This window comes from Roseibium sp., assembly GCF_048261595.1.
Taxonomy (GTDB): Bacteria; Pseudomonadota; Alphaproteobacteria; order Rhizobiales; family Stappiaceae; genus Roseibium.
The window spans coordinates 359,712-416,182 of record NZ_JBLXFW010000001.1; the positions used below are offsets into that span (position 1 = coordinate 359,712).

The 56,471-nt window shown below is 59.3% G+C and carries 53 protein-coding genes (1 of these 53 only partly in view); 25 read left to right on the forward strand and 28 right to left on the reverse strand.

Annotated features, from left to right (window positions below; genetic code table 11):
* Positions 1-281: 281 nt before the first annotated feature.
* Positions 282-2,090, reverse strand: coding sequence for a sensor histidine kinase (locus tag ACN0SY_RS01545; protein WP_417683999.1), 1,809 nt, complete (start codon positions 2,088-2,090; stop codon positions 282-284).
* A 222-nt stretch (positions 2,091-2,312) separates the two neighbouring features.
* Between ACN0SY_RS01545 and ACN0SY_RS01550 the strand changes: the two genes are divergently transcribed.
* Positions 2,313-2,510, forward strand: coding sequence for a CsbD family protein (locus ACN0SY_RS01550; RefSeq protein ID WP_417684000.1), 198 nt, complete (start codon positions 2,313-2,315; stop codon positions 2,508-2,510).
* Positions 2,511-2,617: 107 nt separating this feature from the next.
* On the opposite strand, the gene ACN0SY_RS01555 is transcribed toward ACN0SY_RS01550, so the two are convergent.
* Together ACN0SY_RS01555 and ACN0SY_RS01560 are read right to left on the reverse strand one after the other, a co-directional pair.
* A complete protein-coding gene (locus tag ACN0SY_RS01555; protein WP_417684001.1) occupies positions 2,618-3,703 on the reverse strand; it encodes an AI-2E family transporter in 1,086 nt (361 codons plus the stop codon).
* A gap of 185 nt (positions 3,704-3,888) precedes the next feature.
* Entirely contained in the window at positions 3,889-4,692 is an 804-nt protein-coding gene (locus ACN0SY_RS01560; RefSeq protein WP_417684002.1) for a response regulator, read from the reverse strand.
* Between the two features lie 199 nt (positions 4,693-4,891).
* Between ACN0SY_RS01560 and ACN0SY_RS01565 the strand changes: the two genes are divergently transcribed.
* Together ACN0SY_RS01565 and ACN0SY_RS01570 are read left to right on the forward strand one after the other, a co-directional pair.
* Positions 4,892-5,107, forward strand: a complete 216-nt coding sequence (locus tag ACN0SY_RS01565) for a NepR family anti-sigma factor (RefSeq protein ID WP_417684003.1) — start codon at positions 4,892-4,894, stop codon at positions 5,105-5,107.
* On the forward strand, positions 5,104-5,658 hold the full coding sequence (locus ACN0SY_RS01570) for a sigma-70 family RNA polymerase sigma factor (protein WP_417684004.1): 555 nt from the start codon (positions 5,104-5,106) through the stop codon (positions 5,656-5,658). The genes ACN0SY_RS01565 and ACN0SY_RS01570 overlap by 4 nt, the downstream gene beginning before the upstream one ends.
* A gap of 62 nt (positions 5,659-5,720) precedes the next feature.
* Here ACN0SY_RS01570 and ACN0SY_RS01575 read toward each other — a convergent pair whose 3' ends face one another.
* The 3 genes from ACN0SY_RS01575 to ACN0SY_RS01585 form a co-directional block, all read right to left on the reverse strand.
* Positions 5,721-6,086 carry a hypothetical protein gene (locus tag ACN0SY_RS01575; RefSeq protein WP_417684005.1) on the reverse strand — a complete coding sequence of 122 codons (366 nt, stop codon included), beginning with the start codon at positions 6,084-6,086 and terminating at the stop codon, positions 5,721-5,723.
* A 168-nt stretch (positions 6,087-6,254) separates the two neighbouring features.
* The gene (locus tag ACN0SY_RS01580; protein WP_417684006.1) at positions 6,255-6,422 is read right to left on the reverse strand and encodes a DUF1328 domain-containing protein; all 168 of its coding nucleotides are present in this window, start codon (positions 6,420-6,422) and stop codon (positions 6,255-6,257) included.
* A gap of 80 nt (positions 6,423-6,502) precedes the next feature.
* Positions 6,503-6,709 carry a hypothetical protein gene (locus tag ACN0SY_RS01585; RefSeq protein ID WP_417684007.1) on the reverse strand — a complete coding sequence of 69 codons (207 nt, stop codon included), beginning with the start codon at positions 6,707-6,709 and terminating at the stop codon, positions 6,503-6,505.
* A gap of 179 nt (positions 6,710-6,888) precedes the next feature.
* Here ACN0SY_RS01585 and ACN0SY_RS01590 point away from each other — a divergent pair, with 179 nt between their 5' ends.
* Both ACN0SY_RS01590 and ACN0SY_RS01595 read left to right on the forward strand, forming a co-directional pair.
* On the forward strand, positions 6,889-7,077 hold the full coding sequence (locus ACN0SY_RS01590; RefSeq protein ID WP_417684008.1) for a PLD nuclease N-terminal domain-containing protein: 189 nt from the start codon (positions 6,889-6,891) through the stop codon (positions 7,075-7,077).
* A 195-nt stretch (positions 7,078-7,272) separates the two neighbouring features.
* Positions 7,273-8,211: a PRC-barrel domain-containing protein gene (locus ACN0SY_RS01595; protein WP_417684009.1), complete on the forward strand. Its 939-nt coding sequence runs from the start codon at positions 7,273-7,275 to the stop codon at positions 8,209-8,211.
* Here the strand turns inward: ACN0SY_RS01595 and ACN0SY_RS01600 are convergent.
* Positions 8,208-8,570, reverse strand: coding sequence for a hypothetical protein (locus ACN0SY_RS01600; RefSeq protein ID WP_417684010.1), 363 nt, complete (start codon positions 8,568-8,570; stop codon positions 8,208-8,210). The two genes, ACN0SY_RS01595 and ACN0SY_RS01600, sit on opposite strands and share 4 nt — an antisense overlap.
* Before the next feature lie 45 nt (positions 8,571-8,615).
* Between ACN0SY_RS01600 and ACN0SY_RS01605 the strand changes: the two genes are divergently transcribed.
* Positions 8,616-10,076, forward strand: coding sequence for a hypothetical protein (locus ACN0SY_RS01605; protein WP_417684011.1), 1,461 nt, complete (start codon positions 8,616-8,618; stop codon positions 10,074-10,076).
* 108 nt (positions 10,077-10,184) lie between these two features.
* Here ACN0SY_RS01605 and ACN0SY_RS01610 read toward each other — a convergent pair whose 3' ends face one another.
* From ACN0SY_RS01610 to ACN0SY_RS01650, 9 genes are all read right to left on the reverse strand, one after another.
* Complete coding sequence (locus ACN0SY_RS01610; protein ID WP_417685841.1) at positions 10,185-10,880, reverse strand: ABC transporter ATP-binding protein; 696 nt, start codon at positions 10,878-10,880, stop codon at positions 10,185-10,187.
* Positions 10,880-11,644 carry an ABC transporter ATP-binding protein gene (locus ACN0SY_RS01615; RefSeq protein ID WP_417684012.1) on the reverse strand — a complete coding sequence of 255 codons (765 nt, stop codon included), beginning with the start codon at positions 11,642-11,644 and terminating at the stop codon, positions 10,880-10,882. The genes ACN0SY_RS01610 and ACN0SY_RS01615 overlap by 1 nt, the downstream gene beginning before the upstream one ends.
* Positions 11,641-12,927, reverse strand: a complete 1,287-nt coding sequence (locus ACN0SY_RS01620; protein WP_417684013.1) for a branched-chain amino acid ABC transporter permease — start codon at positions 12,925-12,927, stop codon at positions 11,641-11,643. Before ACN0SY_RS01620 ends, ACN0SY_RS01615 begins: the two co-directional genes overlap by 4 nt.
* Complete coding sequence (locus ACN0SY_RS01625; protein WP_417684014.1) at positions 12,924-13,874, reverse strand: branched-chain amino acid ABC transporter permease; 951 nt, start codon at positions 13,872-13,874, stop codon at positions 12,924-12,926. The genes ACN0SY_RS01620 and ACN0SY_RS01625 overlap by 4 nt, the downstream gene beginning before the upstream one ends.
* Positions 13,875-13,973: 99 nt before the next feature.
* On the reverse strand, positions 13,974-15,221 hold the full coding sequence (locus ACN0SY_RS01630) for a branched-chain amino acid ABC transporter substrate-binding protein (RefSeq protein WP_417684015.1): 1,248 nt from the start codon (positions 15,219-15,221) through the stop codon (positions 13,974-13,976).
* Between the two features lie 120 nt (positions 15,222-15,341).
* Positions 15,342-16,235: an SDR family NAD(P)-dependent oxidoreductase gene (locus ACN0SY_RS01635; protein ID WP_417684016.1), complete on the reverse strand. Its 894-nt coding sequence runs from the start codon at positions 16,233-16,235 to the stop codon at positions 15,342-15,344.
* Positions 16,236-16,403: 168 nt separating this feature from the next.
* Positions 16,404-17,090 (reverse strand): TetR/AcrR family transcriptional regulator, encoded by a 687-nt coding sequence (locus ACN0SY_RS01640; protein WP_417684017.1) that lies wholly within the window; start codon positions 17,088-17,090, stop codon positions 16,404-16,406.
* 52 nt (positions 17,091-17,142) lie between these two features.
* Entirely contained in the window at positions 17,143-18,816 is a 1,674-nt protein-coding gene (locus tag ACN0SY_RS01645; RefSeq protein WP_417684018.1) for an AMP-binding protein, read from the reverse strand.
* A 98-nt stretch (positions 18,817-18,914) separates the two neighbouring features.
* Positions 18,915-20,102 (reverse strand): acetyl-CoA C-acyltransferase, encoded by a 1,188-nt coding sequence (locus ACN0SY_RS01650; protein ID WP_417684019.1) that lies wholly within the window; start codon positions 20,100-20,102, stop codon positions 18,915-18,917.
* A gap of 481 nt (positions 20,103-20,583) precedes the next feature.
* Here ACN0SY_RS01650 and ACN0SY_RS01655 point away from each other — a divergent pair, with 481 nt between their 5' ends.
* The 3 genes from ACN0SY_RS01655 (at position 20,584) to ACN0SY_RS01665 (ending at position 24,453) form a co-directional block, all read left to right on the forward strand.
* Positions 20,584-21,276, forward strand: coding sequence for an N-acetylmuramoyl-L-alanine amidase (locus tag ACN0SY_RS01655; RefSeq protein WP_417684020.1), 693 nt, complete (start codon positions 20,584-20,586; stop codon positions 21,274-21,276).
* Between the two features lie 45 nt (positions 21,277-21,321).
* Positions 21,322-22,398, forward strand: a complete 1,077-nt coding sequence (locus ACN0SY_RS01660; RefSeq protein ID WP_417684021.1) for a YcaO-like family protein — start codon at positions 21,322-21,324, stop codon at positions 22,396-22,398.
* 78 nt (positions 22,399-22,476) lie between these two features.
* Positions 22,477-24,453: a BTAD domain-containing putative transcriptional regulator gene (locus tag ACN0SY_RS01665; RefSeq protein WP_417684022.1), complete on the forward strand. Its 1,977-nt coding sequence runs from the start codon at positions 22,477-22,479 to the stop codon at positions 24,451-24,453.
* A 15-nt stretch (positions 24,454-24,468) separates the two neighbouring features.
* On the opposite strand, the gene ACN0SY_RS01670 is transcribed toward ACN0SY_RS01665, so the two are convergent.
* Positions 24,469-24,930, reverse strand: a complete 462-nt coding sequence (locus ACN0SY_RS01670) for a hypothetical protein (protein WP_417684023.1) — start codon at positions 24,928-24,930, stop codon at positions 24,469-24,471.
* A gap of 178 nt (positions 24,931-25,108) precedes the next feature.
* On the opposite strand from ACN0SY_RS01670, the gene ACN0SY_RS01675 reads away from it, so the two are divergent.
* The 6 genes from ACN0SY_RS01675 (at position 25,109) to ACN0SY_RS01700 (ending at position 32,145) form a co-directional block, all read left to right on the forward strand.
* Complete coding sequence (locus ACN0SY_RS01675; RefSeq protein ID WP_417684024.1) at positions 25,109-26,818, forward strand: hypothetical protein; 1,710 nt, start codon at positions 25,109-25,111, stop codon at positions 26,816-26,818.
* A 241-nt stretch (positions 26,819-27,059) separates the two neighbouring features.
* Positions 27,060-28,139: an iron-siderophore ABC transporter substrate-binding protein gene (locus ACN0SY_RS01680; protein ID WP_417684025.1), complete on the forward strand. Its 1,080-nt coding sequence runs from the start codon at positions 27,060-27,062 to the stop codon at positions 28,137-28,139.
* Positions 28,136-29,185: a FecCD family ABC transporter permease gene (locus ACN0SY_RS01685; RefSeq protein ID WP_417684026.1), complete on the forward strand. Its 1,050-nt coding sequence runs from the start codon at positions 28,136-28,138 to the stop codon at positions 29,183-29,185. Before ACN0SY_RS01680 ends, ACN0SY_RS01685 begins: the two co-directional genes overlap by 4 nt.
* Complete coding sequence (locus ACN0SY_RS01690; protein WP_417684027.1) at positions 29,182-30,231, forward strand: FecCD family ABC transporter permease; 1,050 nt, start codon at positions 29,182-29,184, stop codon at positions 30,229-30,231. Before ACN0SY_RS01685 ends, ACN0SY_RS01690 begins: the two co-directional genes overlap by 4 nt.
* Positions 30,231-31,022 carry an ABC transporter ATP-binding protein gene (locus ACN0SY_RS01695; protein WP_417684028.1) on the forward strand — a complete coding sequence of 264 codons (792 nt, stop codon included), beginning with the start codon at positions 30,231-30,233 and terminating at the stop codon, positions 31,020-31,022. The genes ACN0SY_RS01690 and ACN0SY_RS01695 overlap by 1 nt, the downstream gene beginning before the upstream one ends.
* A 67-nt stretch (positions 31,023-31,089) precedes the next feature.
* Positions 31,090-32,145, forward strand: coding sequence for a siderophore-interacting protein (locus tag ACN0SY_RS01700; RefSeq protein ID WP_417684029.1), 1,056 nt, complete (start codon positions 31,090-31,092; stop codon positions 32,143-32,145).
* A 24-nt stretch (positions 32,146-32,169) separates the two neighbouring features.
* Here ACN0SY_RS01700 and ACN0SY_RS01705 read toward each other — a convergent pair whose 3' ends face one another.
* Both ACN0SY_RS01705 and ACN0SY_RS01710 read right to left on the reverse strand, forming a co-directional pair.
* Positions 32,170-34,080 carry an FAD-binding monooxygenase gene (locus tag ACN0SY_RS01705; RefSeq protein WP_417684030.1) on the reverse strand — a complete coding sequence of 637 codons (1,911 nt, stop codon included), beginning with the start codon at positions 34,078-34,080 and terminating at the stop codon, positions 32,170-32,172.
* Positions 34,081-34,235: 155 nt separating this feature from the next.
* Complete coding sequence (locus tag ACN0SY_RS01710; protein WP_417684031.1) at positions 34,236-34,883, reverse strand: class I SAM-dependent methyltransferase; 648 nt, start codon at positions 34,881-34,883, stop codon at positions 34,236-34,238.
* A 105-nt stretch (positions 34,884-34,988) separates the two neighbouring features.
* Here ACN0SY_RS01710 and ACN0SY_RS01715 point away from each other — a divergent pair, with 105 nt between their 5' ends.
* A complete protein-coding gene (locus ACN0SY_RS01715; protein WP_417684032.1) occupies positions 34,989-35,870 on the forward strand; it encodes a LysR family transcriptional regulator in 882 nt (293 codons plus the stop codon).
* A gap of 94 nt (positions 35,871-35,964) precedes the next feature.
* The gene (locus tag ACN0SY_RS01720; RefSeq protein WP_417684033.1) at positions 35,965-36,918 is read left to right on the forward strand and encodes an AEC family transporter; all 954 of its coding nucleotides are present in this window, start codon (positions 35,965-35,967) and stop codon (positions 36,916-36,918) included.
* Between the two features lie 54 nt (positions 36,919-36,972).
* Here ACN0SY_RS01720 and ACN0SY_RS01725 read toward each other — a convergent pair whose 3' ends face one another.
* Both ACN0SY_RS01725 and ACN0SY_RS01730 read right to left on the reverse strand, forming a co-directional pair.
* On the reverse strand, positions 36,973-37,302 hold the full coding sequence (locus ACN0SY_RS01725; protein ID WP_417684034.1) for an antibiotic biosynthesis monooxygenase family protein: 330 nt from the start codon (positions 37,300-37,302) through the stop codon (positions 36,973-36,975).
* 83 nt (positions 37,303-37,385) lie between these two features.
* Positions 37,386-38,327, reverse strand: a complete 942-nt coding sequence (locus ACN0SY_RS01730) for a hydrogen peroxide-inducible genes activator (protein WP_417684035.1) — start codon at positions 38,325-38,327, stop codon at positions 37,386-37,388.
* A gap of 121 nt (positions 38,328-38,448) precedes the next feature.
* On the opposite strand from ACN0SY_RS01730, the gene ACN0SY_RS01735 reads away from it, so the two are divergent.
* From ACN0SY_RS01735 to ACN0SY_RS01755, 5 genes are all read left to right on the forward strand, one after another.
* Positions 38,449-38,637, forward strand: coding sequence for a YdcH family protein (locus tag ACN0SY_RS01735; RefSeq protein WP_417684036.1), 189 nt, complete (start codon positions 38,449-38,451; stop codon positions 38,635-38,637).
* A 16-nt stretch (positions 38,638-38,653) separates the two neighbouring features.
* Entirely contained in the window at positions 38,654-38,866 is a 213-nt protein-coding gene (locus tag ACN0SY_RS01740; RefSeq protein ID WP_417684037.1) for a hypothetical protein, read from the forward strand.
* Between the two features lie 211 nt (positions 38,867-39,077).
* The gene (locus ACN0SY_RS01745) at positions 39,078-39,899 is read left to right on the forward strand and encodes a bifunctional allantoicase/(S)-ureidoglycine aminohydrolase (protein WP_417684038.1); all 822 of its coding nucleotides are present in this window, start codon (positions 39,078-39,080) and stop codon (positions 39,897-39,899) included.
* 4 nt (positions 39,900-39,903) lie between these two features.
* Positions 39,904-40,401: an ureidoglycolate lyase gene (locus ACN0SY_RS01750; protein ID WP_417684039.1), complete on the forward strand. Its 498-nt coding sequence runs from the start codon at positions 39,904-39,906 to the stop codon at positions 40,399-40,401.
* 229 nt (positions 40,402-40,630) lie between these two features.
* The gene (locus ACN0SY_RS01755) at positions 40,631-41,056 is read left to right on the forward strand and encodes a hypothetical protein (protein ID WP_417684040.1); all 426 of its coding nucleotides are present in this window, start codon (positions 40,631-40,633) and stop codon (positions 41,054-41,056) included.
* 72 nt (positions 41,057-41,128) lie between these two features.
* On the opposite strand, the gene ACN0SY_RS01760 is transcribed toward ACN0SY_RS01755, so the two are convergent.
* The 4 genes from ACN0SY_RS01760 to ACN0SY_RS01775 form a co-directional block, all read right to left on the reverse strand.
* Entirely contained in the window at positions 41,129-44,224 is a 3,096-nt protein-coding gene (locus ACN0SY_RS01760) for an efflux RND transporter permease subunit (protein ID WP_417684041.1), read from the reverse strand.
* Between the two features lie 31 nt (positions 44,225-44,255).
* The gene (locus ACN0SY_RS01765) at positions 44,256-45,350 is read right to left on the reverse strand and encodes an efflux RND transporter periplasmic adaptor subunit (protein WP_417684042.1); all 1,095 of its coding nucleotides are present in this window, start codon (positions 45,348-45,350) and stop codon (positions 44,256-44,258) included.
* Entirely contained in the window at positions 45,347-45,928 is a 582-nt protein-coding gene (locus ACN0SY_RS01770; protein ID WP_417684043.1) for a TetR/AcrR family transcriptional regulator, read from the reverse strand. The genes ACN0SY_RS01765 and ACN0SY_RS01770 overlap by 4 nt, the downstream gene beginning before the upstream one ends.
* A gap of 218 nt (positions 45,929-46,146) precedes the next feature.
* A complete protein-coding gene (locus ACN0SY_RS01775; protein WP_417684044.1) occupies positions 46,147-47,766 on the reverse strand; it encodes an EAL domain-containing protein in 1,620 nt (539 codons plus the stop codon).
* A 172-nt stretch (positions 47,767-47,938) separates the two neighbouring features.
* Between ACN0SY_RS01775 and ACN0SY_RS01780 the strand changes: the two genes are divergently transcribed.
* From ACN0SY_RS01780 to ACN0SY_RS01790, 3 genes are all read left to right on the forward strand, one after another.
* A complete protein-coding gene (locus ACN0SY_RS01780) occupies positions 47,939-48,841 on the forward strand; it encodes a sugar kinase (RefSeq protein ID WP_417684045.1) in 903 nt (300 codons plus the stop codon).
* A gap of 85 nt (positions 48,842-48,926) precedes the next feature.
* Entirely contained in the window at positions 48,927-50,105 is a 1,179-nt protein-coding gene (locus ACN0SY_RS01785) for a hypothetical protein (protein ID WP_417684046.1), read from the forward strand.
* Positions 50,106-50,161: 56 nt separating this feature from the next.
* Entirely contained in the window at positions 50,162-52,300 is a 2,139-nt protein-coding gene (locus tag ACN0SY_RS01790; protein WP_417684047.1) for a hypothetical protein, read from the forward strand.
* A gap of 46 nt (positions 52,301-52,346) precedes the next feature.
* On the opposite strand, the gene ACN0SY_RS01795 is transcribed toward ACN0SY_RS01790, so the two are convergent.
* From ACN0SY_RS01795 to ACN0SY_RS01805, 3 genes are all read right to left on the reverse strand, one after another.
* Entirely contained in the window at positions 52,347-54,134 is a 1,788-nt protein-coding gene (locus ACN0SY_RS01795; protein ID WP_417684048.1) for an ABC transporter ATP-binding protein, read from the reverse strand.
* A gap of 180 nt (positions 54,135-54,314) precedes the next feature.
* Positions 54,315-56,096 (reverse strand): aspartate--tRNA ligase, encoded by a 1,782-nt coding sequence (gene aspS / locus ACN0SY_RS01800; protein WP_417685843.1) that lies wholly within the window; start codon positions 56,094-56,096, stop codon positions 54,315-54,317.
* Positions 56,097-56,298: 202 nt separating this feature from the next.
* Positions 56,299-56,471, reverse strand: partial view of a winged helix-turn-helix transcriptional regulator gene (locus tag ACN0SY_RS01805; RefSeq protein WP_417684049.1) — the 3' portion only. Its footprint extends 169 nt past the window's final position; 173 of the gene's 342 nt are visible here — the last part of the coding sequence; its start codon lies off the right edge, out of view; the stop codon is at positions 56,299-56,301.

Sequence of the window (56,471 nt, forward strand, 5' to 3'; positions counted from 1 at the left end):
TTGTTACACTGGCGCAAAGCCCTCAACCGGTTCTCGAAGATCCGGCAGGTCAACCAGGAACGTCAGAGCGAATTGATTCTGGAGATCGATGAGGCCTTGGAAACCCTCGATACCTCATCCAGGCCAGTGCGGGAAACGGGTAGCAGTCCGTCACCTTGAGTAGCATCGCCAATTCTGCCTTTCCGATGCGGCTGATCTCGTTCCTATCCGGCAGACAAGTTTTCACGGACGGCGGTAAATTCCGCCGTCCTTTTTTCGTTCCAACCGGATGGGGCTTGGGCTCAGTTCATATCCACCAGTTGTGACATCGGGAATCTGATCTCGCACAGGAGACCGTCGGGCTCGAACTTCAGTGCCACCTGACCGTCCAGAGACGGACCCACCGACCGCTCCAACAGGATCTTACCGAAGCCCTGACGGGTGGGTTCGGTTACGGCGGGGCCATCGGTTTCCTTCCACCGCAGGAAGACTGTGTCTCCCTCCCTGTGCCACGTCAGGCTCAGGCGTCCGTCAGGTACCGAGAGGGAGCCATATTTCGCGGCATTGGTCGTCAGTTCATGGAGGGCCAGACCAAGGTTCTGGGCAGCTTCAGCGGATACGTGGATTGGATCACCGGCAATCGTTACCTGAGGACTGTGGGGATCAACCGTCTGTGAAAGATGCACATTGATGAGTTCCTCAAGCCCTGCGCCAAACCAGGAGTGAGATACGAGAAGATCATGGGAGGCTGCCATTGCCTGGAGCCGCGCGGAGAACCGCTGAACAAACTCGTCCTTGTCCTTCGTCCTCGCTGCGGTCTGCCGTGCCATTGCCTGAATGACAGCCAGCAGATTTTTCGACCGGTGTGTCAGCTCCCGCATGACAAGGCGCATCTGGCGTTCGTTGTTTTTCTTGTGCGTCAAGTCCACCGCGGTGCCAATCACGCCGCAGATTTCGTCATCACCGTCGAATTTCGGATCGAGGCGAAGATCGTAACATTTCTGCTTTCCATTCAGCACAATGTCGACTTCGAGCTGAACGCGTTCGCCGCTCTCGAAGACCTGTTTCTTGGGCGCGATAAGGCTCAGCTGGTCTTCGGTGGAAAACAGGTCATAGTCCGTCTTGCCCAGATAGTCCTGCTGCCCGGTTCCGGGCGGCGGGTTGACGATATGAACGTAGCGCAGGTCAAGGTCCTGTTCGAAAACCGTGATCAGCGAGCCATCGAGGGCAGCCTCGAAACGCCGATTTGCCTCGGTAAGCTGCGAGGCCATTGAAGCCAGGCGAACTTCAAAAAGGTTCTTCTCGGTCATGTCGAGGGCGGTGCACAGCAGACCATTGATGTTGCCGGCATCATCGCGCGTCGCATTCACCGTCAGATCAAGATAGAGCGTTCCCTCGGCCTCCGTCTCAAGCGCGATGGAGATCGACTGCGTCTTTCCTGTTGCGAGAACCTCACGTTTAAGCGCAACCGTCAGGTCGGAAGTCTCTTTCGGGAAGAGGTCGACGTCCGTCGAGCCGATGATCTCTTCGGCATCGCAGTCCACGCGCGGATTGTGGATCCAGGTATACCTGAGATCCTTGTCCTGAGTGAAAACGGTGATGTTCGATCCGGTCAGAGCCGCCTCGAACCGGTCCCTGGCTTCATCGAGCTCATGCGTTCGGCCCACGAGTGCCTCGTCTAGACGCGCGTTTGCCTTTTGAAGTGCAACGTTCGCCGCTTCAAGAGCCTGTGGTGAGGGTAGAGCAAGCAGCCTTGGTATCTGTGGCCATATGGCGATGGCCGTTGATACGGAAATGATAGCCGTACCGGCCTTTACCAGTCCCTGGGCCCCGTAGGCCGGAATCCACAGGGTAAGTAGCGCAGTGAAATGCGTGAGCGCGCATGCCACGATGAAGGCCATGAAAAGATATGCGATCAGTCTTGCATCTTCGTTCAGGTCCTTGCGCTTTTTCAGAAAGACGAGCATCGCGCCGGGAATGCTGATGTAGGCCAGACCGATCAGGGCATCCGATATTGCGTGCATGGCGACAAGATCCGGGCGCCAAAGCAAACAATAACCGTGAGGCATGAAGCTGGCGGCGCCGAACAGATAGTCCAAGATTGTATTCATAATAATTCCGATCAGGGGAAATTGCCGGATCGGACGCAGCAATTTCGGACGATTTACGGAGGCTCGAGTGCTTAGAATGGCGTCGACGAAGCCGCTTCTGCAGCTCCGGCGATCAGTGGTCAACGCGCGAGAACGGAAATGGTTGCGTAAATAATTTCAGGAACCGGTGGCCGGGCTGCCCGTTTGCTTCCCGTCATGTCCAGGAACTGAAAGGAGTTCATCATGAACTGGAACCAGATCGAAGGAAATTGGAAGCAATTCAAGGGCAAGGCACTTGCTCAGTGGGGCAAGCTGACCGATGACGAACTCGACCAGATCGAAGGCCGTCAGACCGAGCTTGCCGGCCTTATCCAGGAACGCTACGGCAAGACCGAGGAAGAAGCCAAACGTGAGATCGACGATTGGATGGGGCGGATCTGAGCCCTTTCCAGCGCGTAACAAGAAGGCGGGGTCAAACCCCGCCTTTTTTGTGTGCTCTTCAATGTGGGAAAGGACTTCGGTCAGGTTCTCTCATTTGCCCCTGTCCCTCAAGGTCTGGCATGAACTGCCGGCTGAAAGATCGACTGCAGAACGAGCAAGGCAGGTATGGCCAGCAACCCTCCGACCGGTCCCCAGAGCCAAACCCAAAATCCCAGGGAAAGCACGACGAACAGCGGCTCAACCCTCATTCTCTTGCCCAGCACACTCGGCGTAACGAAGTTGGCTTCGACGAGGTTCACGGCGAAGAAGACAAGGGCCGGCAGCAGCATGTACAGGGTCGTACCATCGCGTAGCAAGCCCGCTCCCAACAGCAACAACGTCAGGATGAAGGGTCCGACATATGGTATGAAGTTCAGCATTCCTGCCAGTGCTCCCCAGAACCAGGCATTGGGCAGACCGATAAGCGCAAGCGCAATCCCGGTGACCACTGCAAGACCGAGGTTGATTGCGGAAACGACGGCGAGATAGTCCGCAACAGTCGCTTCCGCCCTCCCAATGGTCTGGCGCAGGCGTCGTGCCCAGAGGGATGTCGCGCCACGCGCCGTCAGCGATGCTGTCAATCTCGAGCGTGAGGCCAAATAGAAATAGAGAACCCCGGTGAAAAGAACGAGCTGCCCGCCGGCTGCCGGTAGGCTGATCGCAATTCCGCCAAGAAACGCGGGAGCCGAAACGACGGTCTTGTCACCCGAGGTGTCAATCCCGGTCGTTTCCTGCACGGCGTCCGCCGCGCTTTCAATCGTGAGAAGCAGTTCCTTGACATCGTTCAGCTGCCGTCTCAAGGCCGCATAGATTTCGGGCAGGCGCGCCCACCATTCCTCGAAGGGCAGGACGAGAATGCGCATGGCGAAGAGACAAACCACCACCATTGCAACGACGATGAAGCCGGCCGCCAGTCCCGGGTATACCCCCTGGCGTTCGAGCACCACCTGAAATCGGCCGAGTCCCAAACCGAGAAAAAGCGCTGCCATGACAGGCACCATGATCCCCTGCCCTTCCTGGAGGGCCCAGATCGCGGCGACGGCGAATATTCCCCAGATCGCGAAGCGGGTCGAGGCGGTCTCAGCGAGGCTGCGACGCACCCCACCCTTGATCACGGGCGTATCTGTCTTGTTGTCCAGTTGGGATTGGAGCATGTCATCTTCTCCAGGGTGTCCGGAACCGGGGTCAGTTCCAGGAACGGGGATCGAGCCCCTCTCGATCAACGCCGTTCAATGAAACCCGTTCCCGATCAGGAGACCGTGGCGCCCAATCACTTCGTCAAAAGAAAAACCCCGGCACCAGGCCGGGGTTCTCGCGCCCTGCGACGGGAGGGAGAGGATCATGCCGCAACGGACGCAGTCGAGTTGAAAAACAGAGCTTGGCTGATACCGGCCTTGACCGTATTCGGATCGAAGGGCTTGGTGATCAGGAAGGTCGGCTCAGGCCGTTCGCCGGTAAGCAGACGTTCGGGGAAGGACGTGATGAAGATGACCGGGACATCGAAATCACTGAGAATATCCTTGACCGCATCGATACCGGAGGATCCGTCGGCCAGCTGAATGTCGGCGAGGACCAGTCCCGGCTTTTCGTTCCGGGCCGCGACAACGGCCTCAGCGGCTGTGCGCGCCACGGTGGTAACGCGGTGGCCAAGGCTGGTGACGATGTCCGCCAGATCCATGGAAATGAGCGGCTCGTCCTCGATGATGAGAACCTGGGTGGCGGTTTGACGGTCGATCTCGTTGATCGCTTCGCTGATCAACCGGGAAACGTCATCCTCGGTCTTGCCAATGATATGAGCGACCTCGGCTGCCTTGAACCCTTCGAGGGTGGAAAGCAAAAGCGTCTGACGGCTTTCCGGGGTCATGCTGGAAAGACGTTGCTGGGCTGTCTTTTCAAAGATGGAGACGCTTCCGTCCTGCGCGGGAGCCGCGATCATTGTCGCGTTCCACAAGACATGGAACAGATGGTAGAGGCCGATCTTGGCACCATTGCTCATGTCGAAGGCAGAACTGTCTGCGACCAACGTCTGCAAGCAAGCGCGAACGTAGGCATCACCGCTTTTCTGGGAACCGGCGAGCGCTCTTGCATAGCGACGGAGATACGGAAGATGGGGAGCAATTTCCTGAGAAAGACTTCCGGGCATGAGTTCATTATCCTTTTGCGTCTGTCCTGCCGATCCTGGTGCCGGAAGGACGCTATGAGCGCCTTAGCGCCAATCCGTAAACTTCCGGATGCGAAAAAAGTTCCGAACCAAGGGAACTTTTTTTTGGGGCCGCAGTTTACTGATCAGAACAATCAAGGGATCGACGCCCTATTTTGGGTCCCGGGGCCAAGGAGAAGTTATGGCGCAGAGCAGAAAGACCGCCCAATCACCCCTGTCTGACGGGCTTATTGCACCCGGCAAGCTCGGACGGACGAAAGAGGACTGGATCGGGAACCAGTTGAAGAAGATCTACGACGAGGCGGTCACCGAGGATATTCCCGATGACATGCTCGCCCTTCTTAGCCAGCTGGACGGCTCGCCCGACGACGAGTCTGGAGAGGAGTGTGCACGGTGAGTGACGCTGCCTTCAAACGCGAGCTGGTCGAGGCCATTCCCTCGTTAAGAGCGTTCGCGCGCTCACTTGCCGGGAACCGCGACCGCGCCGACGACCTTGTTCAGGAAACCCTGGCCAAGGCTATCGACAAACGAGCCAGCTATACACCAGGGACCAACCTTATCGCCTGGCTCGTCACCATCCTGCGCAATCAATATTACACCGAAGGGCGCAAGCTGAAGCGTGAGGTTGCCGACAGCGATGGCATCCACGCCGCCTCCCTTACAGACATACCGCAACAGGGTGGGCATCTCGAAATGTCCGACTTTCTGAGCGCGCTCCAGTGCCTGCCGGAGGATCAGCGCGAAGCCCTTATCCTCATCGGCGCCAGCGGTTTCTCCTATGACGAAGCCGCGGAAGTTCTTGGTGTGCGCACCGGCACGGTCAAGAGCCGGGTGTCCCGGGCAAGGATGCGCCTTGAAGAACTGATGAATGGATCGCCGGATTTCGTCAGGGACGACAACGGCGCGCAACAGTCAGCCCAAATGCTCCAGGCCGCACTTTCGGTCTGACATAAGCAAACAAGAAAAAAGCCGGGACAATCGTCCCGGCTTTTTTTGTCGACTAGGTTTTTCTAGCGCGATTCAAGGGCTGTGCGGGCATTCTCGAGGTTCTCCATGCAGGCCTCCTCATCGCCCTCTTTTGCCGCAAGGCGGGCAGCTTCCAGGTACTCTTCCACTGAAGCCTCTCCCGGGGGCATGCCGAACCAGCTTTCGGTCGGCTTTGCATCAATGGCAGGGATCGTAACCTCGTCGCCATTAGCTTCGACGGTGACCTGTTCCGGCTGCTCTTCGGTTGTCTTCTGCTCAATCGGCATAGCGTCCAGCCGAGCCTGCACTGCATCGACTTCACCGATACACCCGGCCGCCAGGGCCTGCGAGCTGAACAGCATCCCGATGCCAAGCGCCAAGGGAGAAACGTATTTGAAATTCACGGCCATAATAACCTCCATGGTTTGATACAGGATCAACGCATCCAACGGCTGTATGTTCCGTTCGTCGCGCCAGGTTTCCTGCGAATTTTCCGGAATTCGAGAGCGCGGCTGCGCACAAAAACAAAGGGCCTGCAGCCAGGCTGCAGGCCCTTTTCAGGATGTTGGTCGGGCAGTTTATGCGCGGCCGCGGATGAGATGCACGACTGCGGTGATCGCGAACAGCGCAAGAGCGACGACGAAGATGATCTTCGCGATGGACATGGCGGTACCCGCAATGCCGCCGAATCCGAGAACAGCGGCAACAAGAGCGACGATCAGAAAAAGAAGAGCCCAGTTCAGCATGATGACATTCCTTTCAGAAGTGACGTTTCAGCGGTGGATGTTCAAGTTATTAATTCACACACGATAAAATCGTTCCCGATCTATTTTCTTGCGCCGCGTTTCTCGTGCTCCCCCGTCACCCGCGTGGCACCGCCGGGGCGTTCAAATGCCCTCTTCATATGATCCTCGGTTCCAACGTCACGGGCGACGTTGCCACCACTGCGCCCACCTTCGTGGCGAACATCCTCCGCCAGGGTAAGCGGTTCCTCGAGTTGTTTCTGGCGCTCACCTCTGGATTTCGTTTCCATATCGCGTCTCCTTTGAAACTTCCGGGGCGCCAAGCTTCAGCGCACCTTCTTCAAGGAAACGAATGACCGCCCTCCCCGTTCCCGGCCCTCTCGACGGCAATGTCATTAAAATTATTTCGGAACCTTTTCATTGCTCGCCACGTTCTCCTCACGACCTCGCAAGACACAGGAGATGTGACATGGAATACGGACTTCTTGGACTGCTCGTCCTCATCGCCGACATCTACGCGATCATCAAGACTCTCTCGAGCTCTGCCTCCACCGGTGCGAAGATCCTCTGGGTGCTGGGCATTTTGATCTTCCCGGTCGTCGGCTTCATCGTCTGGCTGCTCGCCGGCCCTCGCGGATCGAGCCATTCGATAGCTTAACCGAAGCATCTTAAAGTTTTAATCTCTGACTCCTCCCCCGCATGACACCTTGACCGCCGACCCCACAAGTCGGCGGTCTTTTTTATTTCAACCGAAAAAATTTTTACATATTTTTTAGGAACCAATAGTGCTCGCGTTCATTTCCTACCCGACACCCCAAGCAAGCGTGTCAGTAAATCCAAATCTGGAGAGTGAATGATGCTTCGCACTATTCTTGCAACGACCGCCCTTGCCACTGTTCTTTCGGTTCCGGTATCTGCCGCAGACAATCAGCCTGTGCAAATGGACCCGGCCGCCAAAGTAGAAGTGCAGGAAAATACCAACCTGTACCTCTTCGACATGAACACCCTGGCTGAGCAGAGCGCTCGCGGTTACCTGGCCTCGAACCTGATCGGCAAGTACGTCTACACATCCAATGCCGAAGACGCTGACTCCGTTGGCGACATCAATGACATTGTAATCGGTGAAGACGGTCAGATCCGTGCTGTCATCGTCGGTGTCGGCGGCTTCCTGGGTATCGGCGAAAAGGACGTTGCGGTTGACTTCGATCGCCTGGCCATGGTCGCCGTCGATGATGACGAGCTCCGCGTGACCTCGGACGTCTCCAAGGAAGAGCTGGAAGCAGCTCAGGAGTACGAGCGCCCGGACTACATCCCGGACTGGATGACCTCGTCCAACGTTCGCAATGAAATGGACAAGGTTGCCGATGCAACCAAGCAGACTTACGAGACCGTCCGCGACGAAGCCAAGACCGCGTGGGACAACACCACTGCGAAGATGGCCGACGGCACCTGGATGGAAGGCAAGACCCAGGTCGAAACCGGTACGATTTCCGCAGAGACCCTGATCGGTGCCACCGTCTACAACAACGCCAATGAAGACATCGGCGAAGTCAGCGAAGTCCTTCTGACGGCTGACGGCGAGATCGATGCAGCAGTTCTGGATGTCGGTGGCTTCCTCGGTATCGGCGAGAAGCCGGTCGCAGTGAGCTTCACCGAGCTGACCATCTACAAGGACGAAGACGGCGAACTCTATGTCTCTACGCCGTTCACCCGCGCGGAACTTGAGCAGGGCGCGGCTTATGACGCCGAAACCTACAAGTCCGATCGCGATGCGATGGTGATCGGCTCCTAACAGCCTGCCTGTCCAACAGCCCGCCCATCAGCTCCGATGGGCGGGCTTTTTCTGTTCTGGGATTGTCTTGCGAGGCGCTTGTTTGGCCTCGTCCACGCCAAAATCCCTTCACCTACGCTCACCGGCACTAAAAATTTAGACTGCTCAGTATTACAACGTAAAGATCCATGAAAGAGCATCGCACCCGTTTTGCGCGCCTCCTGCCAAGAACCTGTTTCCGTTGTTATTTCGTCCGCAACTCCCTGCTTACTCGAATGCGGGACACGGAAAGGTTTCTGAGCGGACCAAAGGTTTCCGGCTACTAAAAAATTGACCGTTTGCGCCAGATCAAAAACATTCAGACCAATGAATGTTTCCATACGTCACCTGCTGCCGCAAGGCACTTTCAAACGGAGGGTTGGTTGATGTTTAGACAGTCTGGACAAGGCAAGGTCATTGCAGCCGCAACGGTGGCCGCCATGATGATGGCTGGCGTTTCTACGCTGATGGTTTCCAATTCGGATATCTCGCTCGTGACGGCGGCGCAGGCCCAGGGCCACGGTAGCGGCGGTTCGGGCGGCGGCGGTTCCGGTGGTTCTGGTGGTGGTGGCCACGGCGGTGGTTCTGGCGGATCTGGCGGTTCGGGCGGAGCCGGAGGCTCAGGCGGATCGGCGGGATCTGTTGGAGGTGCCGGCGGCGCAGCGGGCTCCGGCTGGATACGCCCCGAACCCCGTGCTTCGCAGAGCTCGGAGCCGACCACACAGCAGCCGACGGCAACCGTGAAGAAGAAATCCACGTCCCCGTCCAAGAAATCGACGGCATCCAGCGGAAGCGGCAAATCCGGCACCAGTGCCACGCCACAGAAGGCCGCTGGCATTCCGAAGGGCGGCAAGCCGGAAAACACAGGCGGTCAGATGGCCGGCAAGAGCGGCAAGACCTTTGCGGAAATTCTGCTGTCCGTGACCGGCGACGACGATTCCGATCGTCCGGACTGGGCCAAGCAGCCCGGCGGCAAGGATGGTGCGGGTGGCGGCCGGCCGGACACCTCCGGCTCAAAGAAAGGCGATCTCTTCGGCGACCTCTGGGTGATCGACCGTGACGAAAACGGCGTGCCGATACTGACGGCAGAAGGCTGGGTTCAGCCGCTTGATGCCGACGGCAATCCGATTCCGCTCGATGAAGAAGGTCACCCGGTAGACGAAAGCCTGACCGTTGAGGTGGAACTCGGACGCCTCAATGTCGGCCGGGCTCCCACGAGCGTCCTGCTGCGCCGGGCGGACGAAGTTGTCACGCTGCTGAACGATGCAACCGCGCTGACCACGGATGCAGCCGGCCGCCTGGTGCTGACGGTGGACGGTGTCGCAAAAACGATCGACTCGCCGCTTGAGAACCTGGCGATCTACGTTGCCCTCATGTCCGATGGATCCATTCCCGGTGTATCGGATCTGCCGGGAACCGACTTCGACTTCATGATCGACGGCGTATTTACCGGTGAGGACCTGGCTGCATCGACCTCGTTCCTGGCGGCTGCGACCGACAAGACCGGAGCATTCTCCAGCGACGAGATTGCCTATATCAATGCATTTCTTGGCGTAAATCTGACCTCGTCGGGCGACGTTGCCTATTCGGAGATCGACTATTCCGCCTTCACCTATGACCGTTCGGCTGTTTACAGCGGCGTAACGGCTGAGGTCCTGGTTCTTCAGGATGGCGTCTGGGTACCGACCGAGGTAAATATCTACGAAGCCGTGTTCGGCAGTGCCACTGCGACGGTTTCAGGTAGCCTTGATGCCTATACCGTTGCGGCAGACGATGCCCGCATGGTGATCAACTTCATCCATGAGTATGAAGTCCCGGCAGAAGATTTGGGGGACGTTGCTCACTAAGTGATCACCGAGTGATAACTCAGAAAATGAAAGAGGGCGGACCGAAAGGCCCGCCCTCTTTGCTGTTCTATCGATGGTATCACACCGGAGGGTTTCTGAACGCAGCGCTCAGACTTCGAGCCACTCCTGCCGCACCGCTTCATTTGCCATGAGCTCGGCCGGTGTGCCCTCGAACACGATCTGGCCATGGCCCATGACATAGACACGGTGGGAGATCCGGGTCGCGATGACCAGCCGCTGCTCAACAAGCAGGATAGAGATCCCGCGCAGACCGATTTCCTGCAAAAGCTCTCCGATCCGCTCCACCATCTGGGGCGCCAGTCCCTCTGTGGGCTCATCGATCATGATGAGATCGGGATTGCCCATCAAGGTCCGGCAGATCGTCAACATCTGCTGTTCGCCACCCGAAAGCGCCCCGCCTGGAGCATTTGCACGCTCCTTCAGCTGCGGGAACATCTTCCAGGTTTCGTCGATACTCCAGCGTCCGGCAGACTGACCGGACTTTTCGCCCATGATCAGGTTCTGCTCGACCGTCAGCGTCGGAAAGATCGAGCGTTCCTCCGGTACATAGCCAATACCCTTGCGCGCAATCTCGTAAGGATTGCGTCCGGCAATCTGCTCACCCTTGAAGGTGATTGTGCCTTCGGGTGAGGGATCACCCATGATCGCCTTGAGCGTCGTCGACCGGCCGACACCGTTGCGGCCGAGGATGGAGACGATCTCCTTTTCATCGACGCTCAGGTTCACCCCCTGCAGGATGTGGCTCTTGCCGTAGTAGGCGTGAAGATTCTGAACTGAAAGCATCATGCCACCTCGACTCCCAGGTACGCCTTCTGGACTTCCGGGTTGGCCTTGATGCGCTCAGGCGTATCAGACGCAATCACCTCGCCGTAGACAAGCACGGTGATGCGATCTGCCAGGTCGAAGACGACGCCCATGTCGTGCTCGATCATGACCAGTGTCCGGTTCTCGCTGACCTTGCGGATGAGCGCGACCATGCGTTCGGTTTCCGCATGGCTCATGCCTGCCATCGGCTCATCGAGCAGAAGCATCTCCGCATTGCCGGCGATCGCAAGTCCGATTTCCAGCGCGCGCTGCTCCGCATAGGCAAGCACGCCCGCAGGCGTATCGGCCCGGTCCAGCAGGTTGATCTCGCTCAGGATCTGGTGCGTGCGTTCTTCGGCATCGGCGAGCTTGTCGACATTGCGCCAGAAAGCATACCGGTAGCCGAGGCCCCAGAGCGTGGCACAGCGCACGTTTTCCCAAACGCTGAGCTGCGGAAAGATATTCGTGATCTGGAAGCTGCGGGACAGCCCCATCCGATTGATCTGCTCCGGAGACTGTCCGGCGATCTCGGTTCCACGGAACCGGATGCTGCCGCTCGTCGGCGTATAGTGACCGCTGATTAGGTGAAACAGGGTGGACTTCCCTGCCCCGTTCGGACCGATCACCGCGTGGCGTTCACCCGCGGGCACCGCCAGATCCACCCCACGAATGATGCGCGTGCTGCCGAAGCTCTTTTCGAGCCCCTTGAGTTCCAGAACCGGAGTTGTGGCGCTATTGGTCATTGCCCCCTCCCAATTGTAACAGCTGCGCCATATGCTTCTCCGGCCATTTTCGCCGTTCGCAGGAAAACCCAAGTTCCGCCTCCGAACAGGCAGAGTGCCAATGCCCAGGCCAGGATGGAGTTGGCCTCGAACGGAACGTAGAGGAACGACATGGATGTGCCTTCCGAGGTGGCGACCGACAGCTGATGCGTCATCTCGATCACCATGCTGAACCCGGTCAGGGCTATCAGGCCGGGGACCAGTGCCGCCAGGTAATACGGCAAGACCTTGAGAAGGCTTCCATTTCGGATCAGCGGCACCTGCGCGGCAAGGATGCCGGCGAGGCCTCTGGGTGCGAACATCACCATGGCGATGAACATCAGGCCGAAATAGAGTTCCCAGACTTCCGTGATGTCGCTGAGCGACAGCTGCAGATAGGTGATCAGGATAGCCCCCAGGATCGGACCGGCGAAGTTGCCGACACCACCGATGTAGGTCATGAGGATCACCGCCCCGGATTCATGAGAGCTCATCTGCGCCGAGTTGACGATCTCGAAATTGATCGCAGCAAGCGCACCGGCAATTCCTGCAAACAGGCCGGCGAGTGAGAACGCGATGAAACGGACGGTACCGGTATTGTAGCCGATGAACTGCACCCGGTGCGGATTGTCCCGCACGGCATTGCAAATTCGCCCGAACGGAGTGCGCGTAAGCGCATACATGCACCCCATCGAAATCAGGCACCAGACCGCGATCAGGTAGTAGATCTGGATCTGGGGGCCGAAGCTCCATCCGAAGATGTGTACAAGATCCGTTCGATCCACGGTGATACCCTCTTCACCACCGAAGAAGTAACGAAGGATCAGGGCGCTTGAAGCCACCAGCTCACCGATTCCAAGCGTGATCATGGCGAATGCAGTGCCTGCCCGCTTCGTCGCAACAGCGCCGAAGACGATGCCGAAGATCAGGCCGGTGATTGCCCCGAACACGGGATAGACAACCAGTCCGAAGGGCAATCCGCCACCGGCAAAGGCATTCAGCATGTGAACGGTCAGGAAACCGCCGAGTCCGAAGAAGACCGCGTGACCGAACGACAGGAGACCGGTCTGGCCCAGGAGCATGTTGTAGGACAGCGCGAAGATGATCATCGTGCCCATCAGGCACATGGTCGAAATCGCAAGGCCCGAGGAGAAGATCTGGGGCAACAGGACGAGCGTTGCAGCCGTGAGCACCCAGATACCTATGGTGAGTGCCGGCGACCGGCGACCGCGCGCTCCCAGCTTGAGTTTGGTGGTGTCAATCATGTGTCACGAGTTCCCATCAATCCGCGCGGCCTGAAGATCAGGATCATCACCAACAGGATGTACGGGATGACCGGGGCGATCTGGGCGATGGTGACGGACCAGATGTCCTTGAAGAAACGGCCGACATCGCTGGTTGGGATGAAGGACCCGAAGGCATCGGCCAGCGAGACGTCGAACGCGACGGCGAAGGTCTGGACCAATCCGATCATCAGCGACGCGATGAAGGCACCGCCCAGGGATCCGAGCCCCCCGACAACCACCACAACGAAGAGGATCGGTCCGAGCAGACCGGCCATGTTCGACTGGGTGACGAGCACCGGTCCTGCGATCACGCCCGCGACTGCGGCCAAGGCCACGCCGACGCCGAAGACCGCCATGAAGACGCGATCGACGTTGTGACCGAGCATACCGACCATTTCCGGATGACTTAGTGCCGCCTGGACCACGAGCCCGACGCGGGTCCGCTTGATCACCAGCAGAAGTGCGATGAAGATCGCGACCGAGGCCAGCAAGGCGAACAGCTTGAAGGCCGGATAGTTCGTCGAGAAGGCGGTGAAAGCAGAGAAATCCAGCGATGCGGGAATACGGAAATCCGCCGGCAGCTTGCCCCAGATCATTTCAACCAGTTCCTGGATGACGAATGTCAGGCCAAAGGTGAACAAAAGCTCGGCAACGTGACCATGCTTGTGAACATGGCGCAGGCCGTAGCGTTCGACGAACATGCCGATCACGCCGACGACAACCGGCGCCAGCACAAGAGCGGGCCAGAAACCGAGGTGACGGGTAATCTCGAAGCCGAAGAAGGCACCAAGCATGTAAAAGCTGGCATGGGCCAGGTTCAGGACGCCCATCATCGAGAAGATGACGGTAAGTCCGCTCGCCATCAGGAACAGCAACATTCCGTAAAGAACGCCGTTGATGGTCGATATGAATAGAATTTCCAACAAGCTACGGCTCGCTCTGAAAGAGTTCTCTTGGGGCGCCTTCTTCCGGGGCGCCAGAAAACTGATCCCGGCGGTGGGCGCCGGGATCAGCCGAGCGTCGGGTCAGCCCGGACGCTTCATCTCACAGGTCGTGGGAACGATCGTCTGACCGGCCTGGATTGTGCCGATCTTCTTCCAGCCCCAGCCTGTGCCTTCCTCGTCGAACGGCTGGCTGCTATCCAGCGGGCCGAAAGTGGAGATCACGAGCGGCTGGAAGAACTGGTGATCCTCCGCACGCATGAAGGAATCGCCACCGTTGGAGAAAACGGAGTACCGCATATTCTCGAGCTTCGGAATGAAGTCACCCGGGTCCTTCGAGCCGGCCTCTTCTATTGCCTTGAACAGCATGCCCGTTGCATTGAACATGCGCGGGAAGATCACCGGAGCTTCCTTGTAGCGTTCGCCATAGGCGCGTGCGGTTTCCTCTGCCGGCGGATAGCCGAGGTTGGAGATGCCCTCGCTGACCTGGAAAACCTTATCCTCCAGACCGGCCTGCTTGACGGCGGTCGGGCCGCCTGCAGCACCAGCGTAGTAGGTGTACCAGTTGACATCGAGACCCGCCTGGCCGGCAGCCTTCACCAGAAGGGCAAAGTCCTGCCCCCAGTTACCGGTGATGACGGAATCAGCGCCGGAGGCCTGGATCTTCGCGATATAGGGTGCGAAGTCGGTGATCTTGACGAGCGGATGAAGTTCATTGCCGACGATTTCGATGTCCGGACGCTTGTCGTTGAGCATCCGCACCGCCGTATCGGCAACCGCATGACCGAACGAATAGTCCTGACCGATGATGTAGACCTTCTTGATCTCGTCGCGAACGCGGATGAAGTTGGTCAGTGCTTCCATCTTGACCGTGACGTTCGCATCGAAGGCAAAGTGCCAGTAGCTGCACTTCTCGTTCGTCATCACCGGATCAACGGCGCCGTAGTTCAGGTATACGACGTTGGCACCGGGGTTGCGCGAGTTGTACTTGGCGACGAACTCCTCGATGGCGACGCCGACCGATGAGCCATTGCCCTGCAGGATGATGCGAACGCCTTCATCGATGGCTTTTTGGACCTGAACAAGGCTCGTCTGGGCGTTCACCTGGTTATCATAGCCGATCACCTCGACCATCTCGCCATTGACGCCGCCCTTTTCGTTGACCTGGTCGGCGATGAACTTGAGCTGGTTCAGACCGATCTGGCCGACGCTCGCAGCACCACCCGACAGCGGGTCGACGAAACCGAGCTTGAGGGTCTCGGCCCATGCCGGTGCCGACACTGTTCCCATCACGGACAACGCAACGGTTGCCCCTGCTATCAACTTTTTCATTGCTCTCCTCCACTTTCGACAGGCGGTTCATCTGCCTGCCCTTGCGCAGTTTTCTGCTGCACGAATCGGACCCGCCACCAGACACCTCCCTCCCGGAAGCACCTGCCGGACGACGGGCACCTATCCCGTTTTCAGAAGGCTGACCGCGTCCAGTCCGACGCTCGCCAGCTCCATCTCAACCTGGGCAAATCCATAAGGAGGAACGACATCCCCCGTGCGCTCGCATACGCGATCCCACTGCTCGACCACCTTCTCGGCGACGCCGTCTCCGGCCCCGAGCTGGACGCCCTGTGTCATGGTGATGTTGGCCGATGCAAAACGCCCGCCTCCCGCGCAAAGGATCGCGCGCGTCGGTGCGTTCTCGCCGACAAGCGCCAAAAGTCCGGCGCTCACAGCCTCCGGAGCCAGACGCTCCAGAACCTCGCGCGAGAACAGCTCCCCGGTCATCTGGGTGGCAGCTGTCGGCGCCAGACAATTGACGCGAACGTTGTATTTTTCACCTTCGAGCGCGAGGGTCTGCATGAGGCCAACGAGGGCCATTTTCGCCGCGCCATAGTTCGACTGGCCAAAGTTGCCGTAGAGCCCCGATGACGAGGTCGTCATCACCACGCGGCCATACTGCTGGCGCCGCATGATTTCCCAGACGGCCTTGGTGCAGATCACCGATCCCATCAGGTGCACATCGATCACCTGACGGAAGTCTTCGAGATCCATCTTTGCGAAGGTCTTGTCGCGTAGAATTCCGGCGTTGTTGACGAGGATGTCGATACGACCCCACTTCTCCATCGCTGCGTCGACCATGGCAGCCACGCGGGCTTCGTCGGTTACCGAGCCTGCAAATGCAAGAGCGGCGCCACCGGCCGCGACCACTTCATCGGCAACCGCTGCAGCGCTTTCGCCGTTCATGTCGTTGACAACGATGTTGGCTCCCATGCCGCCCAGAAACAGGGCATGTGTGCGCCCCAGTCCTCCACCTGCTCCGGTCACGATGACAGTGCGCCCAGTCAGCGACATGAATTGATTCCTCCTGCACTTTCATTTCATTCACTCACTAGTGAATTAATTAGCTTGGCGCAAGAGTTTCTTTTGCCCGCGTCGACGCAAATTCAGGGCTTAAAAACAAAAATGCCCCGCCGTTCAGATGGAACGGCGGGGCATCCGGAAAGCGTAATCGGCTGGAACTCAGGCGTTGCGCCTTCTGCAAATCTCGTGGAAGCCAGCGGCCATGAAAACAGCCATCCGTTCCTTGATCGCCTCATGGTCATCAGAGCAGCAAAGTCCGCCGGACAGCTTGTCGATACGACCCGTTCTAGCGAGTGTGAGCATCAGGGAGCCGGTCACGAAGTGATAGCACCAGTAGATGTCCACTTCCGGACAATCCGGCAATGCCTTCTTTAGAAGGTCGATCAGCCGGTGAACGACCGGATCAAAATTCTTGTCCATCAATTCAGCGCCCCACTCCGGGGTATTGGCGACGAGGGCACTGAGGCCGGCATAGTTCTTCCAACCCTCCCCGCTCGCGAAATAGAGATCGAGATCGGTGTCCAGAAACACCTTCAGTGCGCCTTCAACGGTGGGCTTGCCGCCGGTCTCCTTCTCGTATTCCGCCAGAGCCTTCATGCGGCGCTGAGAGGAGACCTCGGCACGGCGTGCGAACGCCGTGTCGAAGAGTGTTTTCTTGTCATCGAAATAGTAGTTGATGAGGGTGTGGTGCACTCCGACACTCTTGGCCACATCCTTCAGCGTCACACCATGCAGACCGTGCTTCGAAAACAGAAGCTCCGCAGCATCTATGATCTGTTCGATCATCTCGGCGCGTTGTTCCGCCTTGGTGGTCCGCTTCTTCCTGGGCTTTGCTGTGGCCGTCACCCTGTAACCTCTTGCTTGCTGACGCACAGACCAGAGGTCACAGGGACTTCGGTCATGCGCTTGCGTATTGTGATCTCAGGCGCATCTTATCGATCTTGCCCGTCGGTGCCAAAGGCATCCTTGAAATACGCAAGACTGCGTCAGGAATCCACCAGGAAGCGACCTCATTGCGTAAAGTGTCCAAAAGCTCGGCATCACTGAGAGATGAGCCCTCACGCATTTCTACGATCAAAATCGGCCTTTCGCCCCACTTGGGATCCGCCCGTCCGATCACCGCGACCTGGGAGACCTCCGGATGTGCGCCAACCACGGCCTCCATTTCCGCCGGATTGATCCACTCTCCACCTGACTTGATCAGATCTTTCGACCGACCGGTAATCATCAGGCTTCCGTCCTGACCGATCCGGGCAAGGTCACCCGTCTCGAACCAGCCATCTGCATCCGTCGCACTTTCGGATTGCCCGAGATAGCGCTCGATGACGGCAGCACCACGCACACGCAGATGACCCTCCACGTCCCGCTGTTCCGGCAGGGCCTTGCCGTTCGCGTCGGTCAGCAGCAAATCCATGCCCAGAGCGGGCTTGCCTGAAACCGAGGCCTGCCGGTTCGGTTCATTCGGCCTTGCCATGGTTCCGGAGGGCGAAAGTTCGGTCATGCCCCAGCTGGTCTGTGTCTCGACGCCAAGATCGACTGCAAGCCGCTCCATGAGCGCCGGCGGCATGGGAGAACCACCGACGACGACCCGCTTCAACGTCGGGACCTGCCCCCCCGTCTTTTCCAGATGTTCCAGCAGGCCAAGCCAAACGGTTGGAACACCGGCACCAATCGTTACTCCTTCGCCGTTGATCAGACGCTCGAGGCTGGCGCCATCCGCCGCCCGGCCGGGCAGCACCAATTTCGCCCCTGCTGCAGGGGCGGCAAACGGCAGTCCCCAGGCGCTCGCGTGGAACATTGGCACGACACCAAGGATCGTGTCCTGGGCCGAGAGCCCAAGGACATCGGTCTGAAGCAGACGCATGGTGTGGAGGTAGTTGGAGCGATGGGTGTAGCTCACTCCCTTCGGAGCGCCCGTCGTCCCGGATGTAAAGCACAGTCCGGCGGCACAATTCTCATCGAATTGGCCCCAGGGAACATTCGCCTCAATCGAGGGATCGTCGGCATTCAAAATCCGTACTGCTGGCTGCGCCGTGCCCTCTGGCCAGGTATCAGCACTCCCATCAATCACCAGAACGTGGGAGACCCTTCGGGCGTTGTCGACAATCTGCCGGGTCAAAGGCATAAGGTCGGCGCTGACGATCAGGACCCTCGCCCCTGAGCTGCGCACCATCGTGCCGAGCTGGTCCGGCGTCAGGCGCGGATTGAGGGTATGGCACGCGGCCCCCATCCCCATGATCCCGTACCAGGCTTCAAGGTGCTCCTGACTGTTCCAGGCGAGCGTCGCGACCCTGTCGCCACGTGCGACGCCGAGAGTGGCGAGGATTGCCGAAACTCGCCGGGCGTTTTCAAGAACGACCGCGTAGCCCGACCGCCGTGTCTCTCCCCCTGGCAGTCCGGTAACGACCTGTGTGGCCGGGTGCCATTTCGCTGCATGCAGCAGAAACTTGTCCACTGTCAGCGAGAAATGTTGCATCGCTCCGTCGGCGAGGACCTCATCATGCGGCTGGGTGCCAGTCTCTCCAAGGCTGTTTTCTGGTGCATCAACCTGCACCGGCTTGAATTTCTCCACGGCTGGTTCTTTCCGTTTTGCCGGACGGCCGCTTCCGGCCCTCCATCCTCCCATTCATTGGACTGGCGCCCCTCATGTTCCAGCGCCAGTCCCTCCCGTCAGCGATTGACTTCGAAAAGCCCGGCCGCCCCCATTCCGCCCCCGACACACATGGTGACGACGACGTATTTCACGCCCCTGCGTCGGCCTTCGATCAAGGCGTGTCCGACCAGACGCGCTCCGGTCATTCCATAAGGATGGCCGATCGAAATCCCACCGCCATTGACGTTGTAGATTTCCGGATCGATGCCGAGATGGTCGCGGCAATAAAGCGCCTGAACGGCGAAGGCCTCGTTCAGTTCCCAAAGACCGATGTCGTCAACGGAAAGGCCGTGGCGGCGCAGCAGTTTCGGCACCGCGTAGATGGGCCCTATCCCCATCTCTTCCGGAGCGCACCCCGCGACGGCCATGCCACGGTAGACACCGAGAGGTTCCAGCCCACGCTGCTCGGCAAGCTTTGCTTCCATCAGCACACAGGCCGACGCGCCATCGGAAAGCTGGCTGGCATTGCCTGCGGTGATGACGCCGCTCTCGACGACAGGCTTCAACGACGAAAGTCCTTCAAGGGTGGTTCCGGGTCGATTGCCCTCGTCACGATCGAGTGTCACATCGCGAATGGAGACCTCTCCGGTCGCCTTGTCGGAAGCCATCATCTTGGTGGTGAAGGGAACGATCTCGGCGTCGAAACGCCCCTGTTCCTGCGCCAGCGCGGTTCTGCGCTGGGATTGCAAGGCATAGGCGTCCTGCGCGTCACGAGAGATCTTGTACTTGCCCGCAACAAACTCCGCAGTCTGAAGCATCGGCATGTAGGCGTGTTCCACCTGTGCCGTGACAGTCTCGTCAGCTTCATTTTGCACCCAGTCAAAATACCGGTTCTGCACCGCCGAAATGTTCTCGTGACCGCCCGCGGCGACAACGTCCATTCCGTCGGCCACGATCTGCTTGGCCGCGGTAGCAATGGCCATCAGGCCTGAAGCGCACTGGCGGTCCATGGTCTGACCGGCAATCTCAACCGGGAGGCCTGCAGAGAAAACAGCGTTCCGCGCAAGGTTCATGCCCGCCGTGCCGGCGCCAAGGACGGTGCCGAGGACAAAGTCCTCGATTTCCCCCGGTTCAACACCTGAACGCTCAACCGCGTGGGCAAGCGCATGACCTGCGAGGCGTGGCGAACGCGTTGCGTTCAGACTCCCGCGAAAGGCTCTTCCAATGCCGGTACGCGCCGTACTGACAATCACCGCTTCTCTCATCAAAATCCTCCCGTTTCCGCTTTCAAGCTGGCCGTAAATCGGCGACCGCACCAAGTACGGCTTTGCTGAATCGGATCGCTCAAAAACATTCACTATATTGTTAGTGAAGATTTTTCCAGAGCGAAATTCGAGCTCATCAGGATCAACAGCGCACGGATAGTCACGGCCTGGCACTGTTGAAAATGCGGATAGTTCACGTTCGCATCACGCCGGTGGAGGTCAGATCAGAGTGCATATGACCGGCGGTCCTTCCAAGTCCGGGACCAAAGGAAAAGATCTTGTTCAAAGCATTTTCAGATCCGTGTCTCAGACCCTTATTGGGATGCGGCGTTTTTCAATTCAGGCCGGGCCATTTCAAGCCGGCCAACTGGGAAGACTGCTTGTTCCGGAGCGTCCGCGTTGCGGAGCAAGCGGCTTTCCCGCCTGGTGCCGATGAACATGGCCGAAGAAGCAATGGACGCATGAGGAACCCAGAAACGAAATGCCAGACCCCAAGTCCTATCTTTTCGACCTTCCTCGAGCTCTGCGGCCGGATCGTGCCACCTTACAGGAGGAATGGTACCCTGGCGTTCGGGACTACTGGGCCGACGCCTCCTCCAGCCGGATCTACGACCCCATTCTCGGGATCAGGGCAATTGTCATCCATGCGACCGCTGGCGTCAGTTCGAACGGCGCCATGAGCGTCATGGCAGCCGGCCGAGCAAGCTGGCACTGGCTCGTACCCGATGAGGACGAAAGCGCACACGGCGCGCATGTCTGGGCTTGCGCTCCGGAGGCGCGCGCTGCCTGGCACGTGCGCAACAGCTGTTCGCACGCAGCGGTCAATGGCGGCGCAGACAAGGTCAACCATTGGTCTCTCGGCATTGAAATCGTGAATTCACAAACCACCGGCGTGATCGACCCTTTCTCCGATTGGCAGGTTGCTACCACCGCGGCCATCGTCCGCTATTGCTGGGCGAAATACCCCAACCTCAAGCAGGTCGTCTCCCATGCCCTGCTGGACCCGGAGCGTCGCAGCGATCCGGGTGCGCATTTCCCCTGGGAGGAATTCTCCGGGCTTGTCCTGAATGGCGTCTCGACTGAACGCGCACCAGATTCGTTCGTGGATACGATACCGATGGCGGAATTGCCCTCACCTCCCACGGGATTAAGCTTGTGCTGTGCAAAGGGCTGACGAACCCGCATGGCAGATCCGACATCGAGAGCTTTTGACACTTCAATGGCACATGAAATCCTGACAATGCCGGAAAGCGCCAATGAACAGGCGATCATCCGCATTGCGGCAAGCCTGGAAGGATTGGAGCAATTTCCATTGCCCATGGCAAACGGCATGACACTGGTCATGGGCCTCGTGCCGGATCCGCGCGATGGTACCCGCATGACGGTTTCGGGCTGCCATCGCTCTCCGGAGCTCGCACTTGCCGCTTGCGCGGGCGAGGCTGCGGAGTTCATTGCACAATGCGAGCGACCCCAAGAAGCCTGCTTGGAACTGGATAGGCTTCCGAAGTGGAACGATGACAAAAATCTCCGCGTTCCCATTCAATCAAAGGACTGGATGATCGCAAAGGACTTGTCCGATGGCGGGCATATTGCGGTTCCAGGCTGTCTCGCACGCTACCATCCCTCCTCCGCGCACCTGGACATATCGACCGGCTGCGCGGCGGGGCCCACACGCAACGACGCGACATTTCACGGCCTGCGCGAAATAATCGAGCGCGATGCACTTTCGAGATGGAGGGATGAATCGATCGCTCCTTACGCGCTGGAACCATCGCCGCGCCTAGCCAGATGGATCGATTCTGCGCGGCAAAACCCGTCAGCCCGGCAGGTGGCGCTTCTCGACATCGGCATGGATGGTCCGCTGCCGGTGGTCATCGCCCTGTCCCATGACGCGGACGGAAGAAACCTTTGCACGGGGAGTTGCGCACATCCAGACCCGGAAGCATGTGCCACCGGCGCACTCCGCGAATTGTTCCAGATGGAGTTCGGCCTCCAGCTCGCGCGCTTCAAAGAAGAAAACCTCGGGTCCACAGGTCTGTCCGAACCGGACAAGGACCTGCTTTCGAATGCAGACGGCCTCTTTGACCGGCCGGACCAGTTCAAACCGTCCGGTCAAAAGACGCGCGACATGGATGCCGACCGCCTGTCAGGAGGCGCGTCGACACAGCACATTGCCGCCTATTTCAGCGCCCGTGGCCAACGCTGCGCTGTGGCTGACCTGTCCGCATCGGCTGGACTTTGCGTCGTCAAGACCTTCATCGAGGGCCTGGACACGCCAATTCGCCGCTATTCTTGATTTGAAGCTCCACTTGGACCAAAACTGCTGGTTGAACTGCTAGAAGCAGATCGTCCGGAAGGGGCATGGGGAGTTTTGATGACGGATGGAACGGTGTACGAACTCAGCACCATGAGCGGGTTCGCCTTCACGGACCGTGATCGAAGCTGCCGCATAACGAGGCGCAAGGCACAGGCGCTGCTCACCTATCTTTGGCTTCAGCCAAATCATACGGAAAGTCGCAGCAGACTGGCCAACCTGCTTTGGAGCCGGAGCAACGAGGCGGATGCACGTGTCTCGCTGCGTCAGGAATTATCGCGTCTGAACCGCGAGTTGGCCGTCTTTTGCGGCATGGATATTCTCGGAGGGGACAAGTTCAGCATATGGCTTGCCCGAAAGCCCGAACCATGTGACGCGGAGGCTATCGTTGCGGCGCTGAACAAGAGTGACGTGGCACCAAAGCTGACCGAATCGCCACTTCTGCAGGAACAATATCTAGCGCATCTTGAGGGCATCGACCCGGAACTTGATCTCTGGATTTCGGTGCAACGCACGACATTTACCCGCCGCTGCACCAAGGCGCTCGAAGCCGTTGCCCTTGATGCGGGGAACAGACACCAGACCCGGGAGGCGGCAGCGCGCGCGCTTCTGAATCTCGACCCGTCTGACGAAAATGCCTGCCGCATGTTGATGTCGTCCCTGGCAGAACGGGGCGATACGACCGGTGCACTAACGCTCTTCGAAGAATTGAGCCAGCTTCTAAGACGCGAATACGACGTCGAACCCGGGACTGCATTGACTGAGTTCGCTCAATCCTTGCGCGGCGACCGCAGCCCCTCGCCTTCCAGGCAACGAGACCGTCCCGGGAGCACAGCCCAGGAACTGGTGAGCGAGCGTATCCTGTTGCTCGTGCACCCTGCCGAGACAATGCAGGACGAGAGCAGTGCCCAGCGCCGCTTTTCGGTGCTCAGAAGCGAGTTGATCGGCGCACTGTCGAGATTCCGTGACTGGTCGGTGCGGGAATATTCGGGCGACGAAATCATCCCGGCCGCCAATCCGGCGAAGGTCTATGAGCTCAAGCTGAGCGGTGAAGCAGGGGTGGACGGCGACTTCTTCACGATCAATCTGATCGCGGCCGATACGCGTGCCTATGTCTGGAGCGAGAGCCTTGAGATCGACTACAGCCGGGTTGCGGGTCAAAGACGCGATTCGATCAGGAAGCTTGCCAGCGCACTGAACGTCGAAATCTCCGCCCACCGCATGTCCCAGATCGTCGGCTCGGAAGAGGCTGATCTGGACATCTACGACCGTTGGCTGGTCGGCGAGCGGAGGTTATTGAGCTGGCGTCCGGAGGACGAAGCCAAGGCGGAAGGCATATTCCGCTCGATACTTGCGCAATCGGGAACTTTTGCTCCCGCAATTTCCGGCCTCGTCCAGATCCTGAACACCCGTCATCACATCTTTCCGGGAATGATGCGGAGCCGCGAACGCGAAACCGAAGCGCTTGAGCTCGCCCGACGCGCCTCCCGTATGGCCCCCCACGACAGCCGGACCCAGCTGACGCTTGCCTGGTGCTACCTCATGAACAGCGAATACGATCAGGCAATCTATTACTTCCAGCTGGCGCTCGACATTAACGACAATGATCCCTGGACGCTTGTCTCAGCTGCTCAGGGCCTGTGCTACGCAGGCGCCAAAGCCCAGGCAATCGAACTGGCTCTTCGCGCCAATGCCACTGGCCGTGGGGGCACGCCCATGCACTGGGCCTACATGGCCTGCATTCACTTTCACGTCGCCGACTATGCGACGGCGCTCGATGCCCTTGCTCGGGCGGAAGGAGCTGCCTATTTCGTCGGGGGGATGCGGGTTGCTACGCTGGGTCAACTCGACGATTGCGTAGCTGCGAACAGAGCTGCCGAAAAATTCGAGACGGATGTGCGAAAGGCTTGGTCTGCCCGCAAGAAACCGACACAAATGGCGATCCGGGAATGGTTCCTGCAGCTCTTCCCGATCCGAATGCAAGCCGATCTTGAACGGCTTGAAACCGGCCTCGACAAGGCCGGCTTCGGGGTCTGACAATCAGCTTTGGTCTCAGCGGCAGCTGCGCATGGTGTAGTCAGCGATGCGTGAGAAAAATACACTCTCGGCCGGGAAACCATGGCCTTCCTGCAGGAACATCGAATAAAGCCGCGGTAGCGGGTATTCTGAAAGTCCCGAGCGTATGATCTTTGCACTTTCGGACACCTGGCCCTTGGGGGGCAGTCGTAGCACGAACTCCAGTCCATTGCTGCCCGGCTCCGACTGGACCGAACCGTTGTCTGCCTGGACAATCCGAAGGCGCTCGTATTCCGGGGGCACATACATATTCTTGCCGACGGCTTTCCGGAACGCCGCCATGTTTTCTGGCCATGGCCTTGCCCCGGTCGCCCATTCGAACACCAGCTGACCAACGTCGCGGTAGTTGTCGAAAGACGCATCCAGCTCATGCTGCGTCGGACCAAAGGCAAAGGGCGGAAACTTCCTGTCGGTTGACAGCTTTGTATCGTCACTCATGATCGCTCCCCAATGAGTTTCGGCTGGCATCTCCAGCCTTGTCAATTTGACGGAGCCAGCGTGATGCCTGCGTGAAGCGATCAGGTCACGGTGAAGTCACGCTCGCACGAGCAAGATCCTTTCACCCGGTCGCGACTCGCGAACCGGAGCGGATTTGGCAAACGGGGCAACTAGGACAATGTCCAGGCAGCGCATCAGAACGGCAGGTTTGGGGATCGGCATGCTGGTCGGCATGGTCACGTCCACGACGGCCGTTGCCGATGGCAGCTGCGGAGAATCAGCACTCCTTGCCCAGCGCAATGCCACCCGCAATGCGCAGGCGTCCTACAGCGCAGCTGCGCGGCACGCGGAGATGCGCGGGCTCGCTGCCCTCGATCCTGGCGAGCTGAATAGTTCTCTGCCCGGAATGCGCGTCGCATCCGCTCAGGATCATGCGCCTGTTCCGATCGATGCGGACCGCTCTCTCTTCATCAGGGACAGGGCGCTTCTGTCCGCCTTCTCTTTCAATGAATTGATGGCCGCTTTGGCGCAGTCCACAGGCGACCAAACTCTCTCGGGACTGAACCTGTTCCAAGACTGGTGGCTTACCTCCCTCCCGCCCAAGCCGGACAAGGATCCGGCTATCGGTTGCAACGACAAGCTGATCAACGGCATTGACTATTCCTGTCCCGCCTCTGGCGGACAAGGAACACTTGCCGAAGTTTCCTCGCTTGACGGCGGTACCGATGCTCCCGTTCAGATCATGGCGCTGGTCAACCGCGGCGATCTCTGGAGCTTCGAGACCGACAGCGCCGACTGCGGTGAATACCGCGTCATTGCAGGCGTGAACAACGACACGGGGCAATTCCCCGCGATCGAGAGCGGTCTTTATCTTTTCAGCTTCGAGGCGGTGCTTCGACGCGGAGACAACGGACCCGGTTTTTGCAAGGCGGTGCAGAAACTATGGGCCTCTTTTTCAACCCTCGCAGATACGGAGGACTTCAGGAGCCTACTGCGCAAATTCTATCTCGAACAGAACGGTCTCTCCCAGGACGGTCGCCTCGTGGCCCCATCGCACGCGACCGCAAGCTTTACCTTCGGCCCCATCATGGCATCAAAGAACCTCGGGCTTGATGGTGAAGCGCCCGAACTTGGACAAATCAGAACAAACGCCAAGTTCACTTCCAGCAATGGCAGCTGGTTCTTCCGGGAATACCGCTTCCGCAATCTCCCCGGTACCGGCCAGCGCTTGTTGCCGGTCGGGCTCGCGGCTACGCCGGTCAAACTGTCGGGAGATCCTGGCCATCCGCACAATCAGCGACTGGCAGACGAGATCGGCCGAAATTCAGACGGCCTTGTCACCAAGCAATTCGACGACGTCCGTTTCGTGCCGTCTGATCGCTGTCTGGATGCGGGGGAAGACATTGCAAACGATCGTTCGGGCATCCGGTCGATCATGCAGAAATATTTCTCCGGACAGTCCCCCAACCCAGCGGTCCAGGCGCTCGCAAAGCTCGCAAACAGCGATCTGACCGTTCGCGACCTGGCGAACAATCTGGACTTCACCACCTGCGTCGGATGCCACAACACCACAGGCAAGTGGCAACTCAACCACCTCGTAGCCCCCTACGCAGATTTCGAGACGCCGGGCAAGATTGGCGAGGCCTGGGACCGTCCTCTCAGTTTTCATTTTGCCCGTTTCGACATCGAACCCGGCACGATTTCCGACCGCTACGCCATCGCCCATCAGCTTGAGAACGTCTTCCTTCCCAAACGCAAACACCTGATGCGCTTTGTTCTCGAGAACGATCCTCTCCCCAAATGCCCCGATCTGCGAGACAGCGGCGAAACGCCCGTGCCCGGATGTTCCGTGGATGGGAGCGGAGAAATTCGCATTTTTCAGGACTAGCGCGCGCCGCACCCACTGCTCATCTCGGCGCGCCGTCAGCAATAGCCGTGGACCGCAGGGATCCCTCAGGTCTCCGATGGAGCGCGGGCGGTACGCAGATAAATTTCTTGACTTATTTATTCATATTTTTATAGCTCCTGAGACATGGACGCGCTGTGTTCTGCCGGTCCGAAGCCGTTTCTTGGTGCCCACTTTTCTCGGCATGATTTAATCAAGCCATTCAAGATACTGACGATTTTCGATGGTTTCGAAGCTGCAAAAGCCCTTGCCTGCAAGACGGAGCCGTGAGGCATCCTTCTGGAGGTCTCGCCAAGGCGCCACCATTGACTGGTCCATCGGTGCGGTCGCCAGTATGCTTGCCGTCTTTTCCCTGATCACAGGAAACGCCTCCCTGGCGCGGGCGGGCGACTGGCCTGTTTCGATCGAGACCAAATACGGCGTCACCAAGATCGACAGCGCTCCTCAGCGCGTGATCTCCCTCAGCTATACCGGGCATGATTTCCTTCTATCTCTCGGAGTGAAGCCGATTGCGCTTCGCTCATGGTATGGCGGCTATCCGCAAGGCGTCTGGCCATGGGCCCAGAACGCCCTCGGTGATGCCCGGCCTGCGATCATGAGTGGCCAGATCGACATCGAGCGAATTGCGGCGATGAAACCGGACCTGATCGTCGGGCTATGGTCGGGGATGAGCGCGAACGACTTCCGGATCCTGTCCCAAATCGCTCCGACCGTAGCGCCACAGACGCGCTACGGGGACTATGGGACGCCATGGCGGGTCATGCTCACGACGCTTGCCGAAGCAACCGGGCGACAACAAGAGGCTGAGCGCATCATCGCGGCCTACGACCGGCGCATCCGTGACATCCAAAACGCTCACCCGGACTGGCAGGGAAAAACCGGAGCGGTGGTCTGGGCTGCACAGCTTGGCGCCTATACCGCCGGGGACATCCGCACCCAACTGCTGGGAGAGCTTGGACTCATCATCCCTGAGGCCATCGAAAGGCTTGACGTCAGCGGCAACTTCTATGTCACGCTTTCAGAAGAAGACCTTGCACCAATCGATGCGGACGTTCTCATCTGGCTGGATGCCGGAAACTCAATTGACCAGATCCGCTCCATTGCCCTGCGCGACAGCATGAGGGCGCGCCGCGAGGGCCGTGAGGTCTATGCCGATACATTGCTTGCCGGCGCACTCTCGCATTCCAGCCCGCTGTCCCTGAACTATGCGCTGGACCGGCTTGTTCCGCTGCTTGAGCAGGCGCTCGATGGCGACCCGGGAACCGAAGTTGCCAGCACCAGGAAGGCGGGCTTGCTGGAATGACGATCGCCTCCATCCTCCCACGCCCGGGGCTGGCGCGACCAAGGTCTCGCGCGCGCCTCGAAGCGGTTCAAGTTATCATCCTCTGCGTAGTGCTGGGCGCGCTTGCCGCACTTGCGCTGACGGTCGGAACCAGGGCTGTCAGCCTGCAGGAGGTTGCGTCGAGCTTTCTGGAATATGATCCGGCGAGCCCGAGCCATATCGTCGTTCAGACCTTTCGGGTGCCCCGGTTGATTGCCGCCCTTCTCGTCGGCGCAGCGCTGGCGGCGTCGGGAACCTTGATGCAGGACATGACGCGCAACCCGCTTGCCGATCCCGGGTTGATGGGCGTAAACGCAGGGGCTGCGTTCGGCGTCGTCCTGGCCATATGGCTGTTTCGGATATCCGACCCAGGCATGTTGATATGGCCTGCCATTGCCGGAGCCGGACTAAGCGGTTTATTCGTTCACGCCCTGGGAAGCGCGGGCGGAGGCGCGTCGACACCGATCCGCTATCTCCTGGCGGGCGCGGCGACCAGCGCGCTCTTGTTCGGACTGATCCGAATGCTGCTTCTGCTCAGCCAGGAAACCCTCGACGTCTACCGTTTCTGGATCGTCGGGTCGTTGACCGGAACCCGGCTCGACGACCTTGTCCCGTTGCTGCCCTTTTTCGGGATCGGGTTTGCCGGTGCCATTGCGGGGGCAAGAATGCTCAATGCCCTGAGCCTTGGGGAGGATGCCGCCCGTTCACTTGGGACCGATCCTGCCGTTATCCGGATCTGGAACATGGCAGCCGTCACATGCCTTTGCGGGGCTGCCGTGGCGCTCGCTGGCCCAATCGGCTTCATCGGGCTGGTCGTTCCCCATATCGCCCGGTCTCTGTTCGGCGTAACATCACTTCGGGTCCTGATCTCCGGCACTCTGATCGGTGCGATCCTGCTCCTGAGTGCGGATATTGCCGGGCGGCTCGTCTTCGCCCATTCGGATCTGCAAGCGGGTGTCACGGTCACCCTGATCGGCGCTCCGGTGTTCATCTGGCTCATCCGCAGAACGAGGCTCATGCGCCAATGACAAGAGGCCATCGCCTTCTTCGGCTCGGACCCATTCAGATCCGCTTCTCCTCGATTGCCGCCCGGCGGGCCTGTCTGCTCGTTGGGCTCACCGTGCTTGCCGTCGCTATTGGCAGCGAAATTGGCACCTATCCGGTCGGAGCACTTGATATCGGAGCGGCGCTGTCCGGTCAGCTTGACCGGATCGACGCGTTGATCCTGCTGGACTTTCGCCTGCCCCGGCTTGTGGCAGCCCTCGTGAGCGGCGCGGCATTTGGGGCGGCCGGGGCAATCTTTCAGGCGCTCTTGCGCAATCCATTGGCCACACCGGATATCATCGGCCTCGCGGCAGGTGCCAGTGCAGGTGCCGTCATGACCATCGCTTTTGCCGGGGGCGCAGCGTGGCTTCCGGGCGAAGCGCTTCTGGGAGGTGCTTTTCTGGGCTGTCTGGCGGCGGCGGTGATAACCTTCCTCCTCTCCTTGCGCGATGGCCTATCCATCCACCGGCTGGTCCTGGTGGGTATTGGAGTCAGCTTCACCCTCGCGGCGCTGACCGACTTCCTGCTGACAAGGATGGATATTCTGCGCGCAGGCGATGCCGCCAAATGGCTCGCCGGTTCGATAGACGCGCGCAGTTGGCCTGAACTGGCGTTACCCATAGCGGGCATCGGCGCGCTTCTGATGGCAGCGCTCTGGCTGCAGTATCACCTCAACCGCATGCAGATGGGCGACGACCTCGCCACCAGCCTCGGCATCCCGGTCAACCGCACCCGGATCGCACTTTCGCTCGTAGGTGTCGCGCTCACCGCCTTGGCGGTTACCCTCGCCGGCCCGCTGCCTTTCGTCGCCCTGATCGCCGGACCGATTGCCAAGCGGATCATCGGAACGAACTCGGCGGCCATTTTCTCCGCCAGCCTCGTCGGAGCGCTCATCACTCTTTGCGCAGACATAGCCGCGCGAAATGCCCTGGGTTCGGTGCAGCTGCCGACCGGAGTGTTCACTGCCCTGATCGGCGCGCCCTATTTCCTCGCGCTCCTGTTCTTTCAAATCAAACGCGGACACCTTTGATGCCTGGATCCGTATCGACGCAGCGCCTGAAGGCTGAAGACCTAACCGTCCGCTTCGGCACGCAAACCATCCTGCCCGGCCTCAGCCTCCAGATTCCCGACCGAAAGGTGACGGTGATCGTAGGTCCGAACGCCTGTGGCAAGTCGACCTTCCTGCGCAGTCTGGCCCGGCTCACATCGCCCCAGGGCGGCGCGGTCCTTCTGGACGGCAAAGACATCCGAAAGCAAGCGAGCCGACAGGTAGCGCGGACGCTTGCCATCCTGCCGCAGATCCCGACCGCACCGGAGGGTATCCGGGTCTATGACCTCGTCGAACGTGGACGCATTCCCTACCAGTCGGCACTCAGGCAGTGGTCCGCACGCGATCGCGAGGCTGTCGAAACGGCGCTTGAACTCACGGGCATGAGCGATCTGGCCGAACGATACGTTCAGGACCTCTCCGGCGGGCAACGGCAGCGAGCATGGATCGCCCTTTGCCTTGCGCAGGAAACCGACATCGTGCTGCTGGACGAGCCGACAACCTTTCTCGACCTTCCGCACCAGATCGAAGTGCTCGAACTGGTGCGCAAACTCAACCGGGAGGCCGGGCGGACGGTCGCGATGGTACTGCACGACGTCAATCTTGCTGCGCGCTATGCGGATCACATGATTGCCCTGAAAGACGGCACCGTCATCGCAAAAGGGGCCCCCGAAAGCGTGGTCACGGCCGACACGATGCGCCGCGTCTTCAGCCTCGAGTGCCACGTCATGAAAGATCCGGTGCGCGGCACGCCGATGATCGTGCCGCTCTGACCGACGATGCGATCCATCCAGCGCCCAGAACATCCTCTTCACCCGAGCCGAAGCGAGACCTCAAAAGATGCAGACCGCACCCGACTTCAAATTGCGCAGCACGCTGGTCCTGACGGGTCTTTCGGTCCAGGAAGCCAGCAATTTCCTCAAGCATCAGGCCGAGCATCACAATCTGAAACTTACCAAGGATGAAGAGGGCAACCTGAGCTGCGCGACGCCTTTCGCGAACGTTTTCCTGAAGGTTTCGGGAGACACACCCGAGATCGTCGTTCAGGCCGCAAGCCAGGACATGCTTTACCTGGTTCAGGAAGATCTGTCAGAACACCTGGGTGAACTGGACGCTGAACGTGCCGGAAAAATGCAGTGGAGCAGCATCTTCACTCCAGGCTCGTATCCGCCGAATTTCCGTTTGGCCGAAGTGATCAACGTGAGACGTGTCAATTCGTCTTATAATCGCGTCCGCATCAAGACGGATGGTCTTTCGGATTTCACCAGTGGAGGAATGCACTTCCGGTTGCTGATCCCGGCGTCGGGTGCCCTGAAAGCCGTTGCCTACCCAACGATCGGTGAAAACGGCCAGACGGTCTGGCCAAAGGGTGAGGATGCACTGCATCGGCCGGTCTACACGACGCGCAGGGTCAACATTGAACAAGGATGGCTTGAATTCGACGTGTTTCGACATGCCGGAGGGCGGGCGACCGAATGGTCCGAAAAAGCCGTTCCCGGCACCGAAGTCGGCCTGATGGGCCCGGGAGGCGGAACCTTGCCGAAGGCGAGCCGAATTCTTCTTGCCGGCGACGAGACAGCACTTCCTGCAATATCCCGGATAGTCGAGCACCTTGAAGCTGACGCATGCGGGACGCTTTTGCTGCTGACCGACGAAGCCACTGTTCCTGAGGATGTCGCGCTTCCTGCGGGAGTGAGTATCCGGCTGGTGGAAAGAGGTAGCTCTCGGCATCCGCTGCTCGACGCAGTGAAGGTTTCTTCCCTTCTCCAGGAGAGCCCTTATATTTGGTTCGCCAGCGAAAAGTCCGAGACGAAGGCCGCCCGTTCCTATTTCGAAACCTGCGACTGGTTCGATCCGCAGGCCAGCTATATTGCTGCATATTGGACAGCGCGCTGAGGGGACATCGCGCCGCCCGGCACTTCACTTGACCGGGAGCAATACCCGGTCGAAGAACCCCTTGAGCCCGACCTGATCCTCAAGCGGCAGGACGGCACCGACATATTGATCCGGCCGCACGATCACGGCCGCGCCACGCAAACGATCGATACCGCGCATATCGAAGATATCGACACCACTCTTTTGGTCGGCACAAAAAACCTTCTCGTAGTCGGTCAGGCCATATCGTCCCTTTTCCGGTCGCAAAAGTTCAGGCATCTCTCCGATCTCCACGTCGCGAAACCCCTGCTGCAAGACCGCCCGGATATCGATGACATCGTCAACATCCCTGCCGTCCTCCGTGTAGCGGTGAATGAGCCCTTCTCCGTTCTCGTTCAGAAGCTTACAGGTCCGCTCAAGCGACGACCGCTCGCCTGCGGCAAAAAGGAAGACACGCCAACGACCGTCGGCGACATTGACGTGCCCCAACTCAATCGGCTTGCCATCGGCGAGGCGCACGACAGGGGCTGCATGGAACCGCATGCCGACGGGAAAGCCAGTCGCGAGAGCCTGGTGGTCCGTTTCACCGGTCAGGACCGAAGGGCGATAGAGCGTCGCGGTGCCGGCCGTGTAGCGACCGAAGCGCTGGAAATACTTGCGAAACTCCTCCGGATCGACACCATCCGGGTTATCGTCTGCCTTGGGCTTGGCGCTGAACATGGCCGCCCACTCCCGATCGAAGTCGATCAGATCCTGCGCGATCTGTTGGCGCTCGACGGAATAGGTTTGCAGGAGCCCGGGAGCAGCCTTGCCCTGAAGGACATGCGCCAGCTTCCAGCCGAGATTGAACGTGTCTTGCATGGAGACATTCATGCCCTGCCCGGCTTTGGGGCTGTGGGTATGGCAGGCATCTCCCGCAATGAAAACCCGCGGATCTGCCTCGTCGACGCCGCGACCGCAAACATCATCGAACCCGTCGCAAATACGCTGACCGATCTCGTAGACCGACCACCACGCAACCTCATGAACTTCCAGGCTGTAGGGATGAAGGATACGCCTTGCGGCCGCGATCAGGTGGTCGGCGGCAATGTTGCGGCTGGCGACACGCTCGTTTTCGCTCAGCTTGTCCATCTCGACATACATGCGCACAAGGTAGCCGCCTTCGCGCGGAATGATCAGCAGGTTCCCCTCTGCCGATGACTGGATCGCAGCCTTCATCCGCACGTCGGGGAAATCGGTATCACAGAGCACATCCATGACACCCCAAGCCTGGTTGGCGCTGTCACCCGTCAGTTCCCGGCCAATGGAAGAACGAACCTTGCTGCGTGCACCGTCGCAGCCGACCACGTATCTGGAGCGCACGATCTCGTCGCGCGTCTCGTTGTCCGCCATCTTGTGGCGCAACGTCACCTCGACCGGATAGTCTCCCCGTTCCCGGTCGATGGACAGATCAACGACTTCGCAGCCATAGTCCGGTTCAAGTCGGCTGGGAGAATTCCGCATGACCTCCAGATAGAAATCGTGAATCCGCGCCTGATTGAGGATCACATGCGGGAATTCCGACAGGCCATCTTCCACGTCCTGAACACGGCTGTGGCGTGAGATACGGCGGCGCTCCAGATCGTCGGGCTTCCAGAAGGTGGTTTCGTTGACCCAATAGGCTTCACGCGCGACCTTGTGCGCGAAACCGAACGCCTGGAACATTTCCATGGTACGGCATGCGATGCCATCGGCCTGCCCCAGCTCCAATGGGCCATCGCGGCGTTCTACAATCCGGGTCGAGATACCCGGAAAGGCGCTGAGCTGCGCGGCAAGGGTCAGGCCGGCGGGCCCGGTCCCTACGATCAGGACATCGACCTCGGCATTGCCGATAGCCAGTCCTGTTGCTCCATAGCTTCGGGCATCGGGCTTGATATCCGGGTCACCTGCACGAAACCCATTGAGGTGAAATTGCATGCTTGCCTATCCTCCCCGTCACGGCAGACCCTCCAGTTGCCGAGACCTGTCCAATGCCTGGTTTACAGCGTCAGCCTGGATTTATAATAAGCATGCTTATCTATTTCGATAGGCAATTCGTTTAACGACAGTTGGAAATCTGCCGATGCAAAAGCTCAGGTCTTTCGGGCGACGATAAATCGCGCCGGCGGCGAGGCCGGAAAAGTGCCGGTTTCAACGATGTCAAACCCGGCGTCTTCGATCATTTTTTCCAGCTCGGATTTTGAAAAGAAGGTAATCGGCGGGGCCTTTCCGAAAACCTGCATGAGCCTGATCACCCAACGAAGCATGGCGCCTGTTTCACCAAGGCAGGCGGATTTGGAAATGAAAAGCCCCTTCTCGTTGAGGAGCGCGTGGACCTTTGCCAGCTCAGCGGGAACATCGCCGACGAGATGCAGAAGATTGAACGCCAGGACCGCGTCATAAGTCTCGCCGCGAGCCAAATGATCGGAAAGGGAAGCAACCTCGAAGCAAACATTGACGCCGACGCCAGACCGCTGCTTTTCGCGCGCGATCACAATCATCTCCGGCGCGATATCGCTCGCCGTCATGGATGCAACGCTGCCTGACAGTTTCAGGGCGGTGGTACCTGTGCCGCACCCAACTTCAAGAACGGAGTCGTCTCCGGAAATATGAGCCCTGGTGCGCTCGAGCGTGTGCTCGTATGCGATCTCGTCAGAGACCGGTTGCGCGGCGTACTTGCGAGCACGGCGGTTCCAGAACCTGGCATTTCCGGAACCAAAGTCGGAGGTTGCGTCTGTCACGGATCAGTGTCTCATCATCGGGCTAGGGTCGTTCAGGCACCTCCCTACTTCATGCACTTAAGAATATTAATTGCGAATTTTCGCACCTGACATATACACTTTTGCATGATTTCACCTTCCAAATCCTTCGACTGGAATCAGGCTCGTGCCTTTCTCGCCACCGCAGAGAGAGGATCCCTGTCCGCCGCTGCGCGCGTACTCAATCAGACCCAGCCAACCATTGGCCGTCAACTGTCCGCCTTTGAAGCCTCGCTGGGCCTTGTCCTGTTCGACCGGGTTGGACGCAAGCTGCTACTGACGGAAGCAGGTCGATCGCTGCTGCCGCATGTGCGCGCGATGGCGGAGGCCGCAGGCAAGCTATCGCTCATGGCCGAGGCGCGTTCTACCGACATGAGCGAACCCGTTACCATTACGGCCAGCGATGCCGTTGCGGCTTTCCTGCTACCAGGTCATCTCAAGAGGCTAACGGCACAGGCGCCGGGGCTGCGCTTTCGCGTGCGCGCTACCAACTCCTTGCAGAATGTGCTCAAGCGCGAGGCAGACATCGCCATTCGCCATGTCCGACCCGAACAGGGCGACCTCATCGGCAGGCTGGTCAGAAACTCGCAGGCAACCCTCTATGCAAGAGCCGACTATCTCGCAGGTCTTGGCGAACCACTGAGACCCGCCGACCTTGCGAGTGCATCATTCATAGGCTTCGACGACAGCGAACGGCTTGCCGGTCTTCTCAATGCCCGGGGGGTTCCGGTAACCGAAGAGAATTTTTCCTTTGCCAGCGAGAACGGCAACGTGGCCTGGGAGATGGTTCGCCGCGGCCTGGGAATCGGTGTCATGATGCAGGAAATCGGCGACGCTACCGACGGCATCCGCCCAGTGCTGCCGGATTTCGAACCGATCGACGTCCCGATCTGGCTGGTCGCTCACAGGGAGCTGGCGACCAGTGCACGCATTCGGCTGGTCTTTGACTATCTGGCCGATCATCTTTGATCCGGTTGCGGGACCGGATCGAGACAGAATGACCTTGTAAAATGGCGAGATAGCCTGCATAGCCGCCGCACCTGTTTCTTCCAGGGTGTGTCTCGTGCTCGATGTTCTCACAATCACCGGCGTCATCTTTATCCTGATTGCCATAGGCTACGGTTCCGTCGCGCGCGGCATGTTCGCGCCGGCCGAGCTGAAGGTGCTTGGCAAGTTCGTCGTCAACTTCGCGCTGCCGGCGCTCATCTTCAAGGCGGTGTCGAGCCGGGATCTGCAAGAGGTGTTCGACCCGGTCTACCTCTCTGTCTATCTCGCAGGATCACTGACAGCCTTTTTCGCCGGCTATTTCGTGAGCAGGCGACTGATTGGCAAGGCAAGTGCCGACGCAACATTTGCCGGCATGGGAATGTCGTGCTCCAACAGCGGCTTCATCGGCTATCCAATGTTCCTGATTGCCCTCCCCTCGCTTGCGGGAACCGTGCTCACGCTGAACATGATGATCGAGAACTTCATCATGATCCCGCTGGTCCTGCTCATGGCGGAACGAGCGGCACGCCATGGTGCTCCAGATGCAAGCCTTTTCCGTCAAGTCGGTCTCCGGCTGATCCGCAACCCCATCGTGCTGGCCATGCTGGCAGCCGTCCTCGTTTCTGTTGCGGGAGTGCCGCTGCCGGAAATTCTGACGCGGTCCATCGATCTCATCGCCGCGGCAAGCGCCGCCCTTTCGCTCATCGTTATCGGCGGAACGCTGGTCGGCATGAAGCTGAATGCGATCAATCTCAATGTCATCGCGATCCTGCTGGGCAAACTGCTTTTGATGCCCCTGGTCGTTGCCGGGGCCATCGTACTGCTCTCCCGGTTCGGCATCATGATCGCGGACCAGCGCCTTGCACAGGCGGCGATCATCAGTGCGGCCATTCCACCGATGGCGATCTATCCAATCCTTGCGCAAAGCTACGGAGCGGAAAAGGACGCATCGCTAGCCATGGCACTGATGACGGGTGCGTCATTTGTGACGCTGACCGCGCTGCTCTGGCTGCTTCAGTTCCCGTCCTAGGGCCACGCTGATTTTCATCTCGGATGCCTGCACGTCGCTCAGCCCGATATTCGGCTAACCTTTTCCGTCGAAGGCCTCGACCACGTCATACATGACCGGCTCGAAACTCTTGCACAGGGATGCGATATGACGGTTGCGTTCGCGCATTTCCGGTGACCGCAGCATTGCAAGGAAATCCTCCCGGCGTTGCCACTGAGAATAATTGGCTATGCGGGTCTGGGCATCGTTGACGTGCAATCCCGCCCCGATGAAACCGGGTTGCCTGCTGATGAAATTCGCATAGGCATCTTTCAATGCATCGAGAAGATCGTAGCAGGTGCCCGGTGTAAGCTCGAAGGTCGTTATGACCGTCTGGCAGGTCGACTGGCTGGATATTGTCGGCATGAGGTCCTCCATCTGGCTCGTCTTGCCGACAGGAGATCACAGTCCGGCCACTTGCGTCCATGCACAATGTCGCAAACAGCTGCTCAGCACTCAGGCCTGATCACGGCAAGGCCAGGCACAGCCATCTCCTCGATCGCACGACGAGCATATCCGGCCAGCCTCCTGAAGTGATGAGCCCGGACGCTCCCGCGGCGCCACGCGATGGTCAACTCCCGCTGCATCGGAAACCGGACAATGCGGCGCAGTTCCACATTCGCCTCACTGGAAAACTCCGAATGAATGTAGCCGGCCGGGAACAGGGATATTCCCATCCCGATGGACACCATCTGGCGCAGGGTATCGAGACTGGTGCCAAGGTAGTCCTCGCGAAGTGGCGTCTCCGTGGCTTCTGCAAGGGCGACGACTTCCTCGTAAAGCCGATATCCCGGCCCCATTGTCAGAAGACGCTGACCCTTCAGATCAGCCAGATCAAGAACCTGCTTTTCAGCAAGAGGGCTGGACGCATTGACGCCAAGTAAAACCTCTTCCTGGCAGAACACCTCTGCTTCGAGCCTTTCGGACAGAAGACGCGTTGGCGTCAGGACACAATCCAGCGTTCCCTCTGCCAGCATTGCGTGGAGATTGTCCGGACGCTCGTCCCGAATATAGAGCTCAAATCCGGGAATCTCGCGGGAGAGAAGCTTCAGCAGGTAGGGCATGAAATAGGGGCCGAAGGTCGGTGCGACACCCAGCCGGACCAGTCCACCGAGCTGCCCGACCTGGGCCCCGGCTCGCGAGACGATTTCGTCCAGCATCTCAAGCGACTGACGGGCGAGTCCGATCAGGCTTTCTCCAACCGGAGTTGGCCGAACCTTTCCCCCGCCCCGGTCGATCAGAACGACGCCCATGCTGTCTTCCATCAGCTTGAGCTGGGCGGACAGGGTCGGCTGCGAAACATTGCATCGTGCAGCCGCCCGTCCGAAGTGGCCTGTTTCGGCAACGGCGATGAAATACTCCAGCTGGCGTGGCGAGGGACGATACGGCATTGAGGCACTTACACTATGATAGATAAAAACTATCAATACAATACAATCAATATATTTCAACTATCTAATTGCCGTTCCCATATCCGGAGTGTCGGAAACGAAACTCTGGAGGAATGAAACAATGCACCGCCGATTGAAAGCCTTGCGGGATCAACACCGAACGCTCGACACCTTGATCGAGCGGGAAGTCATCCGCCCGGCTCACGACGTGATGCACGTCAGGACCTTGAAGAAGATACGGCTGCGGCTGCGTGACGAGATAGCAAGGATCGAAGCGCTCGTGCGGCGCGATACCGGCGCGCTGGCCTGAACGGGAGTACGAACTGATGTTTCCACTGTTCCCCTTCGCCTCTGCGCTTCATCCAGCCCGCAGTCCCTCCCGTCGGGAGACCAGGGAGCGCGAGCTTGAGGCCAGAATGAGTGCTTTCCTCGCCGCCAAGCGGGACGATGCCTCGACGAGTCTGATCAACGAGATTGCCGCCCAGCGAGATGCCTTGCGCGGCACACGGAACAACAAGACACGGACAGCGTGCGACTAAGTCCTTGCGGGGACACCTTGACGACCCTGCCTGTCCCACCAGGCAGGGTCTTTTTCTTGTTCCAACGGTCCGGTGACACGGCGACTTCAACCTGTTCATTCCCGGCTTGAAATGATGGCGACCTCTCGGATAGGGTCCCGTTTTCGGCATCTCGTTCCGAGCACATGCTGCCGATTTCATCGACTTTCTGCGTTACGACAAGGACCCGGGCATGAGCCAAAGTTCCTATTACTCGCCCGCTGGCGGCCATCCGCCGCAAACCCAGCTCCTGACCGACCGGGCCATGTTCACAGAGGCCTATTCCGTGATCCCGAAAGGGACCATGCGGGACATCACGACCAGCTATCTGCCGTTCTGGGACAAGACCCGTCTCTGGGTCATCTCGCGCCCCCTGTCGGGGTTTGCCGAGACCTTCTCCCAGTACATCATGGAAGTCGCGCCGGGGGGCGGCAGCCAGAAGCCGGAAACGGACCCGGAGGCAGAAGGTGTCCTGTTCGTCGTCAGCGGCAGCATGACGCTGACCATATTCGGCAAGATCTTCCAGATGGAAGAAGGCGGCTATGCCTATATCCCGCCGGGAACGGATTGGCAGGTCCTGAACGAGGGCGGCGAACCGGTCACCTTCCACTGGATCCGCAAGGCCTACGAAAAGGTCGAGGGGCTCGAAACGCCCTCCGCTTTCGTGACCAGTGACAAGGATGTCGCTCCGACCCCGATGCCCGGCACGGACGGAAAATGGGCGACCACGCGCTTCGTCGATCCGGCGGACCTGCGCCACGACATGCATGTCACGATCGTCACGTTCGAACCGGGTGCCGTGATCCCCTTCCCCGAGACGCATGTCATGGAACATGGGCTCTATGTCCTGGAAGGCAAAGCCGTCTATCGGCTGAACCAGGACTGGGTCGAAGTGGAAGCAGGCGACTACATGTGGCTGCGCGCCTTCTGCCCGCAGGCCTGCTATGCAGGCGGACCGGGCAAGTTCCGTTATCTTTTGTACAAGGACGTCAACCGCCACATGAAGCTGCGGTGACGCCATGAGCAAGACGATCATCTGCGAACCGCTGACGGCTGAAGCCTTCCTCGCTTTTGGCGAGGTTCTCGAAGCCACGGGCGAACCGGACAAGATCATCAACCAGGGCCTGTGCGGCCGATTCCACGACCGCGCAGCGCTGGACTTCACGGGTGATGACGCGCGCGCCGGCATCAGCCTGTTCAAGTCCGAGAAACGGGAGCTGCCCTACCGGCTCGAGATGGTCGAGCGTCACCCGCTGGGCAGCCAGGCCTTTATTCCGATGACGCTGGAACCCTTTCTGGTCATCACATGTCCCGACGAGGACGGAAAGCCGGGAACCCCACGGGCCTTCCTCACCTCTGCAGGGCAAGGGATCAACTTCCACCGCGGCACCTGGCACGGAGTTCTGACGCCACTCAGCGAACCCGGCCTGTTTGCCGTCATCGACCGGATCGGTGAAGGCAACAATCTGGAAGAGTTCTGGTTTGAAGCGCCATATCTGGTGAAACCGGGGCCGTGAACGCCAGATCCCGCGATCGGAAGACCCTATCATTCTCGCAGCGAAGGGCCTTCTTTACCGCTTTGGGGCCGACTTTCCTGCATCGTCTTATTCTTTGCTTAGCCAAGGTTCACGAAACCCGCCTTTCGAGCGCCTATTTCAAGCCAAAATCGAGGGAATCCGAAATCGGCGCCCGTTCTCAAACGTAGATTCTCCCGTCAGGCCACCTCGGCCACTAGGAGAAGAACAAATGTTCAAGCTGATTGCACATGCAGCCGCCGTTTCAACGCTGCTCGCCCTCTCGTCCACTTCGTCATTTTCTGCGGGCCACGAAACTCCCACGGTAAAGGCGATGGACCAGAACGTTTCGTCCGGCACGGTCACCGCAGCGACGATCGTCTCTCCCGCCGATGGCTGGCTTGTGGTTCATCGTACCGATGCATCCGGAAAACCCGGAGCCGTTGTCGGCCACGCGGCTGTCATGCATGGAAACAACGAAAACGTCACCGCAACCCTGACCGAGGACGTCAAGCCGGGAGACATGCTCATGCTCATGCTCCATGGCGAGGCAGGCGGCATGACCGCCGGTACGTTCGAGTACACACTTGGCGCCAAGGAAGACGGCCCGGTCAAGGTCGACGGCAAGCTGGTGATGAGCACGATTACTGCGCAGTGAGCGTCACTGACTTCCAGATGATCAAGGCGGCCCTCGGCCGCCTTGACTTGTTTTAAAGCCCTCTCAAGTCCCTCATGCGCTCGCCACAGCCGTTTCGTCGGCGTCAGTCGGACCCTTCGCCCGCTTCGGGGGACGCACCCTGAAGAAAAGGGCATAAAGAACAGGTGTTGCGATGAGGGTCAGGACCGTTGCGAAGGCAAGCCCTCCCATGATGGTCACCGCCATTCCCCGGAAGAAGGCGTCATAAAGGAGCGGCGCCATGCCGAGGATCGTGGTTATTGCCGCCAGCATGACAGGCCTCATACGCGACACGCTTGCATCCACGATGGCATCATACTTGTCCCTGCCCTCGCTGATGAGCAGATCGATCTCCTCGAGCAGGACGATAGCGTTCTTGATCAGCATGCCGGAGAGCGACAGGAAGCCGAGCAGCGACATGAAGCCGAAGGGCGTGTCGGTTCCAAGCAGCGCCAACGCCACGCCATTGATCGACATGGGTACCATGAGCCAGATGATCAGCGGCTGACGGACTGCACCGAACAGCAGGATCGAAATGATCAGCATGATCAGGAAGCCGAGCGGCAGCTGTGCCCCCAGAGATGCCTGTGCGTCGCGGGTGCTCTCGAATTCGCCGCCCCATTCCAGCTTATAACCTGGAGGCAGCTCCAATGCCTCGATCTGGGGACGCACGCGCGCCAATGCTGAAGCTGCGGTTTCCTTGCCCGTGGTTTCCGCCTTGACGGTCAGTGTCCGGACACGGTTCAGACGGTGGATCAAGGTGTCCTGCGGCTCCATCTGGAAGCTGGAGACAATCTGGTCGACCGGGACATAACGGCTCTGGCTGGTGCTCCAGACCAACGTGTCATTGAGGGTCTCGGTAGGCGAGACACCGTCCTGCCGAGCCTTGCGGGCAATGATCGGGATGCCCTCGTCTCCGTCCCGGTAGCTCCCGGCCCGAACCCCGTCCGTCGCGAATTTCAGCGACTGCGACAGGTCCTGGCGGGTAATTCCGGAAATCCGCGCCCGATCCTCGTCAAACAAAGGACGCACCACCAGCTCGCGCTGACGCCAGTCGGTTCGAACGTCACCCAGCTTGTTGTCTGCCTGGCTGAAGATGGCCTGCGCCTTGTCGCCCAGCATCTTCAGGATGTCTGCATCGGGGCCCGAGAACCTTGCCTCGATCTTCGCACCGCCGCCTGGGCCGAAAACCAGGCGCTTGGTCATGATCTGGGCATCGGGGAATTGACTGCTGAAGCGATCACGCAGTTCAAGCGCCAATGCGTCGATGTCATCGCGGCTGCCCGTGCGAATGATCATGTGGCCATAGGACGGGTTTGCCGATTCCGGCGCGTAGGTGAGCATGAAACGGGTCGCGCCACGTCCGGCGTAGGTCGTCACCGTCTCGACGCGCTCGTCTGCCAGAACAACCGCCTCCATGGCCTTGAGATCCCGCTCGGTCGCGCGAATATCCGTGCCCTGCGGTGCCCAGTAATGCACATAAAAGATGGGCGTGTTGCTGTCGGGAAAGAAAGCCTGTTTCACGTTGCCGAAGCTGATGACGCAGGCAACCGTGATGCCGACAAGGGCGGCAACGGTCAGCAAGCGCGCATGCAGGGATCCGACCAAAAACATGCGGTAGAACCTGTAGAGGTTCCCCTTGTAGGGATCGGCCTCGTCGCCGGCTGCCGTGGTCTTGAAGAAATACTTGCCGAACAGCGGTGTGACCGTGACGGCGAAAACCCAGGACAGAAGGAGCGAGATGCCGATCACGGCAAAGAGCGAAAACAGGAATTCTCCGGTCGCATCCGGTGACAGTCCGATGCCGGAGAAGGCCATGATGCCGATGACCGTTGCACCCAGGAGCGGCCACTTCGTCTGGCTGACGACCTGGCTTGCGGCGGGGATCGCCTTCTGGCCCCGATGCATGTTGATCATCATGCCTTCGGCCACGACGATGGCATTGTCGACGAGCATGCCCATGGCGATGATCAGAGCACCAAGTGAAATGCGCTCCATCTCGATGGCGAAGATGCGCATGAAGAGAACCGTTGCCATGACGGTCAGCAACAGGACCGTACCGACGACGATGCTCGCACGCCAGCCCATGAAGATGCAAAGGACACCGATAACGATCACGACCGACATGGCGAGGTTGACGATGAAGCCATTGACCGACTCGTCAACCACCATGTTCTGCTCGTAGATCGGGTGAAGCTCCATGCCGACCGGCAGGTTCTCCTCGATTTCTGCAAGCTTCGCCTTTACCCGGGCTCCGACGTCGACGATGTTGGTACCATCGATCTGCGAAACCCCGAGCGTGACTGCATTCTGGCCATCGTGGCGGATCTGCAGGTCCGGTTCTTCCGGTTCGCCCAGTTCCAGCGTCGCGATGTCGGAAAGACGGATCATCGCAGTCGACCCGGGTTTGCCGACGACAAGGTCCCTGATCGTATCGTATTGATCGAAGGCAGATGCCGTCATCAGGCGGATCCGCTTGTCGCCCGAAAGACCCGAACCGTTGGTCTGGATCGCGTTTTCTGCGGCCAGAACAGACGCGATATCGTTCAGGGAAATGCCGAGCCCCGCCATCTTCTCCTGGGATACGTTCAGGTAGATATTGTCTTCCGGCTCGCCTGCAACCTCGACTTTGCCGACGCCTTCGACGGTTAGAAGCTCCCGGCGGATCTGTTTGACCGTCTGGCGGATTTCGCGCCGGGTGTAGCCGTCGGCGGTGAATGCATAGTACAGCCCGAACACATCGCCGAAACTGTCATAGACCAGTGGCGCGCGGACACCGTCCGGCAGGTTCCGGACCTCGTCGTTGACCTTTCGGCGCAGCTCGTCCCAGACCTGGGGAAGTTCGGTACCGTCATAGGTCGGCTTGATCTCGACCTCGATGCGCGACAGGCCTGGTTGGGACACCGACGTGATCTTTTCCAGCTGGGGCATCTGCTGGATGGCCGTTTCCAGCTTCTCGGTGACCTCGGTCTCCACTTCGGTGGCCGTCGCCCCGGGGTAAGCGGTAATGACCTGCGCCTGCTTGATGGTGAAGGCCGGGTCTTCCAGTCGTCCGACCGTGCTCAGACCCCAGAGTCCGCCGAACAGGGCAATGAGCACGATCATCCAGGTGTTGACCGGCTTTTCGATTGAATAACGTGCGATATCCACGAGGTTGGTTCCGTCGTTTGTCGTTGCCGGATCAGGGAAGCGGTCGAATGACCTGGCCGTCGCTCAAATGCGCAGCACCAGCGGCAACGATACGGTCGCCTTGGGCCACACCTTCGGTGACCGGGATAAAATCTCCCATCACGGTACCTACCTTCACAGGCGTCTTGAGCACCTCATTCGAGGCCTCACTCACACGCCAGAGGAAGGTCTGTCCTTCGCCGTCGACGGCCACTGCGCCAGTCGGGACCAGCAAGCTTTCACCCGCTCCGTTTCCGTCTCGCCGAAGTTTGGCGATGACGGCTGCCGTCATACCCGGATAGATACGTGCGCCAGGATCTCTGGGCATGGCAAGCGTAACCCGATAGGTCTGGGTGACCGGATCCACTTCCGTGGAGTGCTCGCGGTATTCCAGCGGGAAGGTTCGGCCCGAGATCGACGGGAACTCCGCATGAAGCGATGCAACCTGGTTTTCGGAGACCTTGGCAAACAGAGCCTCTGGAACGTTGATGTCGATCTGGACTTCCGAGACATCCTGAAGCCTCACCACGGCGGTTCCGACACTCACCGTCGTGAAGCTGTCGACCAGTCGCCGGGTCACGATGCCATCGAACGGCGCATGGATCTCGGTGTATTCAAGGTTCTGCTCGGCAGCCGCCAGCGCCTCGACTGCGAGGTCATATTCGTTCTTCTGGTCGTCGTAGCTCTTTTCCGAGATGACGGACCGGTTCTTCAGAGTTTCAAGACGCTCAAGGTCCTGACGCGCCTGATTCAGACGGAGCTCTGCCTCCCGAACAGCACGTTCATAATCGGTGGGAACCAGCTTGGCGATGAGATCGCCCTTCTTCACTTCCTGGCTTTCCAGGATGGCAAGGTTGGAAAGCTTACCCGCAACCTGGAAAGACAGATCGACCGTCTGGACAGCCTCGACACGGCCGGTAAAGCGGCGCGAAAGCATCCCGATCTCGTCGGAAACCGTGAACACCTTCGCCGGACGCGGCTTTGCATTGAGCGCTGCTTCGGCATCCGCGAGAGGATCGGGCGCCTCACCCTGGCAGGCACCGACGAGCATGGCCAAAAGGAGCGCAGGAACGAACTTTCGCCCTGGACTTGCATGGACTGACATCATTGTCGGGACTTTCCGTTCTGATTGGTTTCGCGGTCGGCAAGACGGCCTCTGAGCTCGTTTAAGATGACCCTCCGGTCCTCATCCGAATGCACAGAAACCCCATGCGCCGTTGAAAAATGAATGCCCTCGAGTGCGGCCCAAATCGCCATATCCCGAGGTCGATCTGATGTTTCGGCCTCGATTTGCAGCTTGAGGCGGCGCTTGAGCTCAAGGAAGGGTTCGATATGCCCTGCGTCGCACAGGGTGGTCACAAGCATGGCGCGCGCTACGGTGCTCTCGCGCTGGACCCAGCTCTCTGTCACATCGATCATGCCCATCACGGTCGGGCTGTCGCTTTCGGGGTAGCCGGCACGCGCCGTCTCTATGTCCTGCGAGAACCGATCGGCAAGCAGCTGCACCATCGCGCGGATCAGCGCATCCTTGGTGGGGAAATTATAAAGCACTCCCCCCTTGGAGAAGCCGCTCTTCTCGGCAACTGCATCAATCGTGAGACTGAACGCGCCGGAGCTACGGACGAGGTCCAGTGCGGCGTCGAGGATTTCGATGCGCGAAGACTGAGATTTCTGCTGCAGGGGCATTGCTTGCTTGTCCGGTGACGACGGAATCCGGGAATATCGGAATTACACTAATGCGTTTACATATACCGTCCAGCCGGTACAGACAAGCATGAAAAATGGCGACATTACAGCTGCTTGCGCAGAACGAAAAAGCCCGCCGGTTGTGGCGGGCTTTGTCAGACCGTCGACGATCGACCGATTGATCGCCTAACGAATATCGTCTCAGAAACAGAAAGAGATCAGGCAGCTGCCTCGGCTTCGGCTGCCGCTTCTTCCGCAGCAATCCTCTCGGCCTCGCGCTCGGCGGCGGCGAGGTTATCGGCGAACTCAATATACTGCTTCCCGGGCATGGGCGCGGCGAAATAGTAGCCCTGCGCCGCGGTAACACCGAGCTCGCGCAGGCGTTCGATCTGTTCTTCCTGCTCCACCCCTTCAGCGATGATGCCCATGCCGAGATTATCCGCGAGCTCGACCATTGAATCGACGATCGTGGTTGAGCTGTCGTCATCGCCGATCGCATCAATGAACATCTTGTCGATCTTGATGATATCGATGCCCAGCTTCTGCAGGTACGCCATGCCCCCGTGACCGGTCCCGACGTCATCGAGCGCGACACGCACGCCAAGTGCCTGCAATTCGGCGATGATCTTGCGGGCCAGTTCCAGGTCTTCCAACGGATAGCGCTCGGTGACTTCCACGACGATCTGCTGGAAGGATATGTCGGAATTTTCGTAGATCGACTTGATGTCGCTGACGACCTCCCGGTTTCTGAAGTGCCCGGCAAACAGATTGATCGACAACTTGAGATCCGGATTGTCCAGGTGCATCTGACCCACTTCCTCGCAGGTCTGCGCCATGATGTGCCGGGTCATGTCGAAGATGTGACCATGCCGCTCGGCATATTCCATGAACTGGCCCGGCGAGACGATCATGCCATTCGGGCGGCGCCAGCGCATCAGCACCTCGCAGCCACGTAATTTGCCGGTCTCGATGTCCATGACCGGCTGATAATAGGGAATGAACTCGCCGTTGCGGATGGCTGCGATGAAGTCGTCGTGCGCTTCGCTTTCAGGACGCCAGGAGAACCAGACGCCGATCGCGACGAAAAGAAGCGCAAAGGCGGCGCAAGCGGTTGCCGCAATGACCTTCAGGTCATGAACCATGTGGATCGCCGCGGATCGTGGGGCAACGATCGTCGCTTCAAGCGGATAACGCCCTGAACTGATCTTTACGACGATAGCGTTGTCCGGGTTCGAACTCTCGGAATTATAGCCGCCGGTCGCGTACCACAGGATATCGTTGCCGAGACGCAGCTCGGCCCGGCGATAGGCACGCAGATACTCGGGTCCCGGATCGGCCGAGATGGCGGCGGGCGTTACCTCTGCGAAAAGACGATAGCCGTTACGCAGATCCCAACTCACGACGCCGACACGTGCGCCCATGAAACTGCGATCGAGCATACCAATGCCGACAAGGGGACCATCCGGGCGCAGCATTGGAAGGATGGCCTCCCCGCTGAGTTCCATGTCCGGAACGATGCACATGCGCTTGCCGTCGCGATCGACCAGGCCGATGGCGTCGATGTAACCGGTTTCGGAAATCACGCGCTGGAAGAGCGCGCGGTCTTCCATGTCGCACGTTTGGATATCGTCCCGATCGAGACGCTGAAGAGCGGTAACGGTCTCGCTGATGGCGTTGTCGGCCCGCTGAATATAACGGTCCGCCATGGCGGTCATTTCCGCCTTGGCCTGACTTTCTGCATATTGATTGAGGATCATATTCGCGACGAACAGCGGCGCTGTCGCAAGCACAAGGGCGATCGCCACCGCGCGCAAGAATATGATGTATCGCTGTGTCACCAGGGGCCCTGTCGGTGAATAAACTCTTTAGGACATTGGGCCAAAGCCGTAAACAAGCACTGAACAACGCACCTCTTTTGCCAAGGGCCGGAGTGCAGACCTGTCGGATTTTCACAGCCTGCGGCATAGTCGGTGTAACAATGACGCGATTGGCACCTCCGGGGGGACGCAAATGCAGGCACTTTTCATCGGCCAGGCCTATATCGACGTGACCTTCCTTACCGACGTCATGCCGACAGGCGACGAGAAGGCGATCGCGCGGGACTACGCCATCAGCTTCGGCGGAAATGCTGTCACCGCCGGCTTTTGCTGCGCCAAGCTTGGCGGGAAACCCGACATGCTCTGCTCGGTCGCGGATGACTGGCTCGGCCGTATGTTCCGCGACATGGCCATGCAATACGGGATTACCGTGCACAGCAGGAAAGTGAAGGAATCCTCGCTATCCTTCATCATGCCGCGCAACGGCAAGCGGGCGATTGTCCGCTGCCGCGACGACGACTATCTGCACCCCTTCCCTCCGCTGAACATCTCGGGAATGAAAGCGCTGCATCTGGACGGGCACATGCCTGACGCTGCTCTGCACTACGCAAAGGCATGCCGCGAACAAGGCATCCTGACCTCACTGGACGGCGGCGCCGTGCGGGAGAATACCGATGAACTGCTCAATTTCATCGACGCTGCGGTGGTGTCCGAGCGGTTTTGCGAACAACTCGGCAAAAGCACCGGCGAAACCTTGAACTACCTGCGCTCAAAGGGATGTCCGATCGGCGCTGTAACGCTCGGCGAACGTGGAACCGTCTGGTATCACGGCAACGGTCCGGACCAGGTTTTGCCAGCGCTTGATGTCCCTCTTCGACACGTCGTTGACACGAACGGAGCGGGTGACATTTTTCATGGTGCCTATATCGCTTCCTATATCCAGCACCCCGAGAGGCAGTGGGCTGACCATCTGAAGTTTGCCCGCGGTGCGTCTACCCATTCCATCCAGCACCTCGGCAACGAAAACAGCCTTCCGACACTTGAGGATATTCAGACAGCCATTGCCACGTTCCCTGAAAAGCGCGTTGCAGAATGACCGGCGACGCCTTGCGCTCGCCCTCAGGCTGTCCCATCGTGGCGAGTGGGCAAGGCTACCGACGAATAGTTTCCCGGAGATCCAGATGACGTTTCAGATTTCAAATTTCCTATCAGCTTCCGCAGCCGCCCTGTTGCTTGGATGCACCTCCCTCGGCGCGGCACATGCCTATGAGCCCACGGGAAATGCCATTGCCGACGCTTTTCTCGAGCTGCTGGAAGCTGAGGAGGGAACCATCGAGAGTTATGGCAGTGTTGAGGGAAGCGATAGAAGCGCTACGATCGAAGACATTCGGCTCGTTCAGGACGAAGGTGAACAGGTCACTGTAACGCTGCAGAAAACAGAACTCTCCGAGGCCCAAAAGCTCGCGAACGGCCGGTTGCAGGTCGGAGCTTTTTCGATTGAAGGGCTCACGCTTGACGGTGATGACGGTTCCCTGGCCATAGAACGTTTTTCTGCCAATGACCTGATCCTTCCGTCTCCCGAGGAGGCATCCTCGAAACACGAAAACGGGCCGATCGCTCCGTCCTACCGAGACCTCGAAATCCTGAACACAGAGGTTTCCGACGAAACCGGCAATGCTGCGCGTGTCGAGCGGATCTTCGTGGCGATCGATGCCATGGACGGAGACCTGCCGACCGCCAGCCGCTTCGCACTCGAAAATGTGGTGATCGACGCGGATGCTGTCGACAGTGAGACGCGCAAGTCCCTCTCCGATCTGGGGTACGAGAGCGTGACGCTATCCATCACAGGGGCCGCGAACTGGGACCCGACCGCAGAAACGGCTGTGGTGGACGATGTGCGCATCTCGGGACCGGAAATCGGCACGCTCCAGATGTCCTTGAGGCTCGGAGGCTTATCACGCTCCGTCATAGCCGAACTCAACAAGAACCAGGATGATCCGGAGAGTGCCCTTGCCCTGCTTCAGGGTGTGACCGTCGAGGCAATCAGCATACGCCTTGATAACGACAGTCTGGTTGAACGCGTGCTCGACATGCAGGCGAAAGAGGCGGGAACGGACCGGGCTGGCATCGTGGCACAGATCGAAGGCGGGCTGCCCTTCATGCTCGCAATTCTGCAAAATCCGGAATTCCAGACCAAGGTGTCGACATCCCTCACCAGCTTCCTGCGTGATCCGAAGAGCCTGTCGATCGCAGCGTCCCCTGCATCGCCGGTTCCGGTTGCACAGATCATGGGTACCGTAATGCTTGCGCCGCAGACCCTGCCCCAGGTGCTGGGCATCGCGATTTCGGCGAACGACTGACAAAGATGCATCGGCAAATGCGGTATTCCGCGTTTGCCGGAACGGCGGAGGAACCCATGCAAACCGGCAATTCTCGAATTCGAGCTTCGCTCCGGCGCGTCGCATTTGCGAGCACGCTGGCAGTTGGTGCACTCGTCGGCCAGATGACCCTACCGACCTGGGCGCAGGGAACCTCCGCTTCGCCCGCGTCGCAGGAAAAGGGTCAATTTGCTGAAACCCCCGCTGCAAGGCTCCTGAGTGACTGGATTGCTTCCCTGAACGAGAAACAAGGCGTTACGGCGTCCGTCGGTGAAATCTTGCCGGGAGACCGCAGATCGGTCATCTCGGCTCAAAATGGCCGCATTGCCTTCTCAATTCCGTCCGCTTTTCTTTCGGGTGCCACGCAGGTCGAGGCCGTCATCGAATTCCCCCTGGTCGAGATCGATGGACTGCGCTCATCGGGAGATCTCTACCTTGCCGACAGTATAAGCTTTCCAGAATCACTCGATATCAAGATCGAGGCACTCGAGCGCGCAACAGACGATACGGACACCACGGCCGCGCCCTCAACGGCGATCCCGAGCCGGTTCGAGATATCCTATGAGGAACTGCTGCTCGAGGGGCTGGCGTTTCCAAAAGAACTACCTATCCCTTCGACCGGATCCCGCCCTTCCGCCACCTTACTCTCCTACCTCGATGCCATGCGGAAGGTCGCGCTTGCTCGCGCATTTGTCTCGCAGGCTACGGCGAGCAGCAAAAGCGGCATGGGGATTGCCAGCTCGTTCGTCTATGAAGACATGGCGCTTATTGGTCTTGCAGACGGTCGTATTTCAGAGCAGAGCGTCGGACGGGTCCGCGTGATCGAAGAACTTCCGGACGCCTCGCACCCCACAAGCAAGGTCGACATCACATTCGATGGCGTCATTCTGCGCGGCTTCGACATGGTGCCTCTCATGGCACTCCTCGGTGGGCATGCGGAGGCAGGGCGCAATGTGCTTCTGGACCGGGAGGAATTCACCGGTCTTTCCTTCTCGCAGGATGGTGTAACAGGCACCATCCGCAATATCCTGTTTGAGGATATCTCTGTCACTGATCTCTCGCCCCTTCGGTTCACGGAATTGCTGGACCGGGATGCGGCAGGCGACAAGGTGGATGAAGATGAGCTGGGTGTGGCCGCGCTCGAGGCCATCGGCAGGTTCCGCCTGGGACGTTTCGAACTCGGGGACCTGGATGTAACGACATCCGATGGAAACGGTTCGTTGCGCCGCGTTCTCGTCCGAGACCTGACGGGAGGTGGTTTGAGCGAAGTCTCCTTCGACGGGTTGAATATTGCCGCCACCGACGGCAGCCAAATCGTCATCGACCATGCAGGCATCACTCAGGTTGCCCTTCCACCTCTGGGCGCCCTCCTTGCTTTGGACAACAACGCTGAACCAACAACGGACCAGATTCTGGCCGTGATGCCCACAATCGGCAAGATGCTCGCCAGCGCAGTCGACGTCACCGCACCGTCAGATCTCGTTCCGGGAACCACGCCCGGAGAACAGCTCCGTAGCGGCATCTCGCTGATCGAGATCGTGCAAGGCGGCTTTGTCTCGAACATCCCGACACGGACCTCCGTCATTGTCGACGGTGTCACCTTGCCGACAAGCCACGTCGAGGACCCTTCTCTCAGAACCATCCTGGAGGGCCTTGACCTGCAGGAAATCGAAATCAATCACGCCTTGAGCGTGAAATGGGACCCGGAGAGCCTGGACCTGACGATTTCAAATGCGTCGATACATGTTCTGGAGGGCGGCACTGCTTCGCTGTCGCTCACGCTCGGCAATGTTCCTCGGAGCCTGTTCACCACGCCTCAGCTCGCCGAGATCGCGCTGGCCGGGGCTACCGTCAAGTCCGGCGCCATCCGGCTTCGCGGAGGCGCGCTCTTGAATGCACTGCTTGATGAGCAGGCAAGTACAGCCGGCGTTTCGCGGGAGCTCTTTGCCGAAGGATTGACGGAAGCGGCTCGCGGAGAGCTTGCAATTTTCGCGGGATCGCCGTTCGAGGCCAGCCTGATCGCAGCGCTGCGCAGCTTCTTTCAGGATCCGGACGAGATCGAGGTAGAGCTCGCGCCCGCCACACCGGTCCCCGTGACGGAACTGCTCGGCATGGCCCTCAGCGCCCCGCAGGCCATCCCCGACCGTCTAGGTGTCCGTGTCGTCACAGCTCAATAGTCTGAAGACCTTGAGAGCATACTGCGCATAAGCTGGCGTGTGAGCGTTAGCTTGCCTTCTTGTCCACGCCCTGGAACTGCAACTCACACAGCCGGCGATAGATGCCGTCGGCGTCATAGAGGCTCGCATGGGTGCCGTGTTCGATACGGCGCCCTCTGTCCATGACGTGGATCTCGTCCGCATCACGAACCGTTGAGAGCCGGTGCGCGATGACCAGCGTCGTGCGGCCTTTCATAAGGCGGGCCAACGCCGACTGGACCTTGGCTTCGGATTCGGCATCGAGAGCGGAAGTTGCTTCGTCGAGCAGAAGGATTGGGGCGTTGCGGAGCATCGCGCGCGCAATTGCAATACGCTGGCGCTGACCTCCAGACAGGTTTCCGCCGCCCTCTCCCGCGAAAGCCCCATACCCCCCCGGCAACTCAAGAATGAAGTCATGGGCATTGGCGTCCTTGGCCGCCTGAACGATCTCCTCGTCGCTTGCTTCGGGGCGACCGACTGCAATGTTGTCACGCAAGGATCCGTCAAACAGGAAGGTGTCCTGGGTCACCATGGCAATCTGATCACGCAGAGAGCTCAGCGTGACTTCCGAAATGTCCTGACCATCGATGAGTACCTTGCCCTTCTGCGGATCGTAGAAGCGTTCGATGAGACTGAACAAAGTCGATTTTCCGGCCCCCGACGCTCCAACAAGGGCAGCAGTCTTGCCGGCGGCAGCCGTCAGTGTCAGACCGTTGAGCGCAGCGCTTTCACCGTAGGCAAAATGGACGTTCTCGAAACGGATTTCACCGGCCGTGACTTCAAGGGCCCGCGCTCCGGGCTTTTCCTGAAGCTGGGGCACGTCGTCGACCAGCTCGTACATCAATCGCACGCCAACGAGACTGTTGTTGAGATTCACCTGCAGCCGGGCAAGACGGCGCGCAGGATCATAGGCCATCAACAATGCGGCAATGAACGAGAAGAACGCACCAGGATCCTGCCCGCGTTCGACGACCGAATAGCCGCCATAGAGGATCACCATGGCAATCGCGAAACCGCCGAGAGTGTCCATCAGCGGCGACGTGCGCGCGGTCAGGGAAACGATCTTGTTGGACTGATGCTCGACGTCAGAGACCGCGGTGTCCATGCGGACAGACATTCTCTTCTCGACGCCGAAGGCCTTCACGACCCGGATACCGCGTATCGTTTCCTGAAGCGCAGACATGATCTGGGTGTTGGAGACGAACTGTTTCTTCGCGTATTTCTTGACCCGCTTGATGAGTGTGCCAACCCCAAGTACCGCAGGCGGCATGATCACCAGTGAAATCATGCTGAGCAGCGGGTCCTGAACGATCATCACGACAATCAGGGCCAGGACGGTCAGGACATCCCGGCCAAGAGCCGTCACGACGAGATCGATCACTGCGCGAGTGTCGCCAGCACCACGGCCAATACGTACCGCGATGTCGCCAAAGGAAGTCTTGTCGAAATAGGACATGTCCTGCTGGAGCAGACGGGCAAAGAGCTTGCACTGAAGCTTGGCGACGATAGCGTTGCCAATGCGCCCCAGGACGACCATCTGGCCATAGGCCGAGCAGCCCTTGATCGAAAAGATCACCATCACAGCAAAAGCGATCAAGTAGACCGCATCGCCATCCTTGTTGACGAAGACCTCGTTGATGACGTCCTTCAGGATCCAGACGCTTGCTGCGGTGGATGCCGCCACCAGTCCCATGAAGACGAAAGCCAGGATGTAACGGCTGGTGTACTCGCGGGCATTTTCGCGGATCAGGCGCCCCACAAGCTGAATGGTTCCGTCCGGATCCGTCACGATCTGCCACTGCGCAGGATTGAGCAAAGCTGTCTCTTTCAAGTCATTACGACCGTTCGCCCTTTATATTCCAAGGGCCGGCTTTCCGGCGAACGGTGACATCCTTCCACCGGAAAAGGTTCGCCGTTCATATAACCAGAACAGACGTCAGATGCCAGCGCGACCCGGCGACACACCGCCGGGTGCATTTGTCCGAACCAAACGCGATCAGGCGTCCGGCAGGTTCAGGCGCAAATGAAGTTCGCGCAGCTGTTCCTTGGTGGGCTCGCTCGGAGCTCCCATCATCAGGTCTTCCGCCTTCTGGTTCATCGGGAACATGATGACTTCGCGGATGTTGGCTTCATCTGCCAGCAGCATGACCATACGGTCGATACCGGCAGCGCAGCCGCCATGCGGAGGGGCGCCGTACTGGAACGCCGTGACCATGCCGCCGAAGCGCTTTTCGACCTCATCCTTGCCATAGCCGGCAATTTCAAAGGCCTTGTACATGATCTCCGGCTTGTGGTTCCGGATCGCGCCGGAAACCAGCTCATGACCGTTGCAGGCCAGGTCGTACTGGTAGCCGCGTACGTCGAGCGGATCACCATTCAGAGCGTCCAGGCCACCCTGCGGCATGGAGAACGGATTGTGCTCGAAGTCGATGTCACCGGTTTCCTCGTCCTTGGCATAGATCGGGAAATCGACGATCCAGGCGAATTCGAACCGGTTCATGTCGGTGAGACCAAGTTCCTCGCCGATGATGACACGGGCCTTGGAGGCGACACGCTCGAAGCTCTTCGGCTTGCCGCCGAGGAAGAAGGCTGCATCGCCCTCTTCAAGGCCAAGCTGCACGCGAATGGCTTCCGTGCGCTCCGGTCCAATGTTCTTGGCAAGAGGACCGGCTGCTTCGGTGGTGCCGTCTTCGGCCTTGCGCCAGAAAATGTAGCCCATGCCCGGCAGGCCTTCGCCCTGCGCGAACTTGTTCATGCGGTCGCAGAACTTGCGGCTGCCGCCCTTGGGTGCCGGAATGGCGCGGATTTCCGTGCCTTCCTGCTCCAGAAGGTTTGCAAAGATGGCAAAGCCCGAACCGGCGAAATGCTCGGAGACAACCTGCATCTTGATCGGATTGCGCAGGTCCGGCTTGTCGGTGCCGTACCAGAGCGCTGCATCCTTGTAGGAGATCTGCGGCCAGATGCGGTTGACCGGACGGCCGCCACCGAATTTCTCGAAACATCCTGCGATGACCGGCTCGATCGTGTCGAAGATGTCCTGCTGGGTGACGTAGGACATCTCCATGTCGAGCTGGTAGAAGTCGGTCGGCGAGCGATCGGCGCGCGGATCTTCATCGCGGAAGCAGGGCGCGATCTGGAAGTACTTGTCGAAGCCCGACACCATGATCAGCTGCTTGAACTGCTGTGGAGCCTGGGGCAGCGCGTAGAACTTGCCCGGGTGCAGACGGGACGGCACCAGGAAGTCGCGTGCGCCTTCCGGAGAGGATGCCGTGATGATCGGCGTCTGGAACTCGTTGAAGCCGATGTCCCACATGCGCTGACGAAGATCGGCGACGACCTTCGAGCGCAGGATGATGTTGTTGTGCAGCTTCTCCCGGCGAAGATCGAGATAGCGGTATTTGAGGCGCACTTCCTCGGGGTAGTCGAGGTCACCGAACACCGGCAGCGGCAATTCCTTGGCCGCGCCGAGGACTTCCATGTCACGAATGAAGATCTCGACTTCACCTGTCGCGATTTCCGGGTTGATTGTCTCGTCGGTGCGCTTCTTCACCTCGCCGTCGATACGGATACACCATTCGGAGCGAACCGTTTCGGCGAGCTTGAAGGCGGCTGAGTCGGGATCGATCACACACTGCGTCATGCCGTAGTGATCGCGCAGGTCGATAAACAGCAGACCACCGTGATCTCGCACGCGATGAACCCAACCGGACAGGCGAACGGTTTCGCCAACATGGGTTGCGCGCAGGTCGCCGCACGTATGGCTACGGTAGGGATGCATGTAGTCCTCGACAGGTTCGAAAAGCCAATAGAATGTCGTCACGCCCGGCGCAGAACCGGACACGTTGGCTGGAAAAGCCACGTCAGCGGGGCAAAGTCAAGGGAAAGCCGGGCCTCGCCACGTCTCACCCCCACTGAAGGTAAAGCGTCTCGCATTTTCAGGCTCGCAAGGTCAAGCCGAGCTTCAAGGCAACCGCGAAATGTCAGCCTCTGGTCTGACGCTCGATCAGGAATTCTCGAGACCATTCCTCGAGCTGATCCAGAATGGGCCTGAGCCGCTGCCCCTGGGGACTCAGGCTGTATTCCACCTTGGGCGGGACCTGCGCATAGACGTGACGTTCGATTATCCCATTCTCTTCAAGCTCACGCAGCTGCT

What these genes read in the sequence shown, in the direction of transcription:
- ACN0SY_RS01615 (WP_417684012.1), bottom strand. Translation starts at nt 11,644, where the DNA reads ATGACCAATAGCGCCACAACTCCGGTTCTGGAACTCAAGGGGCTCGAA.
- ACN0SY_RS01635 (WP_417684016.1), bottom strand. Translation starts at nt 16,235, where the DNA reads ATGTCGCTGACTGGGCGCACTGTCATCGTGACCGGAGCAGGTGGAGGA.
- ACN0SY_RS01585 (WP_417684007.1), bottom strand. Translation starts at nt 6,709, where the DNA reads ATGGAAACGAAATCCAGAGGTGAGCGCCAGAAACAACTCGAGGAACCG.
- ACN0SY_RS01675 (WP_417684024.1), top strand. Translation starts at nt 25,109, where the DNA reads ATGTCCAGGCAGCGCATCAGAACGGCAGGTTTGGGGATCGGCATGCTG.
- ACN0SY_RS01755 (WP_417684040.1), top strand. Translation starts at nt 40,631, where the DNA reads ATGTTCAAGCTGATTGCACATGCAGCCGCCGTTTCAACGCTGCTCGCC.
- ACN0SY_RS01730 (WP_417684035.1), bottom strand. Translation starts at nt 38,327, where the DNA reads ATGCCGTATCGTCCCTCGCCACGCCAGCTGGAGTATTTCATCGCCGTT.
- ACN0SY_RS01600 (WP_417684010.1), bottom strand. Translation starts at nt 8,570, where the DNA reads ATGGAAACATTCATTGGTCTGAATGTTTTTGATCTGGCGCAAACGGTC.
- ACN0SY_RS01670 (WP_417684023.1), bottom strand. Translation starts at nt 24,930, where the DNA reads ATGAGTGACGATACAAAGCTGTCAACCGACAGGAAGTTTCCGCCCTTT.
- ACN0SY_RS01695 (WP_417684028.1), top strand. Translation starts at nt 30,231, where the DNA reads ATGCCTGGATCCGTATCGACGCAGCGCCTGAAGGCTGAAGACCTAACC.
- ACN0SY_RS01690 (WP_417684027.1), top strand. Translation starts at nt 29,182, where the DNA reads ATGACAAGAGGCCATCGCCTTCTTCGGCTCGGACCCATTCAGATCCGC.
- ACN0SY_RS01580 (WP_417684006.1), bottom strand. Translation starts at nt 6,422, where the DNA reads ATGCTGAACTGGGCTCTTCTTTTTCTGATCGTCGCTCTTGTTGCCGCT.
- ACN0SY_RS01745 (WP_417684038.1), top strand. Translation starts at nt 39,078, where the DNA reads ATGAGCCAAAGTTCCTATTACTCGCCCGCTGGCGGCCATCCGCCGCAA.
- ACN0SY_RS01685 (WP_417684026.1), top strand. Translation starts at nt 28,136, where the DNA reads ATGACGATCGCCTCCATCCTCCCACGCCCGGGGCTGGCGCGACCAAGG.
- ACN0SY_RS01780 (WP_417684045.1), top strand. Translation starts at nt 47,939, where the DNA reads ATGCAGGCACTTTTCATCGGCCAGGCCTATATCGACGTGACCTTCCTT.
- ACN0SY_RS01560 (WP_417684002.1), bottom strand. Translation starts at nt 4,692, where the DNA reads ATGCCCGGAAGTCTTTCTCAGGAAATTGCTCCCCATCTTCCGTATCTC.
- ACN0SY_RS01705 (WP_417684030.1), bottom strand. Translation starts at nt 34,080, where the DNA reads ATGCAATTTCACCTCAATGGGTTTCGTGCAGGTGACCCGGATATCAAG.
- aspS (WP_417685843.1), bottom strand. Translation starts at nt 56,096, where the DNA reads ATGCATCCCTACCGTAGCCATACGTGCGGCGACCTGCGCGCAACCCAT.
- ACN0SY_RS01630 (WP_417684015.1), bottom strand. Translation starts at nt 15,221, where the DNA reads ATGAAAAAGTTGATAGCAGGGGCAACCGTTGCGTTGTCCGTGATGGGA.
- ACN0SY_RS01790 (WP_417684047.1), top strand. Translation starts at nt 50,162, where the DNA reads ATGCAAACCGGCAATTCTCGAATTCGAGCTTCGCTCCGGCGCGTCGCA.
- ACN0SY_RS01750 (WP_417684039.1), top strand. Translation starts at nt 39,904, where the DNA reads ATGAGCAAGACGATCATCTGCGAACCGCTGACGGCTGAAGCCTTCCTC.
- ACN0SY_RS01725 (WP_417684034.1), bottom strand. Translation starts at nt 37,302, where the DNA reads ATGCCGACAATATCCAGCCAGTCGACCTGCCAGACGGTCATAACGACC.
- ACN0SY_RS01620 (WP_417684013.1), bottom strand. Translation starts at nt 12,927, where the DNA reads ATGATTGACACCACCAAACTCAAGCTGGGAGCGCGCGGTCGCCGGTCG.
- ACN0SY_RS01660 (WP_417684021.1), top strand. Translation starts at nt 21,322, where the DNA reads ATGGCACATGAAATCCTGACAATGCCGGAAAGCGCCAATGAACAGGCG.
- ACN0SY_RS01605 (WP_417684011.1), top strand. Translation starts at nt 8,616, where the DNA reads ATGTTTAGACAGTCTGGACAAGGCAAGGTCATTGCAGCCGCAACGGTG.
- ACN0SY_RS01740 (WP_417684037.1), top strand. Translation starts at nt 38,654, where the DNA reads ATGTTTCCACTGTTCCCCTTCGCCTCTGCGCTTCATCCAGCCCGCAGT.
- ACN0SY_RS01680 (WP_417684025.1), top strand. Translation starts at nt 27,060, where the DNA reads ATGGTTTCGAAGCTGCAAAAGCCCTTGCCTGCAAGACGGAGCCGTGAG.
- ACN0SY_RS01700 (WP_417684029.1), top strand. Translation starts at nt 31,090, where the DNA reads ATGCAGACCGCACCCGACTTCAAATTGCGCAGCACGCTGGTCCTGACG.
- ACN0SY_RS01610 (WP_417685841.1), bottom strand. Translation starts at nt 10,880, where the DNA reads ATGCTTTCAGTTCAGAATCTTCACGCCTACTACGGCAAGAGCCACATC.
- ACN0SY_RS01555 (WP_417684001.1), bottom strand. Translation starts at nt 3,703, where the DNA reads ATGCTCCAATCCCAACTGGACAACAAGACAGATACGCCCGTGATCAAG.
- ACN0SY_RS01770 (WP_417684043.1), bottom strand. Translation starts at nt 45,928, where the DNA reads ATGCCCCTGCAGCAGAAATCTCAGTCTTCGCGCATCGAAATCCTCGAC.
- ACN0SY_RS01565 (WP_417684003.1), top strand. Translation starts at nt 4,892, where the DNA reads ATGGCGCAGAGCAGAAAGACCGCCCAATCACCCCTGTCTGACGGGCTT.
- ACN0SY_RS01735 (WP_417684036.1), top strand. Translation starts at nt 38,449, where the DNA reads ATGCACCGCCGATTGAAAGCCTTGCGGGATCAACACCGAACGCTCGAC.
- ACN0SY_RS01765 (WP_417684042.1), bottom strand. Translation starts at nt 45,350, where the DNA reads ATGATGTCAGTCCATGCAAGTCCAGGGCGAAAGTTCGTTCCTGCGCTC.
- ACN0SY_RS01595 (WP_417684009.1), top strand. Translation starts at nt 7,273, where the DNA reads ATGATGCTTCGCACTATTCTTGCAACGACCGCCCTTGCCACTGTTCTT.
- ACN0SY_RS01575 (WP_417684005.1), bottom strand. Translation starts at nt 6,086, where the DNA reads ATGGCCGTGAATTTCAAATACGTTTCTCCCTTGGCGCTTGGCATCGGG.
- ACN0SY_RS01650 (WP_417684019.1), bottom strand. Translation starts at nt 20,102, where the DNA reads ATGAGAGAAGCGGTGATTGTCAGTACGGCGCGTACCGGCATTGGAAGA.
- ACN0SY_RS01545 (WP_417683999.1), bottom strand. Translation starts at nt 2,090, where the DNA reads ATGAATACAATCTTGGACTATCTGTTCGGCGCCGCCAGCTTCATGCCT.
- ACN0SY_RS01715 (WP_417684032.1), top strand. Translation starts at nt 34,989, where the DNA reads ATGATTTCACCTTCCAAATCCTTCGACTGGAATCAGGCTCGTGCCTTT.
- ACN0SY_RS01785 (WP_417684046.1), top strand. Translation starts at nt 48,927, where the DNA reads ATGACGTTTCAGATTTCAAATTTCCTATCAGCTTCCGCAGCCGCCCTG.
- ACN0SY_RS01590 (WP_417684008.1), top strand. Translation starts at nt 6,889, where the DNA reads ATGGAATACGGACTTCTTGGACTGCTCGTCCTCATCGCCGACATCTAC.
- ACN0SY_RS01655 (WP_417684020.1), top strand. Translation starts at nt 20,584, where the DNA reads ATGCCAGACCCCAAGTCCTATCTTTTCGACCTTCCTCGAGCTCTGCGG.
- ACN0SY_RS01665 (WP_417684022.1), top strand. Translation starts at nt 22,477, where the DNA reads ATGACGGATGGAACGGTGTACGAACTCAGCACCATGAGCGGGTTCGCC.
- ACN0SY_RS01550 (WP_417684000.1), top strand. Translation starts at nt 2,313, where the DNA reads ATGAACTGGAACCAGATCGAAGGAAATTGGAAGCAATTCAAGGGCAAG.